The sequence below is a fragment of the Nonomuraea sp. NPDC048892 genome (genome assembly GCF_040649735.1).
GTDB classification, from domain to species: domain Bacteria; phylum Actinomycetota; class Actinomycetes; order Streptosporangiales; family Streptosporangiaceae; genus Nonomuraea; species Nonomuraea maheshkhaliensis.
Genome location: NZ_JBEZFZ010000026.1, coordinates 56,424 through 112,208, shown reverse-complemented (window position 1 = coordinate 112,208; position 55,785 = coordinate 56,424). Strand labels below are relative to the sequence as shown.

At 71.2% G+C, this 55,785-nt stretch carries 56 protein-coding genes and 1 pseudogene (2 of these 57 running past the window's edge); 28 read left to right on the top strand and 29 right to left on the bottom strand.

What is annotated here, in order from left to right; all coding sequences use genetic code 11:
• Nucleotides 1-457, bottom strand: the 5' portion of a protein-coding gene (locus AB0C28_RS46040; RefSeq protein WP_357856685.1) for an alpha/beta hydrolase. Its footprint begins 326 nt before the window's first position; the window shows 457 of its 783 coding nt (coding positions 1-457); its start codon is at nt 455-457; its stop codon lies beyond the left edge, outside the window.
• Nucleotides 458-501: 44 nt separating this feature from the next.
• On the opposite strand from AB0C28_RS46040, the gene AB0C28_RS46035 reads away from it, so the two are divergent.
• Nucleotides 502-1,446 carry a TetR/AcrR family transcriptional regulator C-terminal domain-containing protein gene (locus AB0C28_RS46035; protein ID WP_358082338.1) on the top strand — a complete coding sequence of 315 codons (945 nt, stop codon included), beginning with the start codon at nt 502-504 and terminating at the stop codon, nt 1,444-1,446.
• A 260-nt stretch (nt 1,447-1,706) separates the two neighbouring features.
• On the opposite strand, the gene AB0C28_RS46030 is transcribed toward AB0C28_RS46035, so the two are convergent.
• The 5 genes and pseudogenes from AB0C28_RS46030 to AB0C28_RS46010 form a co-directional block, all read right to left on the bottom strand.
• Nucleotides 1,707-3,020 (bottom strand): hypothetical protein, encoded by a 1,314-nt coding sequence (locus tag AB0C28_RS46030; RefSeq protein WP_358082335.1) that lies wholly within the window; start codon nt 3,018-3,020, stop codon nt 1,707-1,709.
• On the bottom strand, nt 3,017-3,517 hold the full coding sequence (locus AB0C28_RS46025) for a SigE family RNA polymerase sigma factor (protein WP_357856676.1): 501 nt from the start codon (nt 3,515-3,517) through the stop codon (nt 3,017-3,019). Before AB0C28_RS46025 ends, AB0C28_RS46030 begins: the two co-directional genes overlap by 4 nt.
• A gap of 732 nt (nt 3,518-4,249) precedes the next feature.
• Nucleotides 4,250-5,002, bottom strand: a complete 753-nt coding sequence (locus tag AB0C28_RS46020) for an ABC transporter permease subunit (RefSeq protein WP_358082332.1) — start codon at nt 5,000-5,002, stop codon at nt 4,250-4,252.
• Nucleotides 5,003-5,490: 488 nt separating this feature from the next.
• Nucleotides 5,491-6,174: pseudogene (locus AB0C28_RS46015) on the bottom strand (ATP-binding cassette domain-containing protein); the annotation flags it as partial.
• Nucleotides 6,171-7,637, bottom strand: coding sequence for an alpha/beta fold hydrolase (locus AB0C28_RS46010; protein WP_358082329.1), 1,467 nt, complete (start codon nt 7,635-7,637; stop codon nt 6,171-6,173). The gene AB0C28_RS46010 and the pseudogene AB0C28_RS46015, both read right to left, overlap by 4 nt.
• A 166-nt stretch (nt 7,638-7,803) precedes the next feature.
• Here AB0C28_RS46010 and AB0C28_RS46005 point away from each other — a divergent pair, with 166 nt between their 5' ends.
• A complete protein-coding gene (locus AB0C28_RS46005) occupies nt 7,804-8,931 on the top strand; it encodes a sensor histidine kinase (RefSeq protein WP_358082326.1) in 1,128 nt (375 codons plus the stop codon).
• Between the two features lie 465 nt (nt 8,932-9,396).
• Complete coding sequence (locus AB0C28_RS46000) at nt 9,397-10,053, top strand: response regulator transcription factor (RefSeq protein WP_358082323.1); 657 nt, start codon at nt 9,397-9,399, stop codon at nt 10,051-10,053.
• Between the two features lie 24 nt (nt 10,054-10,077).
• On the opposite strand, the gene AB0C28_RS45995 is transcribed toward AB0C28_RS46000, so the two are convergent.
• Entirely contained in the window at nt 10,078-10,845 is a 768-nt protein-coding gene (locus tag AB0C28_RS45995) for a TetR/AcrR family transcriptional regulator C-terminal domain-containing protein (RefSeq protein ID WP_358082320.1), read from the bottom strand.
• Nucleotides 10,846-10,989: 144 nt separating this feature from the next.
• On the opposite strand from AB0C28_RS45995, the gene AB0C28_RS45990 reads away from it, so the two are divergent.
• Entirely contained in the window at nt 10,990-12,618 is a 1,629-nt protein-coding gene (locus tag AB0C28_RS45990; RefSeq protein WP_358082317.1) for an ATP-binding cassette domain-containing protein, read from the top strand.
• Between the two features lie 130 nt (nt 12,619-12,748).
• Here the strand turns inward: AB0C28_RS45990 and AB0C28_RS45985 are convergent, their stop codons facing one another.
• Entirely contained in the window at nt 12,749-13,156 is a 408-nt protein-coding gene (locus tag AB0C28_RS45985) for a DUF6223 family protein (RefSeq protein ID WP_358082315.1), read from the bottom strand.
• A gap of 300 nt (nt 13,157-13,456) precedes the next feature.
• On the opposite strand from AB0C28_RS45985, the gene AB0C28_RS45980 reads away from it, so the two are divergent.
• Nucleotides 13,457-14,686: a sensor histidine kinase gene (locus AB0C28_RS45980; RefSeq protein WP_357856649.1), complete on the top strand. Its 1,230-nt coding sequence runs from the start codon at nt 13,457-13,459 to the stop codon at nt 14,684-14,686.
• Nucleotides 14,683-15,369: a response regulator transcription factor gene (locus AB0C28_RS45975; protein WP_358082313.1), complete on the top strand. Its 687-nt coding sequence runs from the start codon at nt 14,683-14,685 to the stop codon at nt 15,367-15,369. Before AB0C28_RS45980 ends, AB0C28_RS45975 begins: the two co-directional genes overlap by 4 nt.
• A gap of 7 nt (nt 15,370-15,376) precedes the next feature.
• Here AB0C28_RS45975 and AB0C28_RS45970 read toward each other — a convergent pair whose 3' ends face one another.
• Entirely contained in the window at nt 15,377-16,600 is a 1,224-nt protein-coding gene (locus AB0C28_RS45970; protein ID WP_357856643.1) for an ROK family protein, read from the bottom strand.
• A gap of 154 nt (nt 16,601-16,754) precedes the next feature.
• Between AB0C28_RS45970 and AB0C28_RS45965 the strand changes: the two genes are divergently transcribed.
• Nucleotides 16,755-16,976, top strand: coding sequence for a 4-oxalocrotonate tautomerase family protein (locus tag AB0C28_RS45965; RefSeq protein WP_357856641.1), 222 nt, complete (start codon nt 16,755-16,757; stop codon nt 16,974-16,976).
• 14 nt (nt 16,977-16,990) lie between these two features.
• On the opposite strand, the gene AB0C28_RS45960 is transcribed toward AB0C28_RS45965, so the two are convergent.
• Together AB0C28_RS45960 and AB0C28_RS45955 are read right to left on the bottom strand one after the other, a co-directional pair.
• Nucleotides 16,991-18,586, bottom strand: a complete 1,596-nt coding sequence (locus AB0C28_RS45960; RefSeq protein ID WP_358082310.1) for an MFS transporter — start codon at nt 18,584-18,586, stop codon at nt 16,991-16,993.
• Complete coding sequence (locus AB0C28_RS45955; RefSeq protein ID WP_357856635.1) at nt 18,583-19,302, bottom strand: NAD(P)/FAD-dependent oxidoreductase; 720 nt, start codon at nt 19,300-19,302, stop codon at nt 18,583-18,585. The genes AB0C28_RS45960 and AB0C28_RS45955 overlap by 4 nt, the downstream gene beginning before the upstream one ends.
• Nucleotides 19,303-19,397: 95 nt before the next feature.
• On the opposite strand from AB0C28_RS45955, the gene AB0C28_RS45950 reads away from it, so the two are divergent.
• The 6 genes from AB0C28_RS45950 to AB0C28_RS45925 all read left to right on the top strand — a co-directional run bounded on the left by AB0C28_RS45950 (nt 19,398) and on the right by AB0C28_RS45925 (nt 24,086).
• A complete protein-coding gene (locus tag AB0C28_RS45950; protein ID WP_358082307.1) occupies nt 19,398-19,982 on the top strand; it encodes an XRE family transcriptional regulator in 585 nt (194 codons plus the stop codon).
• Between the two features lie 106 nt (nt 19,983-20,088).
• A complete protein-coding gene (locus AB0C28_RS45945; RefSeq protein WP_358082305.1) occupies nt 20,089-20,925 on the top strand; it encodes a methyltransferase in 837 nt (278 codons plus the stop codon).
• Between the two features lie 151 nt (nt 20,926-21,076).
• Nucleotides 21,077-21,919 (top strand): DUF1684 domain-containing protein, encoded by an 843-nt coding sequence (locus AB0C28_RS45940; RefSeq protein ID WP_358082303.1) that lies wholly within the window; start codon nt 21,077-21,079, stop codon nt 21,917-21,919.
• A gap of 2 nt (nt 21,920-21,921) precedes the next feature.
• The gene (locus AB0C28_RS45935) at nt 21,922-22,287 is read left to right on the top strand and encodes a nuclear transport factor 2 family protein (RefSeq protein WP_358082301.1); all 366 of its coding nucleotides are present in this window, start codon (nt 21,922-21,924) and stop codon (nt 22,285-22,287) included.
• 90 nt (nt 22,288-22,377) lie between these two features.
• Nucleotides 22,378-23,217: a prephenate dehydratase gene (locus AB0C28_RS45930; RefSeq protein WP_357856623.1), complete on the top strand. Its 840-nt coding sequence runs from the start codon at nt 22,378-22,380 to the stop codon at nt 23,215-23,217.
• Between the two features lie 98 nt (nt 23,218-23,315).
• A complete protein-coding gene (locus AB0C28_RS45925) occupies nt 23,316-24,086 on the top strand; it encodes an enoyl-CoA hydratase-related protein (protein WP_358082298.1) in 771 nt (256 codons plus the stop codon).
• 41 nt (nt 24,087-24,127) lie between these two features.
• Here AB0C28_RS45925 and AB0C28_RS45920 read toward each other — a convergent pair whose 3' ends face one another.
• Complete coding sequence (locus AB0C28_RS45920; protein ID WP_357856617.1) at nt 24,128-25,150, bottom strand: LLM class flavin-dependent oxidoreductase; 1,023 nt, start codon at nt 25,148-25,150, stop codon at nt 24,128-24,130.
• A 116-nt stretch (nt 25,151-25,266) separates the two neighbouring features.
• Here AB0C28_RS45920 and AB0C28_RS45915 point away from each other — a divergent pair, with 116 nt between their 5' ends.
• Nucleotides 25,267-25,797, top strand: a complete 531-nt coding sequence (locus AB0C28_RS45915) for a CGNR zinc finger domain-containing protein (RefSeq protein ID WP_358082295.1) — start codon at nt 25,267-25,269, stop codon at nt 25,795-25,797.
• 33 nt (nt 25,798-25,830) lie between these two features.
• Here the strand turns inward: AB0C28_RS45915 and AB0C28_RS45910 are convergent, their stop codons facing one another.
• Entirely contained in the window at nt 25,831-26,754 is a 924-nt protein-coding gene (locus tag AB0C28_RS45910) for an AraC family transcriptional regulator (RefSeq protein ID WP_358082292.1), read from the bottom strand.
• A 114-nt stretch (nt 26,755-26,868) separates the two neighbouring features.
• Between AB0C28_RS45910 and AB0C28_RS45905 the strand changes: the two genes are divergently transcribed.
• Nucleotides 26,869-27,423: an NAD(P)H-dependent oxidoreductase gene (locus AB0C28_RS45905; protein WP_357856608.1), complete on the top strand. Its 555-nt coding sequence runs from the start codon at nt 26,869-26,871 to the stop codon at nt 27,421-27,423.
• A gap of 78 nt (nt 27,424-27,501) precedes the next feature.
• Here the strand turns inward: AB0C28_RS45905 and AB0C28_RS45900 are convergent, their stop codons facing one another.
• A complete protein-coding gene (locus tag AB0C28_RS45900; RefSeq protein ID WP_358082289.1) occupies nt 27,502-28,488 on the bottom strand; it encodes an aldo/keto reductase in 987 nt (328 codons plus the stop codon).
• Nucleotides 28,489-28,623: 135 nt separating this feature from the next.
• Here AB0C28_RS45900 and AB0C28_RS45895 point away from each other — a divergent pair, with 135 nt between their 5' ends.
• From AB0C28_RS45895 to AB0C28_RS45880, 4 genes are all read left to right on the top strand, one after another.
• Nucleotides 28,624-29,238 (top strand): hypothetical protein, encoded by a 615-nt coding sequence (locus AB0C28_RS45895; protein ID WP_357856602.1) that lies wholly within the window; start codon nt 28,624-28,626, stop codon nt 29,236-29,238.
• Between the two features lie 25 nt (nt 29,239-29,263).
• Nucleotides 29,264-29,845, top strand: a complete 582-nt coding sequence (locus tag AB0C28_RS45890; protein WP_358082286.1) for a TetR family transcriptional regulator — start codon at nt 29,264-29,266, stop codon at nt 29,843-29,845.
• Between the two features lie 103 nt (nt 29,846-29,948).
• Nucleotides 29,949-30,752 (top strand): helix-turn-helix domain-containing protein, encoded by an 804-nt coding sequence (locus AB0C28_RS45885; RefSeq protein ID WP_358082283.1) that lies wholly within the window; start codon nt 29,949-29,951, stop codon nt 30,750-30,752.
• Between the two features lie 69 nt (nt 30,753-30,821).
• Nucleotides 30,822-31,217 (top strand): VOC family protein, encoded by a 396-nt coding sequence (locus tag AB0C28_RS45880; RefSeq protein ID WP_358082281.1) that lies wholly within the window; start codon nt 30,822-30,824, stop codon nt 31,215-31,217.
• 44 nt (nt 31,218-31,261) lie between these two features.
• On the opposite strand, the gene AB0C28_RS45875 is transcribed toward AB0C28_RS45880, so the two are convergent.
• From AB0C28_RS45875 to AB0C28_RS45850, 6 genes are read right to left on the bottom strand one after another with little or no spacing between them, the layout of a single operon-like run.
• A complete protein-coding gene (locus AB0C28_RS45875) occupies nt 31,262-32,467 on the bottom strand; it encodes a cytochrome P450 (protein ID WP_358082278.1) in 1,206 nt (401 codons plus the stop codon).
• The gene (locus AB0C28_RS45870) at nt 32,421-33,719 is read right to left on the bottom strand and encodes a cytochrome P450 (protein ID WP_358082275.1); all 1,299 of its coding nucleotides are present in this window, start codon (nt 33,717-33,719) and stop codon (nt 32,421-32,423) included. The genes AB0C28_RS45875 and AB0C28_RS45870 overlap by 47 nt, the downstream gene beginning before the upstream one ends.
• Complete coding sequence (locus AB0C28_RS45865; RefSeq protein WP_357856584.1) at nt 33,716-34,306, bottom strand: ATP/GTP-binding protein; 591 nt, start codon at nt 34,304-34,306, stop codon at nt 33,716-33,718. Before AB0C28_RS45865 ends, AB0C28_RS45870 begins: the two co-directional genes overlap by 4 nt.
• Nucleotides 34,293-34,655 (bottom strand): DUF742 domain-containing protein, encoded by a 363-nt coding sequence (locus AB0C28_RS45860; RefSeq protein WP_357856581.1) that lies wholly within the window; start codon nt 34,653-34,655, stop codon nt 34,293-34,295. The genes AB0C28_RS45865 and AB0C28_RS45860 overlap by 14 nt, the downstream gene beginning before the upstream one ends.
• Entirely contained in the window at nt 34,652-35,092 is a 441-nt protein-coding gene (locus AB0C28_RS45855; protein ID WP_346107953.1) for a roadblock/LC7 domain-containing protein, read from the bottom strand. The genes AB0C28_RS45860 and AB0C28_RS45855 overlap by 4 nt, the downstream gene beginning before the upstream one ends.
• Entirely contained in the window at nt 35,089-36,372 is a 1,284-nt protein-coding gene (locus tag AB0C28_RS45850) for a hypothetical protein (protein WP_358082272.1), read from the bottom strand. The genes AB0C28_RS45855 and AB0C28_RS45850 overlap by 4 nt, the downstream gene beginning before the upstream one ends.
• Before the next feature lie 837 nt (nt 36,373-37,209).
• Here AB0C28_RS45850 and AB0C28_RS45845 point away from each other — a divergent pair.
• From AB0C28_RS45845 to AB0C28_RS45815, 7 genes are all read left to right on the top strand, one after another.
• Nucleotides 37,210-38,229 (top strand): LacI family DNA-binding transcriptional regulator, encoded by a 1,020-nt coding sequence (locus tag AB0C28_RS45845; RefSeq protein WP_357856575.1) that lies wholly within the window; start codon nt 37,210-37,212, stop codon nt 38,227-38,229.
• 141 nt (nt 38,230-38,370) lie between these two features.
• Nucleotides 38,371-39,567: a hypothetical protein gene (locus tag AB0C28_RS45840; protein ID WP_358082269.1), complete on the top strand. Its 1,197-nt coding sequence runs from the start codon at nt 38,371-38,373 to the stop codon at nt 39,565-39,567.
• A gap of 175 nt (nt 39,568-39,742) precedes the next feature.
• The gene (locus AB0C28_RS45835) at nt 39,743-40,927 is read left to right on the top strand and encodes an Ig-like domain-containing protein (RefSeq protein WP_358082266.1); all 1,185 of its coding nucleotides are present in this window, start codon (nt 39,743-39,745) and stop codon (nt 40,925-40,927) included.
• A 227-nt stretch (nt 40,928-41,154) separates the two neighbouring features.
• Nucleotides 41,155-43,779: a nitrate- and nitrite sensing domain-containing protein gene (locus AB0C28_RS45830; protein ID WP_358082264.1), complete on the top strand. Its 2,625-nt coding sequence runs from the start codon at nt 41,155-41,157 to the stop codon at nt 43,777-43,779.
• Nucleotides 43,776-44,207, top strand: coding sequence for a roadblock/LC7 domain-containing protein (locus AB0C28_RS45825; RefSeq protein ID WP_357856564.1), 432 nt, complete (start codon nt 43,776-43,778; stop codon nt 44,205-44,207). The genes AB0C28_RS45830 and AB0C28_RS45825 overlap by 4 nt, the downstream gene beginning before the upstream one ends.
• Entirely contained in the window at nt 44,204-44,599 is a 396-nt protein-coding gene (locus tag AB0C28_RS45820) for a DUF742 domain-containing protein (RefSeq protein ID WP_357856561.1), read from the top strand. The genes AB0C28_RS45825 and AB0C28_RS45820 overlap by 4 nt, the downstream gene beginning before the upstream one ends.
• Nucleotides 44,580-45,179: an ATP/GTP-binding protein gene (locus AB0C28_RS45815; protein ID WP_357856558.1), complete on the top strand. Its 600-nt coding sequence runs from the start codon at nt 44,580-44,582 to the stop codon at nt 45,177-45,179. Before AB0C28_RS45820 ends, AB0C28_RS45815 begins: the two co-directional genes overlap by 20 nt.
• A gap of 47 nt (nt 45,180-45,226) precedes the next feature.
• Here AB0C28_RS45815 and AB0C28_RS45810 read toward each other — a convergent pair whose 3' ends face one another.
• Together AB0C28_RS45810 and AB0C28_RS45805 are read right to left on the bottom strand one after the other, a co-directional pair.
• Nucleotides 45,227-46,207 (bottom strand): DUF1838 family protein, encoded by a 981-nt coding sequence (locus tag AB0C28_RS45810; RefSeq protein ID WP_357856555.1) that lies wholly within the window; start codon nt 46,205-46,207, stop codon nt 45,227-45,229.
• Nucleotides 46,208-46,440: 233 nt separating this feature from the next.
• On the bottom strand, nt 46,441-47,037 hold the full coding sequence (locus tag AB0C28_RS45805; RefSeq protein WP_358082261.1) for an NAD(P)H-binding protein: 597 nt from the start codon (nt 47,035-47,037) through the stop codon (nt 46,441-46,443).
• Between the two features lie 106 nt (nt 47,038-47,143).
• Here AB0C28_RS45805 and AB0C28_RS45800 point away from each other — a divergent pair, with 106 nt between their 5' ends.
• The gene (locus AB0C28_RS45800; RefSeq protein WP_358082258.1) at nt 47,144-47,752 is read left to right on the top strand and encodes a PadR family transcriptional regulator; all 609 of its coding nucleotides are present in this window, start codon (nt 47,144-47,146) and stop codon (nt 47,750-47,752) included.
• 137 nt (nt 47,753-47,889) lie between these two features.
• On the opposite strand, the gene AB0C28_RS45795 is transcribed toward AB0C28_RS45800, so the two are convergent.
• The 5 genes from AB0C28_RS45795 to AB0C28_RS45775 form a co-directional block, all read right to left on the bottom strand.
• The gene (locus AB0C28_RS45795; protein ID WP_358082255.1) at nt 47,890-49,563 is read right to left on the bottom strand and encodes an ATP-binding protein; all 1,674 of its coding nucleotides are present in this window, start codon (nt 49,561-49,563) and stop codon (nt 47,890-47,892) included.
• Entirely contained in the window at nt 49,560-50,237 is a 678-nt protein-coding gene (locus AB0C28_RS45790; RefSeq protein WP_357856543.1) for a response regulator transcription factor, read from the bottom strand. The genes AB0C28_RS45795 and AB0C28_RS45790 overlap by 4 nt, the downstream gene beginning before the upstream one ends.
• On the bottom strand, nt 50,234-50,887 hold the full coding sequence (locus AB0C28_RS45785; protein WP_358082252.1) for a GerMN domain-containing protein: 654 nt from the start codon (nt 50,885-50,887) through the stop codon (nt 50,234-50,236). The genes AB0C28_RS45790 and AB0C28_RS45785 overlap by 4 nt, the downstream gene beginning before the upstream one ends.
• 361 nt (nt 50,888-51,248) lie before the next feature.
• Nucleotides 51,249-52,430, bottom strand: coding sequence for an acyltransferase (locus tag AB0C28_RS45780; protein ID WP_358082250.1), 1,182 nt, complete (start codon nt 52,428-52,430; stop codon nt 51,249-51,251).
• Between the two features lie 167 nt (nt 52,431-52,597).
• Entirely contained in the window at nt 52,598-53,479 is an 882-nt protein-coding gene (locus AB0C28_RS45775) for an SGNH/GDSL hydrolase family protein (protein ID WP_357856535.1), read from the bottom strand.
• A 176-nt stretch (nt 53,480-53,655) separates the two neighbouring features.
• Here AB0C28_RS45775 and AB0C28_RS45770 point away from each other — a divergent pair, with 176 nt between their 5' ends.
• Nucleotides 53,656-54,471, top strand: a complete 816-nt coding sequence (locus AB0C28_RS45770) for a hypothetical protein (protein WP_358082248.1) — start codon at nt 53,656-53,658, stop codon at nt 54,469-54,471.
• Nucleotides 54,472-54,521: 50 nt separating this feature from the next.
• Here the strand turns inward: AB0C28_RS45770 and AB0C28_RS45765 are convergent, their stop codons facing one another.
• A complete protein-coding gene (locus tag AB0C28_RS45765; RefSeq protein ID WP_358082372.1) occupies nt 54,522-55,391 on the bottom strand; it encodes an NAD(P)-dependent oxidoreductase in 870 nt (289 codons plus the stop codon).
• A 29-nt stretch (nt 55,392-55,420) separates the two neighbouring features.
• A protein-coding gene (gene pcaC, locus AB0C28_RS45760) for a 4-carboxymuconolactone decarboxylase (protein ID WP_358082245.1) crosses the window boundary here: on the bottom strand, nt 55,421-55,785 show its 3' portion. It continues 61 nt past the right edge of the window; only the last 365 of its 426 coding nucleotides appear in the window; its start codon lies off the right edge, out of view; its stop codon occupies nt 55,421-55,423.

The window sequence follows — 55,785 nt, the reverse complement described above, 5'->3', positions numbered from 1 at the left end:
CCGGCAGCTCCACGGTGTCGCGCATGAAGATCCTCAACGCCTTGCCCGGCCGCCCCGACGCCATCGCCGCGCGAGCCCGTCGCAGCACCTCGCCGCCCTCTCCCGACAGCGGCGCCCCGATCACCGCGGCCGGCTCGAAGATCACGGCGCCGGCGAACGCGTCCGGTGCGGCCACCAGGGCCTCCAGCGCGACCACCCCGCCGGAGGAGTGACCGTAGAGCACCACCGGCTCTCCGGCGGAGCGGGCGAGCCTCAGCACGTCCTCGGCCTCCTGCTCCACCCGCACGGGCGCGCCGCGATCCGGCCGGTACTGCAGGCGGTCCAGTCGCAGCACCCGGTAACGGGAGGAGAGGATCGCGGCCACTCTCCCGCATCGCCTCCCGTCGGACAGTCCTGGATGGACCATCACGATCGGCCGCCCCTGGCCTTCGTCGTACGTACGCACCACGCCTCCCATTTAGCATCGCTAAGGATGCCCCTTAGCAATGCTAAGCTACCCGCATGCCCAGCGACAAGAGGCCAGGCCTGACCAAGCAGGTGCTGATCGACACCGCCCTCCGCCTGCTCGACGAGGTGGGGTTGGAGGGGCTCACGGTGCGCCGGCTGGCCGCGGAGCTCGGCGTTCAGTCCCCTGCTCTTTACTGGCACATCCGTACCAAGCAGGAACTTCTCGACGGGATGGCCGACGCGATCTGCCGCGCTCCGGGGATGGGCCCGCCCCGTGACGACGAGTCCTGGCAGGACTGGCTCCTGCGCCGCGCCCGGGCCTACCGCGCCACGCTGCTGGCCCGGCGTGACGGCGCCCGCGTGGTCGCCCACGCCCGGTCGCTGAGCCAGGAGACCGTGGCCCTGTTCGATCGGGAGCTGGCGGCCATGGTCGAGCGGGGCTTCACACCGGCGCTGGCCCTGCACACCATCGGCGCCCTGACCTCGTACGTGAACGGATTCGTCCTGCGAGAGCAGGCACCGGCCCCCGCGCCGGCACCTGCACTGGGTCCCACTGCGGCACCTGCACTGGGTTCCGCTCTGGAACCCACGCCAGGTCCCCAACCGGGCCCCACTCCGGAGCCCGCGGCAGGCCCCCCGCCGAAGCCCGCTCCAGAACCGGCCCCAGGGCCCCCGGCGGTGCCCGCGCCGAGTCCCGCTCGGGAGCCCGCGCCAGGTCCCACGCCGGGTCCCACGCCGGAACCTACGCTGGAGCCAGCGGCAGTACCCCCGGCGGAGCCCGCTCCAAGCCCCGCTCCCGCTCCGGGTCCCACTTCGAGTCGCGCACCGGGGTCCCTGGACGCGGCACCGGCCACGCTGGCGGCCGCTGTGCTCGAGGGAGGCCAGTCGATCGGCGAAACGGCCTTCGAACACGGCCTGCGGGTGTTCATCGCCGGCACGTCCGCCGTACTGTCCCACGAGCACAACGGACCCACCACACCCACCCGCACCGCACCGTAGAGGCGTGCCTGCCACCGGAGCAGCGGCGACAGGCCCGAGCATCAGCGGAGAGGCCGCGGTGGCCAAGCCCCCGCACCCGCCCCCACTTGACCACGGCCAAGCCCCCGAACGGGACCCCACCTGATCGCGTGGACCAAGCCCCGGACGGGGCCCCACGTGATTGCGGCCAAGCCCCCGCACCGGCCCCACTCGACCGAGGCCAAGCCCTCGCACCAGCCCTCACCGATCGCGGCGATCAAGCTGCCGGACGCGCGAAGCGTCTACTTGATCGCGGCCAGGTCCAGGACGTACATCTTGTCCCCGACCTCGTAGGCCAGCAACCGGTCGGAGCCGCTGTCCGGCATCGCCATGCCCCGCCCGTCCTCCGGACGTATGCCGAGATCGGCAGACTTGCCGGTGTCGGCGTCGTAGAGCGCCGCGTAGAACTGCTCCCCAGGTCCCACCGACGCCACCTGGAAGAAGCGCTCCAGACCGGCTTCGACGCCGCCGTCCCGGAGGAGCTTCGTCATTTCACGCTCATGGGAGCCGTCCCGGTCACGAACAAACCCCCGCAATACGGTACGGGTCTGCAACGTCTTCGGGCACTTGCGACCGCCGCACGTGATCACCTTGCCGGAGCGGTCACGGCGCTCGGGGACCTTGACGGTCTCGTACCGGCCAAGCGTGCCCCAGCACCGCTCGACGCCGCACCTGACCTCCTCACCGGTCTTGACCACGGCCACGTTCCGCGCACCGGTCTCGACGTTGAGCATCTCGCGGAAGATCGACTTCCCCTGATGCAAACCCACCCACGGCCAGCTCAGGATGTGGTGCCGCTCGGCCCCCTTCACCGGCTGTGGCGACCCCCCGCTCAGGGGCACCCGATACACGCCGCCCTTCTCGTACGAGAAGGCCACGTCCGAGCCCGTCACCGACAACCCCTGAATGTGCCCCTCCTTCATGACGTTGCCGAGGGGCACGTCGGTCACCCGCCGAGGCCGGCCGCCGGTCGCCGGCACCGTCCAGATCCGGGCGACTCGGGGACCGCCTTTCTCCTTGACGGAGGCCCACCAGACGATGTGGCCGCCACCTGCGGCGACGTCGTCGGCGAAGATCGCCGATCCCTTCGTCGAGGGGATCTCGGCGATCCGCTTGGGCCGGCCAGTGCTCAGCTCGTAGCTCCACAGGTACTGGCGCTTCCCGTCGCTGACGCCCGTCATGACCAGCAGCGTGCGATCGTCTAGGAGCAGTTGCGGATAGTACTTTCGGCCGTCGGGCAGCTTGGCCGGGATCTTGTGCACCGCCTGCGGCCACACCTTCTCGACAGGCGGCGGCACCTTGTCCAGCGGCGGCCCGCCCTCTCCGGTCGCGCTCACCGCGGGACGCGGCTCGGCCGCGACACCCAGAGTGTTCACCACCACGCCCACCCCGCCGGCCACCAGCACCACGGCCGCGGCCGCGGTCAGGGCGGCGCTCCTGGCCCGCCGCCGGCGATGGCGCGTCTTGACCGCCGCCAGCAGCCCGGCCGGCGCCTGCGGCGCATCCAGCGCCGCGCCGGACAGGGCACGGCTCAGCTTGTCTTCCAGATCGGTCATCGCATGCTCCCGTGGGTCGCCGTCGAGGAGAAGGGGGAGGAACGCAGCTTGTCCAGGCCACGGAATGCCTGGCTGCGCACGGTTCCGGCGGAGATGCCGAGCACTTTGGCGATCTCGGCGTCGCTGAGCTGCTCGTAGTAGCGCAGCACCAGCACGGCCCGCTGCCTGCGGGGCAGCGCGGCCAGTTCCTGCCACAGGCCCTGTTCCTCGTCGGAAGGAAAGACCTCGCGGTGCACCCGGTCCGGCGGTGCCTCGGTGAGGTGTTCCCGCCGGTGCCGCCGCCAGACACTGATGTGCAAGCGCGCCATCGTCGTCCGGACATAGCTGTGCGGGCTGTCCTTCCGCCTCACCCTCGGCCAGGCGCCACACAGCCGTATCAGCGCCTCCTGAACCAGGTCGGCGGCGTCATGCGGGTTTCCGGTCAGGACGTATCCGTAACGGAGCAGCGCTGTCGTCTGCTCTGCTACGAAGTCGTCGAAGCCGGGCTCGTCGTCCACTTGTCGTCCCGGCAGTCGTCACGTCCCAGACGGCCGAAGAGGCGCAGCTGTTGCATCGTCCGGCGAACATTTTCCGGGAATCTCGGGGATGACCACCCTGGACCGCACAACAGGGGTATAGCTCAGACAAGCCTGCACCCCACAATCACGATCTTGGTCGAGTACGTCGGAGCAACCCAGCCGCTGGCCCAAGGGGCGAACAGACTGGTGATAGGACCGTTCGGCACGGCATGCTCATCCTCGTCTTCGTTTCGTCCTCACCTTCGTCCATGAGTGGGCCTGCGCTGACCGAGGCCGTGGTAGCCGTGGTGGCCGTGCTGGTGGGGCTGGCGCTGGGCTGGCTCGGCAGCAGCACAGCCGGGCCAGGTCGGTGCGGGGCGCATCGTCCCAAGCGTCCGGCCGAAGTTCGCAGCATGCCTGCTCCACGCCCAGCCTCAGTGATCTGACGTGGTGGACCAGTTCAGTGTGATGGACCAGTTCGGCCTGGCCCTAGCCCACAACGAACCCCAGGCTCAGCTCCCACCCATGGCGAACCTGAACTCGGCCCTGGCCCACAACGAACCCCAGGCTCGGCCCCCCACCCCTACCGGGCCCTGGCCTGCCGCGAACACAAGGCTCGGCCTGGCCTACGGCGAACACAGGACTCGGCCCCCGCCATGACGAAACGATGCAGTGATCGGCCATGAACGCGCTAGCTGGCCTTGGAGAGGGCTGTTTCCCGCTCAAGGCCGGTCAGACGTCGCGGTGGTTGATCGCCAGGGCTCCCAGCAGGAGGGACGCCACCACGTAACCCATCAAGATGGCGGCGGCCGTTGCGGGGCCTAAGGCGCCGGCGTCGGGCACAGCGGCCAGTTGCCTGGTCAGCGACGGAATCGTCAGGGAGCTGATCCAGTCGTTCCACGGAGCCGGGAGGAAGCGCTCCAGCACGGCCGGGGTCAGCGGGAGGACGACCAGCGCGATGAGCGCCGCCGGTGTCGAACGCAGCACCGTGGCCAGGCCGAGCCCCACCACCGCTGCGACAGCACAGCCGGCGCCGGTGGTCAGCACCTCGGTCAGGGCCGCATGTTCGGCGAACGAGGCGCCGATCGGACGCCCGCCCACCACGGCCTGTGCGGTGACGTAGGTGGCCAACGCCAGCGCCTGGCCCGCGACTGCGGCCACTGCGGCCACCACGACAGCCTTGGCCAGCAGGAGTGTCCACCGGCTCCGGACCGTGGTCAGCGTGAGTCTGATCATGCCGGTGGTGTACTCGCCGGAGATCGCGAAGACCCCCAGCATGCCGAACAGCACAGGAGGAATGTCGGAGCTCAGACCGAGCCCTGTGCCGACGGGATCGCCACCGGGGCCGTTGGTGTCGAAGTAGCGCGAGATCGAGTAGGCAGCGAAACCGGTGAGCACAAGGGCGGAGAGCGTGGAGGCCAGGACGTAGTAGGTGGCTCGGAGCGAGCGCAACTTGACCCACTCGGACGCAACGATGTCCATCATTGGGTGATCTCCATGAATGCCTCCTCCAGCGATGTCCGACGAGGCACCAGCTCGTGAACAGCGCACCCGCTGGCCAAGGCGATATCACCGACGGCAGCCGCAGTCAGTCCGGTCACCAGCAACTCCCCGCCGACACTCGCGTCCCGGACGGAGCTGGTGTTCTGCACAGCGTTCCTGCCCCAGACGGGGTCGGTGTTCTGCACAGCGCCCGCGTTCCGGGCGGGGTCGGTGTTCTGCACAGCGTTCGTGTCCCCGGCGGTGTCCTCGTTCTGCACGGCGCCCACGTTCCGGATGGGGCGGGTGCCGGGGCCGGTCGGGGTGGGATGAGTGGGCACCCGGTGACCGCGCATGGCGGTGAGCTCTGCGGAGACGGGGTTTGCTTTGGTGTTTGCGGGGTGGTCGGGGAACGGCTCCGTACCGGTCTCGGTGTGCTGAATGGGGTGTACGGTCGCGCCGGCCACCTGGAGCGCCACGGACAGGCGAGCCGCGTGTGGTGATCGGACCACTACGCCGCTCTGGAAGCGGGCCAGCAGCTCTGTCGGCGAGATGTCCTCGATCAGGCGGCCTCGGCCGATGATGATGAGGCGATCGGCGGTGAGGGACATTTCGGTCATCAGGTGGCTCGACAGCAGGATGGTGCGCCCTTCGGACGCCAGGGATCTGAGCAGGTTTCTGAGCCAGCGGATGCCGTCGGGGTCGAGGCCGTTGGCCGGCTCGTCGAGGATGAGCACGCCCGGATCGCCGAGCAGGGCCGCCGCGATGCCGAGGCGCTGGCGCATCCCCTGGGAGAAGCCGGCGATCCGTTTGCGGGCCGCCCCGGCCAGGCCGACCTCCTCCAGCACCTGCACCACCCTGCGGCGCCCGATGCCTCCCGCGTACGCCAGCGCCTGCAAGTGCGCGAACGCGCTGCGCCCGCCCTGCACCTCGGCGGCGTCGAGCATGGCGCCGACCTCGCGCATGGGATCGCGCAGGTCGCGTTTGCGGACGCCGTTGATCAACGCCTGGCCCGACGTGGGCGCGTGAAGGCCGAGGATCATGCGCATGGTGGTGGATTTGCCGGCACCGTTGTGCCCGAGGAAGCCGGTGACCTGCCCGGGTCTGACGCCGAACGTGAGCCCGGACACCGCCAGGGTGGAACCGTACCGTTTCGTCAGCTCGCTGACCTCGATCATTTTCCCACCTTCTGGATGATCTCGGCCGGGCAGCGGGTGCCCGGTGCGGGCAACTCACCCGTGGTCAGGTAGGCGCGGACGTGCCGCCGCAGGCAGCCGTTTCGCGCCCACGACGCGTGGCCGTCGCCGTGCCACAGGACGCGAGCGGACGGGATCTGCCCGGCCACGTGCGCCTGACCGCGATAGTTGGTGTTGTTGTCGAGCTCCCCGATCGCGAAGAGGATCGGCGGGACGTCCTTCACCCGCAACGGGTGCGGCGCCCAGGACGCGCCTCCGCTGCGCCCCCAGCAGCGACCGAGCTCGAAGCGCCCCTCGAGCCAGCCGAACCTGGGCGCGATCTGCCGTAGGCGGGCCTCGATGCCCTGGAACTCCTCGTACGTCGGCAGCGCCGGCATGAAGTCGTTGCACAACGAGTCCTGGCTCACCGACGAGCCGCCGTCGTCGGGGCGCAGTTCTTCCAGGAAGTCGCCGGCGTCGCCGTCGAGGGCCTTGCGGACGGCGGTGGCGAGCTGGGGCCAGAACGCCGGATTCATACCTTTGACCGCGCCGGCGTACAGCTGCCCCTCACGCACCGTCCGCCCGGACGACGCCGGCAGCGGCGCGCGACGCGCCCTGGCGACGAGCTCGTCCCACGCCTGGCCGGCGTCCGTGCCACGCAGGGCGCAGTCGGCGCGGTGGGCGCACCAGTCGCGGAAGCGGGTGAGATGGCGCTCCTGCGTGAGCGCGTAGTTGCGGATCCAGGGCTCGAACTCCTGCTGGGTGTGATCGGCGGTGCCGTCGAAGTACATCCGGCCGACCCGCTGCGGGAACAGCTCCAGGTAGGCCTGGGCATAGACGGTGCCATAGGAGTTGCCCGCGTAGACGATCTTGTCCTGGCCGAGTGCGGCGCGCAGGGCGTCGATGTCGTGCGCCACGTTCCACGCCGTCATCCCGCGCCAGGCCGATCTGGCCGCTGTGCGGCAGCTCGCCTGATGGGCCGCGTTCGCAGCGGCATGGGCGTCCCAGTCGTGTTTCGTCCTGGCCAGGAGCAGCCCGTAGACGGAGGGCTCGGGTCTGGCGCAGCTCACTTTCCTGCCGCTCGCGGGCTCGGACAGGCCGCGCGGATCGAAGGCGATGACGTCGAAGCTGCGCTGCAACTCAGCGAGCAGGCTCGGCAGCTCCGGCTGCGCGTCGGGCTGGCTCTTGCGCCTGAGCATCGACGTGCTGGTGCCGGGCCCCCCGAAGTTGACGATCAGCGGCCCTAGGCTCTTGCCCGTCGCGGGCAGCCCGGCCACGTGCACCGAGGTCATGGGCCCGCCGGGATCGGCCCAGTCGACGGGAACGACCAGCTCGGCGCAGCGCAGCCCATCACCACACTCCTTCCACACCAGGTCGTGGGCCTGCGCCGAGGCCAGCGCGATGCCGCCGAGGGGCACCGCGAGACAGGCCGCCAGGCACAGGGCGATGAGTCTGCGTCGGTTCATGGCCGCAACGATGCTGCACGGCGGCGGGTCCGCACATCGGAGCCAGATCCGATCTTTGGCGTCGGACCAGGGTCATACGGCACGGGCGTACGCGGGCACGGTACGACCCTGGTCCGACGGCCCGTGCTCCGATTCGCTTCCGGCCGTTCCTCGATAACGTCGAGACGTGCATCTGCTCGCCCGGCGGCCCCCACCCTGGCTGCTCATCCTGGCCGACACCGTGGTCGCGGTGCTGCTCGCGCTGGCGTCCACCGCCGGCCCTCCCGAGCTGACCACCAGCGCTCTGACCGTGGCGCTGTGCTGGCTGCTCGCGGTGCCCGTGGCGGTGCGGCGGATCTGGCCGGAGCCCGCCTGCTACGGCGCGCTCCTGCTGGGCGTCGCCGTCCTCTCGGTGCAGGCCAACCGGCTGCTGCCAACCGCTGTGGCGGCCCTGACCATCTACCTGGTGGCGACCGCCCGCCCGGTGCGGCGCTCGGCGATCGCCCTGGTGGCGAGCCTGCTCGTCAACGGAGCCTCGCTGCTCGTCTCGGTGCAGGCATCGCCACGATATGCCGGCGGCTGGCCCGACCCCGTCTTCATCCTCGGCACGTCATGGCTGGTCATCGCGGCGAGCTGGAGTCTCGGCACGACGGCCCGCACCCGCCGCGAGTTCGCCGCCCGCGAGGCCGACAGACAGGCCGAGCGGGCGGCGGCCGACGAACGCCTGCGGATCGCGCGCGAACTGCACGACGTCGTCGCCCATTCGATGAGCCTGATCACCGTCAAAGCCGGGGTGGCGGCAAAGGTCCTGGACAAACACCCGGAGGAAGGGCGCAACGCGTTACGGGCCATCGAGGAGATCGGGCGCGGCTCGCTCACCGAGATCCGCCAGGTTCTCGGCGCGCTGCGCACACCCGGCGGCACACCCGACACGACACCGCTCCCCCGGCTCGCCGACCTGCCGTCCCTGGCGCAGCAGGCGGCGGAGGCCGGCGTGCGGGTCGACCTGTCGGTGAACGGAGCCGTGCCCGACAGCATGGCCCCGGCCGTCTACCGCATCGTCCAGGAGGCGATCACCAACGTCGTCAAGCACGCCGCTCCGGCCCACTGCCGCGTCAGCGTGTCGGCCGACGAGGGGCGGCTGCGCATTTCCGTGGTCGACGACGGGCCCGGGCAACGGCTGCTGCCGGGGCGGCCGGGCGGGCAGGGCCTGGCGGGAATGCGCGAACGGGCCTTGCTGTACGGCGGCACCTTCGAGGCCGGCCCACTGCCGGGAAGGGGGTTCGGCGTGGACGCGTCATGGGAGATCCCCTGATCCCGCCCGAAAGTTTCCACCATCCCCACTCGGTGGAGGTTCCGTGCACGGCACCGGGCGTTCCGGCGATGCGTGGCGTGCTTGCGCAGCGGGCCCATCAGCCAGAACGCCGCAGCGGCAGGTGCGAACCTGTATGGCCGGGCGCTCCGGACCAGCGCACGGATGTGTGTACGGCCGGCGTCCCGAGAAAGCTTCGGCGTGGCCCGAGTGGCGGGCGCGGATCGGTCATGATGGACGCGAGGACGAGGATCAGGAGCTTGAGCCGGAGAAAGCGGGTCGGCGAGTCCGAACCGGACCGACGACAGAGCCGACCCCGGTCGGGCTGGGGCCGGTCGGATTGGGGCCGGTCGGGTTGATCACGGCAGAGGTGAGTGCGGTTGCACCAGGCCTGGGTGGGCCGGGCCAGGGCGGGGTGGGGGCGGTCGAGAGGAGTGTGGTCAGGGTGGGCGTGGCAGGAGGAGGCTTGTGATTCGGGTGCTCATCGCCGACGATCAGGCACTGCTGCGCGGCAGTTTTCGGCTGCTGATCGACTCGGAGGACGATCTCACCGTGGTCGGGGAGGCGGGCGACGGGCGGGAGGCGGTGGCGCTCGCTCGTACGGAAGCACCGGACGTGGTGCTCATGGACGTCAGAATGCCCGAGATGGACGGCATCACCGCGACCGGGCAGATCGCCGGGGGCACCCGGGTGCTCATTCTGACCACGTTCGACCTCGACGAGTACGTATACGCGGCACTGCGCGCGGGTGCCAGCGGGTTCATGCTCAAGGACGCGCCTCCGGACGACCTGTTGAAGGCGATCCGGGTGGTGGCGTCGGGTGAGACGCTGCTCGCGCCGACCGTCACCACCCGGCTGATCGCGGAGTTCGTACAACGGCCGCTCCAGCAGGCCTTTCGCGGGCTCGACACGTTGACGGACCGTGAGCGCGAGGTGCTCACCCTCGTCGCCCACGGGCTGTCCAACGCGGAGCTCAGCACGCAGCTCAAGGTGAGTCCCGGCACTGTGAAGACGCATATCGGCCGCCTGCTGGCCAAGCTCAACGCCCGCGACCGGGCCCAGCTCGTCATCGCCGCCTACGAGGCCGGACTGGTCACGCCACGTTCAGCCAACCGCCCGCCGTGATCGCCGCCAGCGTCTGGGCTTGAGCTACAACTCCGTAGATGCCCTGTCGGCAGCACCGCCGGCACTGGCCGTGGTGGTCTGGATGCCGTCGAGGAGCCAGGTGAGGCCGATGGTGAAGCTGCCGTCCCAGTCGGCGTCCTCCGTGAGAGGGCCGTGGGCGGCGAGGACGGGATAGCGGTCACTGCTGGCGCGGAAGTGCTCCCGGGCGGCTTGTTGCGCGCCGTGCTCCCGGACCGTCCAGGTCGCCTGCATGAGCGCGGAACCGATGACGTAGTTGGACAATCCGTATGCCGCGGCGGTCAGGTGCGGCTCGGTGACGCCGGCCGCCACGAGGGTGGCGTACAGGAACTCGCTGCGGGCGAGCACATTGGGGCCCAGCATCGGACGGCCGAGCAGCGCCGCCGACCAGGGATGTGCCAGCAGGACGGCATGCCATCCGGTGATCAGCGCGGTGATGTCGGCATGCCAGTCCCTGCCAGCGCGTCGGCCTGCGCCCCCGCCTCCTCCGCCATCGCCCCCGCCAGTGCGACCGCCTTCAGCAGCGCCTTCGCCCGGGATCTCCACTGCTGCGAAGATCGCGTCGAGAGCGAGGTCCAGGACGTCGTCCTTGGTCTTCACATGCCAGTACAGCGTCGTGGAACCCGTGCCGAGGCGTTCGGCGAGCCGCCGCATGGTCAGCCGGTCGGCGCCTTCCTCGTCCAGGAGGGCGATGGCCTCGGCGACGATCCGGTCGCGGCTGAGCGGCGGCGACGGCGCTTCACGCGCCGCCCGTGCGGCCGGGCGCAACCACACGTCTCCCGCTGACCCCGAGCGCTTCGCTCCCAATTCGTCCCCCTCCTCGTCGTAGCAGAGCCGAGTCTAGTATGTTGTTCGAGCACTGGATCAATGGTCCGGTGACTCGAACAACGGTCCAGCAGGCCCGCAGGGAGGAACGCGGTGGCGGGACATGTCGAGGTGGACCGGCTCACCTACGTACTGCCGGACGGGCGACTGCTGCTGCACGAGGCCTCGTTCCGCATCGGCGACGGCGTCAAGGCGGGGCTGGTGGGACCGAACGGCGCGGGCAAGACCACCCTGCTGCGGCTCATCGCTGGAGATCTACGGCAGGACGACGGCCGGGTGACCAGCTCAGGCGGGCTGGGGGTGATGCGGCAGTTCATCGGCAGCGTACGAGACGACCGGACCCTGCACGATCTGCTGCTGTCCGTCGCACCCGTCCAGGTCCGCACCACCGCCGCGAACCTGGGACGGGCGGAGTCGGCGCTGACGGAACACGGTGACGAGACGACGCAACTGGCCTATGCGCAGGCGATCAGCGACTACACCGACGCCGGCGGCTACGACATGGAGGTCGTGTGGGACACCTGCGCGACCGCGGCCCTGGGCCTGCCCTACGACGCGGTCAGGCAGCGCCCGGTCGGCACCCTGTCCGGTGGCGAGCAGAAGCGCATCGTCTTGGAGGCCCTGCTGCGCGGGCCCGATCAGGTCCTGCTGCTGGACGAACCGGACAACTACCTCGACGTGCCCGCCAAGCAATGGCTGGAGGACCAGCTACGCGCCACGTCCAAGACCGTGCTGCTCGTCTCACACGACCGGCAACTGCTGGCCAACGCCACGAACCGCATCGTGACCGTGGAAGCGCGCGGCACCTGGGTCCACGGCGCGGGCTTCGCCACCTACGCCCAGGGCCGCCAGAACCGCATCGACCGGCTGGAGGAACGGCGCCGCCGCTGGGACGAGGAGCACGCCAAGCTCAGACGCCTGGTGCAGACCCTCCGGCAGACCGCGGCCAACAACGATGCCGTCGCCTCCGCCTACCGGGCCGCCCGTACCCGGCTGGCGCGGTTCGAGGAAGCCGGCCCGCCCGAACGCCCGCCCAAACGGCAGAACGTACGGATGCGGCTGCGCGGCGGCCGGACCGGCAAACGCGCCATCACCTGCGAAACGCTGGAACTCACCGGTCTGATGCGCCCGTTCGACACCGAGATCTGGTACGGCGAACGCGTGGGCGTCCTCGGCTCCAACGGTTCCGGCAAATCGCACTTCCTCCGGCTCCTGGCCGAGGCGACGAACATCGCTGCCGCCTCGGTACGGCACACCGGTTCCGTACGACTGGGCGCCCGGGTCACGCCCGGCCACTTCGTCCAGACCCACTCCAGGCCCGACCTGCACGGCCGCACCCCCGCCGAACTGGTGACGACCGAGCACGCCCTCACACTCAACGAGGCCATGGCCGCGCTCGCCCGCTACGAACTCGCACCCGCCGCCCAGCAGCGGTTCGAGACCTTGTCCGGCGGGCAGCAGGCGCGGCTGCAGATCCTGCTGCTGGAACTGTCGGGCGCGACGCTGCTGCTGCTCGACGAACCCACCGACAACCTCGACCTGGCCAGCGCCGAAGCTCTGCAGCAGGGCCTCGCGTCGTTCGCCGGCACCGTGCTGGCCGTCACCCATGACCGCTGGTTCGCCGCCGACTTCGACCGTTTCCTCATCTTCGGCGCCGACGGAACCGTCTACGAGAGCGACGAACCGGTCTGGGACGAAGCCCGCGTCGAGCGGGCCCGCTGAACCCCAAGGCCGTGCGGGCGACACCGGCGGCGGCCAGGTCTTCCTCCTGGTCAGGTGATGCGGCGCGTTCCGTCACACCACCGGGTCAGGCTGGTCAGGTGGTGCGGCGCGTTCCCGCCACACCACCGGGTCAGGCGGTACGGCGGGAACGCGTCGCCACCAGCCCGCCCAGCCCCATGGCGACCACCCCGACCACCAGAGCCACGTAACCCCCGACGATCCCGTAACCCGTCCCGGGACCGCCCTCAGCGGCGGCCACGACCATCCCGCCGATGCCCGCCCCGACCAGCCCCGCCACCAAGGCCACGACGGCTCCCCTCCTCCCGCCGTGACCGACCCGCCGGACGGAACGGGCCAGCGCCAGCCCTCCGACGACGACCCCGGCCAGCCCCACCAGCGCACCCACCACCGACCACAGCCGCCCGGCGGTCATGGCATACGCCCCGACGGGCTCCACCAGCACATGAGCCGCCTCCTGCGCGGCCGGCCCCACCGCCCCGAACACGTCGGCCACGGAAGACAGAACTCGGACGGACATGAGAATCCTCTCGATCGAACGACGGACGCCCGCAACCAGGACCAACCACGACCAACCGGCACGAACCAGCACGCACCAGCACGGCCACGCGGCCCAAACAACTCCGCACGAGCGCCGGCCCCGGCAAGGGCCGCACACCACCGATCGTCTCCCCGCCCAAGCAGCCGCCGCCTCCGCCGGCGGACGGCAGCCGCTACGTAGTTCCACGTACACACCCCACCCCTCGCTACGCCCCACGGCGTACGGCGATCACGCCTCCGGACGCAGGGCCCCACACCTGGGGAACCGTAGGATCGACGCATGAAAGCACGCGCCGTCACGTTGCGCCTGCCGGTGCCGGCGCAGGAGACGCTGCTCGCGCTCTTCATCACCGTCATGCAGGTCCAGGGCACGATCGTGCGCAACGCCGGCGAACCGATCGAGCGCCCCCTCACCGACCTCGGAAACCTCGGATACGTCCTGCTGATCGCCGGCGGAGCGGTCATCGCCGTCCGCCGCCGCTGGCCGGTGCCGGTCTTCCTCACCACCGCACTCATCAGCCTGGCCTACTACACCCTCGGTTTCCCCGACGGCCCCGGCTGGCTCGGGCTCTTCGTCGCCCTCTACACCCTCGCCGCCTACGGCGACGGACGCCGCTCACTCGTCATCGCCGGCGCCGGCACCCTCATCCTCGCCGTCACCTGGCTGATCGCCGCGGCCGACATCGAACCACGCGCCGCCATCGGCTGGGTCTACTTCCGGATCGGCGCATCCGTCATGAGCGCGGCCCTGGGCGAATCCATCCGATCCAGGCACGTCATCGCGGCCGAAGCACAACAACGCGCCGAACTCGCCGAACGCAACCGCGAGGAGGAGGCACGAGCCCGCGTCGACGCCGAACGGCTCCGCATCGCCCGCGAGGTCCACGACACCGTCGCCCACGCCATCGCGATCATCAACGTCCAGTCCGGCGTCACCGCGCACGTCCTCGGCAAACGCCCGGACCTGGCCCGCGAGGCACTCCGCGCCATCGAGCAGACCAGCTCCCGCGCGCTGCGAGAGATGCGCGCCATCCTCGGCGTCCTGCGCGACGACGACACCGACGACGACGACTCGCGCGCGCCGTACCCCAGACTCGAACAGATCGACGAACTGGCCACCAAAGCCCGCGAAGCCGGACTCGACTGCACCATCGACATCACCCCGCCCCCGGCGCCGCTGCCCAGCACGATCAGCAACGCCGCCTACCGCATCGTGCAGGAATCCATCACCAACGTGGTCCGCCACGCCGGCCCCACCCGCATGACCGTGACCCTGAATTCCGGCACCGACGCCGTCGAGATCCGGATCACCGACGAAGGCCGCACCACACCCAAAAGCGACGACCCGGCCCCCCGCCCCGACGACACGGAAACCACACCACCCGGCCGCGGCATCCTCGGCATGCGCGAACGCTGCCGACTGCTGGGCGGCGAACTCGACGCGGGACCACTACCGGATGGCGGATTCCAGGTCAGAGCACGACTCCCCCTCACCGGGAGCCACCGATGAACGCCACCGCGACCAACTCCCCGATCAAGGTGCTGCTCGCCGACGACGAAGGGCTCGTACGCTCAGGATTCAAGGTCCTGCTCGACCTCGAAGACGACCTCACCGTCGTCGGAGAGGCCGTCAACGGCGCCCAAGCCGTCGACCAGGCCCGCGCCACCCGCCCCCACGTCGTCCTCATGGACATCCGCATGCCCAAGCTGGACGGAATCCAGGCCACCGCCCAGATCGCCGCCACCCCCGGCCTGGAGCAGGTCCGTATCCTCATCCTCACCACCTACGACACCGACGAGTACGTCTTCGACGCCCTGCAAGCCGGCGCCAGCGGCTTCCTGCTCAAAGACGCGGGACCGGCCGAACTCCTGCACGCCATCCGCGTGATCGCCGCCGGAGAAGCCCTGCTCTCGCCGCGCATCACCCGGCGCCTCATCGGCCAGTTCGCCACCCAACGCAGAATCGCCCAAAGCGCACAGCACCAGCTCGCCGTACTCACCGAACGAGAACGCGAAGTACTCACCCTCGTCGGCCACGGCCTCAGCAACCACGAAATCGGCGCCGAACTGTTCCTCAGCCCGGCCACCGCACGCACCCACGTCAGCCGCGCCATGGCGAAACTCGGCGCACGCGACCGCGCCCAGCTCGTCGTCATCGCCTACCGAACGGGACTCGTCACCCCCACACCGTAAAAGATCATCAGCGCAGAGCCGCCAGCGTATTGACGGGATCATCCAGCAGACTCGCGAAAGCGAGCTCCGCGGCCCCGGCCAGCGTCGTGTCATCACCCAGAGCCGTCACCGCCAACCGCACCCGCTCCCGCGACACCGGCAGAACATGCGCGTCGATCCGCGCCCGCACACACGACGCCGCCCCCGGATACACATCACGCAACATCCCCCCGAACACCACCAGCGCCGGGTTGAACAGATTGATGAGATTCACCACCCCGACACCCAGCCAATCCCCCACCCGATCCAGCGCGTCCCGCGCACGAACGTCACCCGCCCCGGCCAGAGCGACCACCGCCCGGATGCCCTCCCTGCCCACCAACTCCCCGGACCGCCCCGCGTAGTCCAGCAACGCCCCCTCCCCCACCTCCGCCTCCAGACACCCCCGCGACCCGCACAGACACGGCCGCCCGTCGAACGGATTCACCAGCATGTGCCCGAGCTCGCAGCCGTAACCGCCATCGCCGTCCAGCAACTCACCACCGACGATGATCCCCCCGCCCACCCCCACATCCCCGTGCAGGTAGATCAGATCGTCGACCTCGGTCCCCGCTCCGCGCACGTGCTCCGCGATCGCCCCCAGATGCGCCTCGTTCCCCACCTCGACCGGCAACCCCAGCCCCAGCCCGGCCGCCAGCTCAGCACCGAACGCCTGATCCACCCACCCCAGATGCGGCCCGTACCGGACCATGCCGTCGGCCCGCCTGATCAACCCGCAGTACGACGCCCCCACACCCACGCACAACGCCCCAGAACCGGCCCCGGCCACCAGCTCACGACCGAAAGCGGCCAGCACCCCGACCACGTCCTCCAGATCCACCCCGGCCCGGGCCCGCACCGCCTCACGCCGCTCCAGGATCCGCCCGCCGAGCCCGACCCGTGCCGCCACCAGCCGGTCCACCGCGACATCGAAGGCGAGCCCGTACAGGGTGCCCTGCTCAGGCATCACCACGATGGACGGCCGGCCCGCCTGCCCCCTCCCGACAGGAACCCCCTCCCTGACCAGCCCTGCCGCCGCCAGCTCCGCGGTCAGATCCATGATGGTGCTGCGGTTGAGCCCCATCCAGCGGCCCAGCGCGGCCCGCGACACCATCCCGTCCCGATGCACGCGGCGCAGCACCTCGCTCAGGTTCCGCTGCCGCACCTGCTCCTGCGTCCGCGCGCCCGCCGCCGATCCCGTCACCTCCGCCACCCTAGAACGATTCGCCGTCGCGGCGGAGGTTTGGTTCTTGTACGGGCGGAGCGGGAATGCACCAGCCAGCCGCCTTTACATTGTAGATTTCGCTTTCACGGCGTTTGTCCAGTTCGCGCAGGGGCATGTCCGCACCAACGGGGAGGGGGACCCCATGCCACTCATCAACGTGAAGCTCATCGAGGGCGTGTTCAGCGACGAGCAGAAGGCCGAGATGGTGGAGAAGCTGACCGACGCGATGGTCACGATCGAGGGCGAGAACCTCCGCTCCCTCACCCTGGTCATCATCGAGGAGGTCAAGAGCGGCGACTGGGCCTTCGGGGGCAAGCAGGTGACGGCCGCGGACGTGAAGGCCCTGATGGCGGGCGAGGGCTGACCACCGGAAAGCCCTTACGCGGGCACCTGCGGCTGCCGGTCCTCGCGGGTCTTCTCCTGGTCCACCGCTGCGGGAAGCCCGCCGCGTACGACGGTGTAGACGAACAGGACGCCCATGACGACGACCCCCGCCCACATGGCCTGCTGCCAGCCGTCCACGAACGACTGCCGGGCGGCATCCGCCAGCGCCCGCGCGTGGGGCCCTGCGGTGCCCGCGACCTCGATCGCGTTGGCGACCCCCTGGCGTGCCACGTCCGCCACGCCCTGGGGAACGCCGCCGAGCCTGTCGTCGATGGCGCCGCGGTAGCCGTTCGCCAGGAGGGCGCCGAGCAGGGCGACGCCGAGCGCGGTGCCGAACTCGCGGGTGATGTCGTTGAGCGCGGAGGCGACCCCCTGCTTCTCGCGCGGCAGCGAACCGGTGATGGCCTCGGTGGAGGGGGTCATCGCCAGGCCCATGCCGGTGCCCATGGCGAGCATGCCGGGCAGGATGGACAGGTAGCCGCCCTCGACGGAGACGATGCCGGCCATGAGGGCCAGACCGGCGCCGAACAGCACGATCCCCACTGCCATGGTGGAGCGGGCGCCGATGCGCGCGGCCAGTTTGGGCGCCAGGCCGGAGGTCATCATCATGAGCACGGCCATGGGCATCATCGCCAGCGTGGACAGCAGCCCCGACCAGCCGAGCACGGCTTGCAGGAACGGGAAGAGGACCACGAAGACGCCCGCCTGGACCCCGAAGACCACCAGCAGGGTGACCGAACCGCCGCTCAGGCCGCGCTCGCGGAAGAGCCGTACATCCAGCAAAGACGCGTCCTCCTGGCGCAGTTCCCAGGCCACGAAGAAGATCAGGGCCACCACACCGGCGACGAGGGCGGCCAGGGTGACCGGGTCGCTCCAGCCGCGCTCCGGGCCTTCCTGGAGCACGAAGATGAGACCCACCACGGCGACCACGGAGGCCAGCGCGCCGACGGTGTCGAAGGAGTGCCCGGAGTGCTCGCGCGAGTCGGGCACGGACCGCATCATGCCGAGCGAGACGACGACCAGCACGACCGGCAGCAGGAACAGCCACCGCCAGTGCGCCACGTCCACGAGCAGCGCGGACAGGAACATGCCGATGATGCCACCGCCTCCGGCGACGCCGGTCCACACGCCGATCGCCTTTCCGCGCTGCTCGGCGGGGAACGTCGAGGTGATCACGGCCAGCGTGATCGGCATGATCATCGCGGCGCCCACCCCGCTGAGCACGCGGGCGACGATCATGACTTCGGCGGACGGGGCCAGGCCGGCCAGCGCGCCGGCGACCCCGAAGACGATCAGTCCGGCGATCAGCATGGGCTTGCGGCCCAGCCGGTCGCCGATCGCGCCGAGCGGAAGCAGCAGGGCGGCCAGGGTGAGGGTGTAGACGTTGATGATCCACAGGATGGTGGTCTGTGCGGCGCCGAACTCGACGGCCATGTCGGGCTGGGCCACGTTCAGGCCGGTCACCGAGGCGATGACCGCCATCAACGCGACACAGACGGCGATCAGGATCGTGCGCAGCTGACGCGCGTCCGGTGCTCCCCCGCCGCTCGGCGCGGCGGACTCCCCCTGTACGGGCTGGTCGGTGCTCATGAGTTCCTCTCTGAAAGGGCCGCGACGGTGTCCGCGTCGGCCAGCAGGGCATTGATGTGCGCACCGGCCAGCGCGCCGGCCGCGGCGGCGGCGCCCACCTGGGCCATCGGGTCGGTGGCGTTGCCGGCCACCCACACCCCCGGCACGTCGGTGGCGCCGGCCAGGCCGGCGGCGAAGCGGCGGCCCATGGCGCCGGGCAGGTCCTCCATCGGCAGGTTCAGCCCGTCCAGGCCGTCGGTACGGGCCCAGGTCACGGTGACGACGGCCAGAACGCGCCGGGGCACGATCGTGCCGTCGGCCAGGACCACTCCGGACAGAGAACCGTCCGCGCCGGTCGCGACCTCCCGCACCGGGGTGTCGACGACGGCGATGCCGCGGGCGGCGAAGCGGGCGCGGGTGCTCGCGTCGAGGCCGGTGCCGCGGGTGAAGTAGACCAGGTTGTCGGTGAGCTGGCGGAACAGCAGCGCGTGGTGGACCGAGGCGGGCCGGTGGCGAGGACGCCGATGGGCTCGTCGCGTACCTCCCAGCCGTGGCAGTACGGGCAGTGCACCACTTTGCTCCCCCAGTGCCGGGCCAGACCGGGTATGTCGGGCAGCACGTCCGTCAGCCCGGTGGCCACCAGCAGGCGGCGCGCCGTTCAGGCCCGCCGCGCCGCCGCCGATGACCACGACATCGACGGTGCCGGCCGGCAGTGGGTCGCTCGTGTGCGCGGGCATGTCCAAGGCTCTCCTCTGTACGCGGGCCCGGCGGATCCGGGCCGTCTGCAGGCGACGCTAGCCTCGCCTTGCACTACGGGCATAGGATGTTGCCTATGAAGCAAGAAGATGAAGGCCTGGACAGCCTCGTACGCAAACGCATCCGCGCCCTGCGGGTCGCCCAGGGCTGGTCCCTGGAGGAGCTGGCCAACCGGGCCAGGCTCAGCCAGTCCTCACTGAGCCGCATCGAGAACGGCCAGCGCCGGCTCGCGCTGGACCAGCTCGTCACCCTCGCCCGCGCCCTGGACACCTCCCTCGACCAGCTGGTCGAGACGGCCACGGACGACGTCGTCACCAGCCCGATGATCGACGGCGCCCACGGCCAGCTGCGCTGGCCGATCAAGGCCGATCCCGGCATGACCGTGATGCGTCAGCGCATGACCGATCCGCCACCTGACAATCCCGCCCGAATGCGCGCCCACCCGGGCCGGGAATGGCTCGTCGTCCTGTCCGGCACGGCGATCCTCATGCTCGGCCACCGCCGCTTCCGCCTGGAGGCCAACCAGGCCGCCGAGTTCCCGACGATGATGCCGCACGCCATCGGCGCCGAGGGCGGGCCGTGCGAGATCTTGGGCATCTTCGACCGCGACGCGCGCCGCGGCCACCAGCGCGACGAAGGCTCCGACACTACAGAGACATGAGATCGAACCCCGCAGGTCTTGCGCTTGCGGCAAATCCGGCGGTCATTTCCTTGCGCGGAACGGGAGGAGTCATGCCGTACGCGCATGGCCCCCGTATTGTGGCCTCATGACGCACACGCACACCGCTCATGACCACGGCGACCACAGTCAGGAGGAGCTTCTCGACCTGGACGCGGAAATCCTCGCCGAGCACCTCGACGCCATCACCGCATGGCTGCCCCTGACCACCGATCCGCGCCACATCGTGGACGTGGGCTGCGGCACAGGAGCGGGCGCCTTCGCCCTGCTCGACCGCTTTCCCGAGGCGCGTCTCACCGCCGTGGACGCCTCGCCCGAGCACCTGCGGCGCCTGCGCGAGAAGGCGTGCGCCCGTGAGGTGGACGATCGCCTGGACATCGTGCAGGCCGACCTCGACGCCGGCTGGCCCGAGCTCGGCACGCCGGACCTGGTCTGGGCGTCGGCCTCGATGCACCACATGGCCGACCCCGTCCGTGTCCTGCGACGTGTCCACGACCTGCTCGCGCCCGGCGGCCTGTTCGCGGTCGTCGAACTGGCCCATTTCCCCCGCTTCCTGCCTGCCGACGCCCCCGAGGAGCGGCCTGGCCTGGAGGAGCGCTGTCACGCGGCGGCCGATCACGTCCACTCCGGGCATCTGCCCCATCGCGGCGCCGACTGGGGGCCGATGCTGACCGAGGCCGGCTTCGTCCTCGACGGCGAACGCACCATCGCGGTGCACCTCGACGGCTCGGAGAACGAGGCGATCGGCCGCTACGCGCTCAGCGCGTTGCGGCGCATCCGCGGCGCCGCCGCGCAGGCGCTCTCGGCCGACGACCTCGCCGCGCTCGACGGGCTGCTCGACACCGGCGGTCAGCGCAGCATCCTGCGCCGCGACGACCTCGCCCTGCGCACCGAACGCAAGGTCTGGGCCGCCCGCCGCCCCTGAGCCCAGAAGAGGCTCCAGCTTGCTCCGGCGGCATCGGCACGCCCGATGCTTTGCCTATCACGCAAGACATCATGCCCGACGAGCATGGCGGCCGTAGGTTGAGTGGCAGAGCCGCGGACCCCGTCGCGGCGTACAGGAGAGGAGCAATCTCATGGCAGTCCCAGCCTCCAAGATGGAGGCGGCAGGTGTGCCCGCCGCCTACCATGCCTGGCGCGAGAGCCGCTGGGAGGAGATCGCCGGCGCGAACGGAAAGGCCAAGGTCGTCGCCAATGGGAAGATCATCGGCCGCGATGACCACACTTTGCCCGGTGTTCCCGGAGTGTGGAGCACCGACGAGGCCGGCGCCCTGACGGTGACGGCGTTGGAAGCGGACGGCGTGCGGATCGACGGCAGGACGGTCGACGGCACGGCGGAGGTGCCCGGCGGCGCCCGGCTGGAGTTCCCCGGCGGGCGCGTCGGCTTCGCCGGAGGCGATGACGGCGCGTACGGCATGGTGGTCATGGACCCGGCCGCCGTCGAACGCTCCGGCCTGCGCGGTGTGGACGCCTACCCCTACGACCCCGCGTGGGTGTTCGAAGGCCGCTACCGGCAGGCGCCCACGGACCGCCGCATCGAGGTGGAACGGCTGACCTCGCCGCGCAGCACCGAGGCCGTCCTGGCTCCCGTGGACCTCGTCGTGACCATCGACGGCGCCGAGTACGTGCTGGCCGTCCTCGAAGACTTCCCCGGCCAGCGCCTGGTGGTCTTCACCGACGAGACCAACGGCACCGACACGCCCGCGATCGGCCGCTGGCTCGTGCTGCCGCCGCTGCCGCCCGGCAGCACGCTGAGCGTCGACTTCAACCAGGCGACGCTCTCGCACCACCACCTCAACCCGTCCGTCTTCGTCTGCCCCCTCTCCCCTCCCGGCAACCACCTGCCGATGCGCGTGGAGGCGGGCGAGCGCGCCCTCGTCCACGACACGCCCGGCCACCACCAGCGGAAGGACGCATGATCATGAGCAGGCACCTCAAGGACCAGGCCATCGGCTATCTGCGCAGCCTGGAGAAGGCCGACTGGGAGACCGCACGGGGCATGTGCGCCGGGACGGCCACCGTCTGGCACAACGACGGCAAGCCCGAGCAGAGCGTCGAGGAGAACATCCAGCACATGGCGGCGCAGGTCGAGGCGATCGAGTCGATGCGCTACGACATCATCCGCCAGTTCGCGCAGCCGGGCGAGGTCCTGCAGCAGCACGTGGTGCACGTGGCCATGCGGAACGGCATGCGCGGCGAGGTGCACGCCGCGGTGTACTTCCGCTTCGACGACGCCGGGCTGATCACCCGCATCGAGGAGTACGCCGGCTTCGTACCCGCCGACTAGGGCCAAGCGTCAACCGGGCACCTGCGCGGGACCGACGTGCCGGAACGGGCATGGCCGGATCAGGCCCGCGAGCATGGAAAACTTGCTGAGGTGACCGCACGACGTATCGCCTACCAGGGCGAGCCCGGCTCCAACTCCCATATGGTGTGCAAGCGCCACTACCCCGACTGGCACGCGGTGCCGTGCGCGTCCTTCGAGGACGTGTTCGCGGTGGTGGAGAACGGGAAGGCCGAGCTGGCGATGATCCCGATCGACAACTCGATCGCCGGCCGGGTCGCCGACATCCACCACTTCCTGCCGACGTCGGACCTGCACATCATCGGCGAGCACTTCCTGCGCATCCAGTTCCACCTGATGGCCCCGCCGGGCGCGACCCTGGACACGATCAAGGCCGTGCACAGTCACGTCCACGCCCTCGGCCAGTGCCGCCGGATCATCCGCGAGCACGACCTGGTGCCCGTGATCGCGGGTGACACGGCCGGGGCGGCGCGGGAGGTGGCCGAGGCGGGCGACCCGACCCAGGCGGCCATCGCGCCGCCGCTCGCGGCGGAGATCTACGGCCTGCACACCCTCGCCCGCGACGTCGAGGACGAGGAGCACAACACCACCCGGTTCGTGGTGCTCAGCAGGGATTTCGTGCAGGCGCCGCGCGGGCACGGCCCGGTGGTCACCTCGTTCGTCTTCAACGTGCGCAACCTGCCGGCCGCGCTCTACAAGGCACTCGGCGGGTTCGCGACCAACGGCATCAACATGACCAAGCTGGAGAGCTACATGGTGGGCGGCCATTTCACCGCCACCCAGTTCCTCGCCGAGGTCGACGGGCATCCCGACGATCCCGGGCTGAAGAACGCGCTGGAGGAGCTGGCGTTCTTCACCACGGACGTGAAGATCCTCGGGGTCTATCCGGCCGATCCGTCCCGCACCGGCTGAGCCTCCGACATTCCGGACGTACGGCGGCGCCAGGTGGGAAGAATGCCTGGGTGGCCGATCGCGGTCACGCGCCCGCGCGATCATCGAGGAGCCCGACGGTGAACCTGGAACATGTACTCGTCAACCGCGACGCCGACTTCGTGACGATCACGATGAACCGGCCGCAGCGGCGCAACGCCCTGTCGCTGGCCCACCTACAGGAGCTGATCGGCGCGTTCGGCGCCGCCGGCGACAGCGACGCCTCGGGGATCATCCTGGCCGGGGCCGGTCCGGTCTTCAGCGCCGGTCACGACTTCGCCGACGTCGCCGCGGCCGACCAGGACGGGGTGACCCTCATCCTGGACACCTGCCGCCAGCTCATGGAGCTGATCGAGTCGGTGCCGCAGCCCGTCGTGGCCCGGGTGCACGGCCTGGCCACCGCGGCGGGCTGCCAGCTGGTCGCCACCTGCGATCTCGCCGTCGCCGCCGACACCGCCGGGTTCGCCGCGCCCGGCGGCAAGGGGGGCTGGTTCTGCCACACCCCCATGGTCGCCATCGCCCGCAACATCGGGCGCAAGCGCGCCGCCGAGATGGCGTACACCGGTGACACGATCACCGCCGCGCAGGCGCTCGACTGGGGGCTGGTCAACCGGGTCGTGCCCGCCGCCGAGCTCGACGACGCCGTCGCCGACCTGCTCGGGCGGGCCACCCGGGGCAGCCGCGCCTCGAAGGCGCTCGGCAAGCGCACCCTGTACCAGCAGTTGTCGCTGCCGGAGGTGGACGCGTACCGGCTGGCCACCAAGGTCATGGCCGAGTCCTCGCAGTCCGCCGCGGCGCGTGAGGGCATGGCGGCGTTCCTGGGCAAGCGCCCGCCCAAGTGGACCGACTGACGCGCGCCCGCCCTCAAAAGCCGCGCCCGTCCCATCGGGCGTCAGCGCCAGCCGAGTGCGGGCGCGACGTGGGTCAGGACCGAGGTGAGCAGGTGGGCGTTGTAGTCCACGCCGAGCTGGCTGGGCACCGTCAGCAGGAGCGTGTCGGCCGCGGCGATGGCCTCGTCGCCGGCCAGTTCCTTGACCAGCACGTCGGGCTCGGCGGCGTACGTGCGCCCGAAGACGGCCCTGGTGGTGGCGTCGATGAAGCCGACCTGGTCGGTGCTGGTGCGCTCGTGGCCGAAGTACGCGCGGTCCGTCTCGTTGACGATCGGCATGATCGAGCGGCTCACCGACACGCGCGGCTCGCCCTCGTGGCCGGCCTCCTTCCACGCCTCCCGGTAGGCCGCGATCTGCTCGGCCTGCTGCACGTGGAACGGCTTGCCGTTCTCGTCGTCCTTGAGCGTGGAACTCATCAGGTGCATGCCCAGCCCGGCGGCCCACTTGGCGGTGGCGTTCGAGCTGGAGCCCCACCAGATGCGCCGGCGCAGCCCCTCCGAGTGGGGTTCGAGGCGCAGCAGCCCGGGCGGGTTGGGGAACATCGGGCGCGGGTTCGGCTGGGCGAAGCCCTCGCCGTCGAGCACCTTGAGGAAGACCTCCGCGTGCTTGCGCGCCATGTCCGCCTCGGTCTCCCCCTCCCCCGGCTCGTAGCCGAAGTAGCGCCAGCCGTCGATCACCTGCTCGGGTGATCCGCGGCTGATGCCGAGCTGGAGCCGCCCGCCCGCGATGAGGTCGGCCGCGCCGGCGTCCTCGGCCATGTAGAGGGGGTTCTCGTAGCGCATGTCGATGACGCCGGTGCCGATCTCGATCCTGCTCGTCCGCGCCCCGACAGCCGCCAGCAGCGGGAACGGGCTCGCGAGCTGCTGGGCGAAGTGGTGGACGCGGAAGTAGGCGCCGTCGGCCCCGAGCTCCTCGGCCGCCACCGCGAGCTCGATCGACTGCAACAGGGTGTCGGACGCGCTGCGGGCCTTGGAGTACGGCGACTCCGACCAATGCCCGAAGCTCAGGAAACCGATCTTCTTCATAGAGCGTTAAACCTTCCGCGCGTCAAGGACATTCCGCGAGGTCCATCATGGCTTCCCCGGGATGTCGTGCTCTGTTGCTGTTCGTGGCATGACGTACAGGCTGTTGTAATGAGCTTGTGCAGCTCAACCCTTACGGCGCGGACGTGGTGAACTTCGCCGCCGACCTGGCGAACCGGCCGCCGGCGAGCGCCGCAGAACTGGCCGCTCGCTGCCGCGCGGCCGGTCTGGTGCTGGAACGTCCGGTCGAGGCGGCGGATCTCGACCGGACCCTCGCCGTCATCGCCGCCTGGACGAAGGTCGTCGACGCCACGGACGAGCACGAGAGGGCGGGGCTGGTCAACGAGATGCTCGCCCGGTCGGCCGCCTATCCGCGGCTGACCGACCACGCTCATGGCTGGCACCTGCACTACCGCGACCCGCTGCAGCCGCTCGGCGCGGTGCTGTTCGCGCTGATCTCCGTGGGGACGGCACTGCACCTCACCGGACGGGGCATGGACCGGCTCGGGCGGTGTGCCGCCGACGGCTGCGCGGCGATCTTCGCCGACACCTCGCGCACCGCGCTTCAGCGGCACTGCTCCCACCCGTGCGCCAACCGGGACGCGGTACGCCGCCACCGCGCCCGCCGTTCCACGTCCTCCGCCACGTGACACGCCCGGCAGGCCGATGCGGACGAAGGTGGCTTACGCGACCGCCGGACTGCGGCGGAAACGACCCGGTGGGACGCCGAACTCGCGCTTGAAGGCGTTGCCGAAGGCGAACTCCGACGCGTACCCCATCCGTTCGGCCACCTCCGCCACCGACGCGTCCGACTCGCGCAGCATGCGCGCCCCGTTCACCAGCCGCCACCAGGTCAGGTACGCCAGCGGCGGCTGCCCGACCAGCGCGGCGAAGCGGCGGGCGAAGCCGGCCCGCGACATGCCCGCGCGGGCGCCGAGCTCCTCGACCGTCCAGTGGCGGGCCGGATCGCGGTGGACGGCGTCGAGCGCGCGCCCGATCGCGGGGTCGGCCAGCGCGGCGGCCCAGCCGGACAGCGTGCACGGCTCTTCCTGAGTGTCGTAGTAGGCCCGCAGCACGTACAGCTGCACCATCTCCAGCAGGGACGACACCACGATGTCCGCGCCGGTACGCGGATTCTCGATCTCGGCGGCCAGCAGCTCGACGGCGGCGCGCAGCTCGGGATGGCTGCCGAGCGTCGCGGGCAGGTGGATCACGCTGGGCAGCGAGCTCAGGATGGGGTGGGTCCGGTCGAGGTCGATCCGGTAGCCGCCGGACAGGATGACCGTCTCGGGCCCGGTGCCGCCTGTCGCGGCGGAGGCGTACAGCTCGTGATGGGCCCCGCAGTCGGCGTCGACCAGCGGCTTTTCTGGGTCGTCGGTCAGCCCGTACGAGTCGCCGTGCGGCACGAAAACCAGGTCGCCTACGCTCAGCGGAACGGGCTCGCCGTCCGGAGGGATGAGCCAGCAGGACCCGCGCAGAATCAGCTGGAAACCCGCGGACTCGGGCGTCGTGCGGAACCGGACCCCCCAGGGCGCGCGCCAGGAGAAGCGGGTGGAGTTGGGCCGCCCGCACCGCATGAAGGCCACCACATCGCTGAGCACATCCATACGGGAAGTCTAACCATAGAGACGATCGCGTATGAATGTTGGACAGCAACGCATTCAGTATCTCGCCTGTTCTCCCTACGGTGGTGTCCGTACCACCGACTGAGGAGCATTGGCATGCTGAAGATAGGCATCATCCTGGGCAGCACCCGTCCTGGCCGCAACGGCGAGGCGGTGGCGCGTTGGGTTCACGATCTGGCCGTCAAGCGCGGCGACGCCGAGTACGAGGTCGTCGATCTGAAGGACTTCGACCTGGGCAACCTGGACGAGCCCGAGCACCCGGCCACGGGCAACTACCTGTACGAGCGCACCAAGCGCTGGTCGGCCAAGGTGGCGTCGCTGGACGCGTTCATCATCGTGACCCCCGAGTACAACAACTCCTACCCCGGCGCGCTCAAGAACGCGCTCGACTTCCTGTACTCGGAGTGGACCAACAAGGCGGCCGGGTTCGTCGGCTACGGCGTGGACGGCGCGCCCCGGGCGATCTCGCACCTGCGGCACGTCCTGGGCCTGCTCAGCGTGGCCACCGTGTCGAACCAGGTCGGGCTGTCGATCCACACCGACTTCGCGGACGGCTTCCAGCCGGCGGCGGCGCACGAGGAACGCCTGAACGTGGTCCTCGACCAGGTCCTGTCCTGGGGCTCGGCCCTGCGCCCGCTCCGGGCGGCCTGAGCCGCGAGCACAGGCGGGTACAGCGGCCGGGCCTGGCGCAGGCCCGGCCCGGCCGCCGAGCACGGACCTGCGCCGGGGTCAGGTCCAGCTGGGCATGACCGGGGCCACGTAACGGGCGCCGAATCCGCCGGTGGGCAGGATCTCGGCGATCACGTCCAGGTCGGCGGGGCCGAGACTGAGCTCGGCGGCGCCGGCGTTCTCCTCCATCCGCCGGGGGCTGCGGGTGCCGGGGATCGGCACGATGTCCTCGCCCTGCGCCAGGACCCACGCGAGCGCGAGCTGGGCGACGCTCGCGCCCTTCGACGCGGCGAGCTCGCCCAGCCGCTCCACGGCCCCCAGGTTCTGCTCGAAATCGCCCGGCTGCCAGCGGGGGTCGGTGTTGCGCATGTCGGTGGCGTCATAGGAGCCGGCGGGCTTGGCCGTGCCGGTGATGAAGCCGCGGCCCAGCGGCGAGTAGGCGACGAACCCGATCCCCAGCTCGCGCAGCACCGGGAACAACTGCTCGACCTCCCGCTCGAACAGGGAGTACTCGGTCTGCAGGACGGAGACCGGCTGGACGGCGTGCGCCCTGCGGATCGTCCGCGGACCGGCCTCCGACAGGCCGAAGTACTTCACCTTGCCCGCCTCGATCAGCTCCTTGACGGTCCCGGCGACGTCCTCGATGGGCACGTCGGGGTCGACCCGGTGCTGGTAGAGCACGTCGATGTGGTCGACGCCCAGGTAACGCAGGCTGTTGTCGGTCACCTCACGGATGTGCTCGGGACGGCTGTCGAACTTCACGCCGATCCGCGCGGGGTCGGACAGGTCGAAGCCGAACTTCGTGGCCAGGACGACGTCGTCGCGGAAGTCCTTGACCGCCTTGCCGACCAGGGTCTCGTTGGAGCCGGTGCCGAGGCCGTACAGCTCGGCGGTGTCGAAGAAGGTCACGCCCAGCTCGTACGCGCGCCGGATGGCGGCTATGCCCGCCTGCTCGTCACCGGGACCGTAGGCCATCGTCAGGCCCATCGACCCGTAACCGATCGCCGAGACGGCCAGACCTTGGCGGCCGAGGATGCGCTGTCGCATGATGAGGTCCTCCCTGAACAAAACCAAACGGTTCGGTTTGATTCACTCCACCATACTCCAGTCACGGCACTGTGCAGCGCTAAGATCGTTCCGCCGGGCAGGCCCGGCGTTCCGCCGCGACCGAGCAAGGGCCAGATGAGCGACGAACCGATACGACGACTCCGCGAGGCCGCCGGGCGCACCCGCGAGCTGGCCGGGCAGCGGGTGGGCACCGGACTCGGCCATGAGGACGCCGATGACGACGTCGGCACGATCGGCACCGACGGCGCCGTCGGCTTCGACCCGTTCCCCCTGCTCGAAGCCCTGCAGCGGCACGGCGTGCGGGCCGTGGTGATCGGGCAGGTCGCCGGCATCATGCACGGGTCCGCCGAGCTGACCGGCGACCTCGACCTGCTCTGGGACGGCGCCCCCGAGCACGCCCCGGCCCTGGCGGCCGCCTTCGCCGCCGCCGGCGCCCGGCTGAGCGACGAGCGGGGCGAGCCCGTGGCGACCCGGCCGGAAGCCTTCCTCCGTCCCAAGGTGCAGTTCACCGCCACCGGCGCCGGCGGCGACTGCTGCACCCCGGCGCTGCCCTGGGGCGGTTATCGCGTCCGGGAGGTCCTCGACCGTGCGGTCACCGCGACCGACCCGGACGGCCTGGAGGTCCGCTACGCCTGCCTCGACGACCTGATCGGGATGCGCCGCGCGCTCGGCCGGCCGAAGGACCTGCGGCGGGCGGAGGAGCTGGAGTCCCTGCGCTCCGGCCGCTGACGCGGCGGATCACTAAGATCGGGGCATGGCCAGAACCGACTCCACCCGCGACCGCATCGTCGCCGCCGCGCGAGAGGAGTTCGCCCGGTTCGGGATCGCCGGCGCCCGCGTGGACCGGATCGCCAAGGCCGCCCGTACCAGCAAGGAACGCGTCTACGCCTACTTCCGCACCAAGGAGGCTCTGTACGCGCACGTGGCCTCGGGCGAGCTGACGGCGGCGGCCGACGCCATCCACCTGGATCCGGCCGACCTGCCCTCCTACGCCGGCCAGCTGTTCGACTACTTCTCCGCCAATCCCGGCCGGCACCGGTTCATCGCCTGGGGCCGCCTCGAACTGCCTCCTCCCGATCACTCCCCCGTCGAGCCGAACCCCTACCGCGACGCCATCGCCGGCAAGCTGGAGCGGATCCGGCGCGCGCAGCAGGACGGTCTCCTCGACGCCTCCTGGGACCCGGCCGACATCATGGCCCTGGTCTGCCAGATCGCCGAAACCTGGAGCGAGCAGGTCGCGATCGCCACCCTCGCCGAGGGCACCGCGGCCGACCGCCGCGCCGCCGTCGTCCGCGCCGTCACCGCCCTCTTCCCTCCCTCTGGCCCCGCCGCCTGAGCACGCCGGGCCCTCGGATCCTGCCGCCTGAGCACCCGGCACTCGGGCCATGCCGCTTGCGCACGCCGGGCGGACGTCGGCCGGGCCGCCGTAGGGTGGAGAGGTGCCCGTCGTGCCCGCTCATCGCAGGTCCGCGGCCCTGGCACCGTTCGTGGCGACGCTGAGCGCCTACGACCTCGGGCCGGGCGGCGTTCATCGCGGGCTGCCCTCGTCCACGATCTCGATCACGATCCCCGAGACGGACTCTCTGGAGATCGGCCGGCTCGGCTCACGAGAACGTTTCCGTGCCGTGGTCGCCGGGCTCCACCTCGACCCGGCCGAGCTGAGGCAGGAGGGCGGCACGCGCGGCGTGTGGCTGACGCTCAGCCCACCGGCCGCGGGCGCGCTGCTGGGGGTTCCGGCGTCGGCGCTGTCCGGGCAGGTCGCCGAGCTCGCCGACGTGGCGCCGGCGCTGGCGTACCTGCCGGAGCGGCTGGCGGCCTGCCGGTCCTGGCCGCAGCGGCGCGCCCTGGTCGAAGAGGCCCTGCTCGCCGGGCTGAACCGGCACGAGAGGGACACCGGCGGCGGCGAACTCCCTGCCACGCTGGCGGCGCTGTCGGCGCTGTCGGGGACCGCCCGGGTGCAGGAGGCGGCTCGGCGGCTCGGGTGCTCGCGGCGCCACCTGAGCGGCACGGTCCGCGGCGCGCTGGGGGTGACGCCGAAGGAGTATCAGCGACTGCTCCGCTTCGAGGCCGCGCGCGGCGGGCTCGTGGCCGCCGCCAGTGCGGGAACGGTCAGCCTGGCGGCAGTGGCCGCAGCGGCGGGCTTCGCCGACCAGGCGCATCTCACCCGGGAATGGCGGACGATGGCCGGGTGCACCCCGACCGAGTGGCTACGCACGGAGGGCCTCGCCGGCCCCACCACCTGAGACAGGCCACCAGGTCCCCGTTCCCAAATCTTCAAGACCTCCGCTCTCATCCCGGCCCACGATGGGCTCATGACTTCTGACATGCGCCTTTCTCCCCGTCTCATCGTGCCCGACCCCGACCGCGCGTCCGCGTTCTACCAGGCCACCCTCGGCGCCGAGCGGGTGTTCAGCGCTCCCCCGGGCGACGACGGCCGGCCCAGCATGGTCGATCACCGTGTCGGCGGTTCGTCCTTCCGGGTCTCCCCTGCCGCCGCCGCCTGGGGATGGCTGTCGCCCGACGATCTCGGCGGCTCAGCGGTCCTGCTGGAGGTCGAGGTCGAGGATCCGGACGCGGTCGGCGAACGCATGACCGCCCACGGCGCCGAGGTGGTCGTGCCGATCGAGAACCGCCCGTACGGCAAACGTTCGGGCCGCGTCCGTGACCCGTTCGGCCATCTGTGGATCGTCACCGGCGAGCTCCGCTGAACCCCTGCACCGGCCGCGGGACACCGCGGCCGGTTGCGGGCCCGTCAGTTGAGCAGGACGGGCAGGCTGCGGTAGTCGTTGGCGATGAACGAGGGCTGCGGACGCAGCTCCTCGGCGGGCCCGGCCAGGCGCAGGCCGGGGAAGCGGTCGAAGAGGGCGGGCAGGGCGACGGCGGCCTCCAGCCGGGCCAACGGCGCGCCGAGGCAGAAGTGGATGCCGTGGCCGAAGGCCAGGTGCTGGCGGTCGGCGCGGTCGATGTCGAACCGGCCTGGGTCGGGGTTGGCGTGCGGGTCGCGGCCGTGGGCGCCGAAGGCGATCAGGATGAGTTCGCCCTTGCCGATGGTCACGCCGTCACCGAGGTCGAGGTCAGCGGTGGCGTAGCGCATCGGCAGGTGCATGAGCGGCGGGTTGTGGCGCAGGGTCTCCTCGATGACGTCGTCCCAGCGGCCGGGGGCGGCCTGGGCGGAGGCGAGCTGGGCGGGGTGGGTGAGCATGGCGACGACGGCGTGGTCGATGAGGGACACGGCGGTCTCGCTGCCGGCGCCGATCATGAGGATCAGGGTGCTGACGAGTTCGTCGGGGCTGAGCCGGTCGGCGCCGGTCTCGTGCGCGGCCAGCAGGACGCTGGTCAGGTCGGCGCCGGGGTCGGCGCGCTTGTGCTCGATCAGCCGGTGCATGGCCGCGTACATGTCGCGCTGCACGCCGGTCGCCTCCTCGGCCGACAGGGTGGTGTCGAGCACGGCGTCGATGGTGCGCAGCATCTCGGGGCGCTGCTCGGCGGGAACGCCCATGAAGTCGCAGATGACCTGGGTGGGGACCCGGTAACTGAAGCGGGCGCGCAGGTCGACCGGCCGGCCGGGTGGTTCGCGGTCGAGATCGTCGAGCAGTCCGGTGACGACCGCCTCGACCGCGGGCCGCATGGCCTGGATGCGGCGGGGGGTGAACGCCTTGCCGACCAGGTCCTTCAGGCGTTTGTGATCGTCGCCGTCGACGGTGAACATGCTGGTCACGTCCACCCAGGCGGTCAGCCAGGCGATGGCGTAGGGCTGGTAGTCGGGCCAGGAGGTGCGGGCGTTCTTGGAGACGTCGGGATGGGTCAGGAGCGTTCTGACCACCTCGCCGCGCGTCACCGACCAGGCGACGAGGTCTCCGGGGAGCAGGACGCGCACGGCGGGGCCGCCGGCGCGCAGGTGGTCGACCTGTTCAAACAGGTGACCGCCGGTGGTGTCGAGGGCGATCGGTTGGCTCATCGCGCATACCTCCTGTGGGGGCGGTGGGGGCGGCGAAGGCATGGGCCGGCTGCGGCCGGAAGTGGACGGCGAGCCGGGCGGGGCACTGGTGGAAGGGGCCTGGGCGGTTGACGACCTCCGCGTCGGCGAGCTGGACGTCCCAGAGCCGGTCGAGCAGGGTCTCGATGGCGCTCTGGGCGATGATGGCGGCCTGGCTGTCGGCCGGGCAGCGGTGCGGCCCGGCCGACCAGGCCAGATGGGAGCGGTTGTCGTAGCCGAGGTCCGGCGGCAGCGCCGGGTCGGCGCCGGTGGCGGCGTGACTGATCAGGATCGGCACGCCGGCCGGGACGGGCACTCCGTGCAGGGTGGTGTCCGTGCGGGCGTAGTGGACGGAGAAGTTCGCCATGGGCGAGCGCACCCACAGGACCTGCTCCAGGGCCCGGCGCACGGTGATCGCGCCGCCGGTCAGGTCGCCGGCGTAGTCGTCGTCCGACAGCAGCAGGCGCAGCCCTGAGGCGATCCACGCGGCGGTGGGGATGGTGCCGGCCCCGACCAGGACGACCAGCTGGTGCAGGATCTCCTCGTGCGACAGCCGGGCCGGGTGGGCCAGCATCCAGGAGGTGCAGTCGCGGCCGGGGGTGCGGTTCTTCATCGCGATGATCTCGGACAGGGCCTGCGCCAGGTCGGCGGCGGCCTGCCCGGCTCCTGAACCGGCGTTGATCATGCCTTGGCAGGCGACGACCATGCGGCCGGTCAGCTCGGGCGGGCAGCCGAGCAGGTCGGTGAAGACGAGCAGCGGCAGCATGTCGGCGTACTGGCCCATCAGCTCGGCGTGGCCCTGCTGGGCAAAGCCGGCGATGAGGCGCAGGGCGTGGGCGCGGGTGAGGTCGTGCAGTTCGGGCTGGCTGACGCGGGCCAGGCAGTCGTCCATGGCCTGCCGGAGCCGGGCGTGGCGATCTCCGTCGGCGTACAGCAGGCTGGGGCGGTAGGCCATCAGGGCCAGCACCGGGCTGTCCTGCGGGACGCGGCCGGCCGCCAGGTCCTGCCACAGCCGGCTGTCCTTGCTGTACGTGTCGGTGTCGGTGAGCAGGTCGATGGCGGCCCGGTGGCCGGTGACGACCAGGGCGCGCACCCCTTCGGCGATCTCCGCCCACGCGACAGGACCTGCGGCCCGCAGCACCTGGTAGACGTCCTGCGGGCGGGCGGCGAACTCCGGCCCGAACATCCGGGGCGGGGCCACCCGCGCGGCGGGCGGGGTCACGTACGAGGTCATGGGGCGTGCTCCAGGTGACGGGGGCGGTAGAGGATGTGGCGGACGAGGGCGATCAGGCCGTGCTTGGCCGATCCGATCTCGCGGGCGTCGAGGCTCACCAGCGGCTGCTCGTCGTCCATGCTGAGGCTGTCGCGCAGGTGCGCGTCGCTGTAGCGGGGCGAGCCGAAGAAGTGGTTGACGGCCACCGTGTACGGCAGCCGCGCCTCTTCGAGCAGGTCGATCGCGTCGAAGCTGTCGGCGATGCGGCGGGTGTCGACCAGGACCAGCCCGCCCAGGGCGCCCTGCATGAGGGAGCGGACCATGCCGTGGAAGCGCGGCTGGCCGGGGGCGCCGAACAGGTAGAGGACGATCTCCTCGCTCAGGGTCAGGCGGCCGAAGTCCATCGCGACCGTGGTGGTGTCCTTGTCGGACAGCTCGTCGAGCTCGTCGACGAGCTCTCCCGCCCTGGTCATCCGCTCCTCGGTGGACAGCGGCCTGATCTCGGAGACGGTCTTGACGAACGTGGTCTTGCCGACGGCGAACGGGCCGAGCACCAGGATCTTCACGGACTGGGCGCGGGCCGGGACGTAACGGTCAGAGCTTCTCAAGGGCCACCAGCACTTTCCGCAGCACCTCCGCGCTGTGCGGGGACGAGGCCGTCGGGACGAAGGGGGCACGCGCCGACAGATGACCGCTGTCGAGCAGCCGGGAGACGATGACGCGCACGACGGGGCTCGGCAGGTGCAGGTGCGCGGCGACCTCGGAGACCGACAGCACGCCCGGCAGGCAGAGCTCCATCACCCGGCGCGGCTGGGCCGCCAGCCCGGTCACCGGCCGCGTGGCGTCGGCGAGCAGCAGCGTGGCGGCGTCCAGGCCCTGCCGCGCCGGGGTGAGGTCGCCGCCGGTGGCGGTGTGGGAGCGCACCATGCCCGCGCGCCGGTGCCGGGAGTGGCTCATGTCGTGTCGCCACGTTCGCGTGCGCCGAGTACGGGCCGCAGCCCGTTGATCATCTTCAGCGTGGCCTGGATGGCCACCGAGACCTCGTGGCCGGCCGACTCGCCCCGGACGGACACGCCGACGCCGGTGCGTTCCGTGGCGACGAACAGCAGCAGCGTGACCGTCTTGAGGTCGCTGACCATGAAGCGCAGCGGGCCTGGCGTGCACTGCTCCCCCTGGGTGCGGCAGAAGCCGCCGAGGTCGCGCTGCAGCGAGTTCAGCCCGGCCAGGGTCGCGGCCGTGCGGTCGGCGTCGTCGCGGTCGAGCCCGTGGGAATGGGCCATCACCAGCCCGTCGGAGGTGAACAGCAGCGCGTTGAGCACCCCCGGCTCCTCGCACAGCCGGTTGAGGGCCCAGCTCATGTCGGTGCTGTCGGCGGTGGGCTGTTGCATGATCATGCCTCTGCGTTTCCTTCAGGATCGGCGGCGTCGGCGGTCAGGCCCGTGGTGAACGCCCGGCGGAGCGTCTCCAGGCCGGCGGCCGCCTCTTCGGGAGAGCGGGTGTCGGTGAGGGCTTCCTGGGTGGCGACGGCGGGCCGGGGCGTGGCGGGCTCCTGGCGGCGTTCGCGTTTGGGCAGGCCCTGCGGCGTGGTGGCCATGACAGGGGTGAGGGCGGTCGAGGTGACGGCCGGCGGCTGCGGTGCGGTGGGGGTCTCGTCCCCCCGGCGGGCGCCGGACGGCGGCGTCTGCCCGGCCGGTGCGGGGTTGATGATGCTGCTCGGGATCAGGCACACCGCCTTCACCCCGCCGCTGCCCGAGGGGGCACTGACGTCGACCCGGAAGCCGTAGTCGTGCGCCAGGCGGCCGATGACGGCGAAGCCGAGCTTGCGCTCGTCGGCCAGCCCCGCCACGTCGAGGTCCGCCCGCCCCGACAACTGCCGCTCGGCCTCGGCCAGCTGGAAGGCGTTCATGCCGTAGCCGGCGTCCTCCACCACGATCCGCAGCCCCGCGGGGACCGCCGTGACGTAGACGCCGACGCGGTCGCTGGAGTAGGTGGCGGCGTTGCTGAGCAGCTCGGTCAGCGCGATGGTGATCGGCTCGACGACCCGGCCCTCGACGTACTGCTCGCCGACGTCCGGCAGGTAGGTGTAGTCGACCCGGTTGTACGCGCTGATCCGCCCGCGCGCTCCCTCGACGATCTCGCGCAGCGTGCAGTCCGCCCGCTGCATGCCGGGCCAGGACCCGGTCAGCACCCGCAGCCGCTGCACGGCGTGCAGGCTCCAGGTGGTCAGCGCGTCGAGGTCGACCAGCGTCTGATGGAACGGGGTCTGCGTCGGGAAGTCCTGGAACGCCTCGTCGATCTTCATCTGCAGCCGGGCGAGGTACATCTGCACCTCGTCGGCCATGCCGCGCACGCCGGTGCGGGCCGAGCGGTCGAGATCGTCGCGGGTGGCCCGGATGGTCTCGCCGAGCAGGTCGATGGCGCTCTGGTGGTGCTTGGCCAGCAGGCTGTCCTTGAAGCCCGGGTGCAGCAGCCCCGGCACGCTCACGCCGGTGTAGCCGCGGGCCTGCTCGTCGGCCGCCGCCTGGAGGCGCTGGAGCAGGTGGCCGGACTCCTCGATCGCGGCGGCGTACCACTGCCGGTTCGTCTCGGCCTGGCGGCGCGCCTCCTGCAGCGTCCTTTGCAGGATGGAGTGCTGGGTCCGCTGATCGCCGGTCCCGGCCGGCGTCTCTTTCACCGGCAGGGATTTCACCGGCGCTTTCGCGGGCGCTTTCACCGGCGCGGTGACCGGCCCGTCATCCGGAGAGGTCTCCTGCGCGACCGGAGCGCGGGCGTGCGGCGCGCGGGCGTGCGGCGCGCGAGCGCGCACGGCGAGCGCGACAACGGCGCCCAGGACTACTGAAAGAGCGAGGACGGCCCCTAATAGGGCCACTACCGCGAAATCGGTTGTGATCACGACAATCCTTGTTCGGCGCCGCAGGCCAGGCCGGCCATGGCGAGATGACAGGGAGGGACGCGCTCGACCAGAGGAACGACATTCAGCCCTCCTGGCGCCCCTTGCGCGGCACAGCAATATGAAAGATATTCGGCATTCAGCTGCTGGAGCCCCTGAAAAGGAGCATGCCGAGGTCGCAGCGTTGCCAACACTGTGCCGGTTGTCCCGAATGACACGACTATCTCCGCAGTCACATTGAGGAACACTGGCAAACCTTACGCATCCCTCTCGTCAATGTCATGCCGATCCCGCTTCCTTTTGTCATCACACCCCTTGGAGCGCCCAACTTCAAGATAAAACTCATTTCGCCCATTTCCGAAATATCAATACGAAATTCAAATGGACCTGTGTTTTACTGGGAAAACGTGAAGACCGATTCTCGGAGCGGCAGTCCCAGCACGAGAAACCTGAGCCGCACGCCGGACCGGCTCGCGGACCGGCTCGCGGATCGGCCGATAGCCACCATCCCTTGCCGGCGGCGGGATCGGGCGGGGGATCCTCCGGGGCCTGGGCTATCGTAGGATCGGACAGCAGGCTGTCAGCAAACGTTTTCAGCGCGAAGGGCCCTTAGACAAGGCGATGGCGAGACGGGTCAGGCGGGGCGCGACACTGCAGGAGATCGCCCAGGAGGCGGGCGTGTCCGTGGCGACCGTGTCCCGGGTCGCCCGCGGCATCGGCCAGGTCTCCGACGACACCCGGCGGCGGGTGCTGGCGGCCATCGACCGGCACGACTTCCGGCCCAGCCGGCTCGGCCGCGCGCTCGCCGAGCGCTCGCACGGGGCGTTGGGCATCGTGTTCCCCGGTCTGTCGGGGCCGTACTACTCCGAGGTGATCAGCGGGTTCGAGGAGGAGGCCGTACACGCCGAGATGGCCGTGATCATCCTCGGGACCCACCTGCTGCGCGAGTCGGGCGAGCTGGTCAGGGACACGGCGGCACGGGTCGACGGGCTGGCCGTCATGGGCGGGGTGCTGGCCGACGGCCTGGTGGAGCGGCTGCGCGACCGTGGCGACCCGATCGTGCAGCTCGCGGGCCGGCCGAGGGCGGGGCTGCCCACGGTGCGCACCGAGAACGTGGCCGTCTTCGACCGGCTGACCCGGCACCTGCTGTCCGACCACGGGTACGAGCGGGTGAGGTTCCTGGGCGACCCGGACGCCTCGCCGGACGCCGCGTACCGGTGGCAGGGGTTCGCGCAGGCGCACCGGCACGCGGGGGCCGGGGAGCCGGCCGGACCGGTCCGGATCGGGCTGATGCAGTCCGACGGGTACATCGCGGTCAGCCGCCTCCAGGCGGCCGGGCCGCTGCCCAGGGCGCTGGCGTGCGCCAACGACGAGACGGCCATCGGCGCCGTGCTCGCCCTCCTGGACATGGGCCTGCGCGTGCCCCAGGACGTCGCCGTCACCGGGTTCGACGACATCCCCATGGCGGGCCTGCCGGCGTCCGGGCTGACCACCGTGCACCAGCCCATGCGCGAGCTGGGCATGGAGACGGCCCGGCTGCTCCTGCGGCAGATCGAGAACGACACGCAGGGAGCGGTGGACCGCGTGCTGGAGACGCAGCTGGTGATCCGGGGCAGCTGCGGCTGCGGAATCCCCGCCTGACGCGTTCGGCACGCGCCGGAACCCGGGCGGCGGATCGCGCGCGAGCCGGCGGCCCTTGACAGGTCAGATGACTCTCATCAGTCTGTCGGTAAATCGCACTGTAAGCGCTTGCAGCAACAGTCCTGGCAAGGAGGCCCCACAGTGAAACCCTTATCCGGCATCCTCACGTTCGTCGTCGCCGCCGCCTCGGCGATCGTCGGCCTGACCACCGCGGCCGGGCCCGCGTCCGCCGCCGACCCCGCTCCCGGCCAGCCCTGCTCGGCGGCCGATCTCGGCAAGCGCTACCCCGTGGTGAAGAGCGCCCGGGTCGAGCCCACCATCACGCACTTCAAGACCTTCTTCGTCACCGAGGGCACGACCGGCTCCCAGACGCTCACGCTGGAGACCTCGACCACCATCACCGTCGAGGTGGGCACGACCACGCAGATCCAGGCCGGGTTCAACATCCTCACGCTGGGCAGGGTCGAGGCGTTCGTGAACCGGACGGTCAAGAAGATCACGGCCTCCACCGACAAGGAGGTTCAGACCATCACCTGGAACTTCAACGCTCCCGGCTACTACGGGCTGTTCAAGGGCACCCGCAAGGTGAGCGGCGAGTATGCCGGCATCAACTGCGACCGGGTCGACCTGGGCGGCGGCGCGTTCGCCACCCAGTGGGTCGAGCGGCCCGGCGGAACGTACACGACGTACTCGGTGATGGAGGAGGGCGCGATCCGCTGCGCGGACGCCGTACCGCCGAACAGCCTGATGAGGCTGGCGCAGATCCAGCTCGGGTGCGACGGAGTGGCGGCACGTGAGCGGGCCGAGGAGCGGGCGAAGGCCGGCCGGCGGGCCGGGGAGCCCGCGGCCGGGAAGCCGGGCGTGATCGCCCCGCTCGCCGTACCGCCGGGCTTCACGTGCGACTCCGCCCTCTACCGGATCGGGACCCCGGACCGGCTGCTCGCCTTCTACGACGCGAGCAACAGCGGGGAGATCCGGCACGCCGGCTGGACCAGCAACTCCCGGGCGTACTGGCGCGTGTGCCAGGGACCGCAGAGCAACGGCAAGACCGAGTACGTGTTCGTGGGCCAGCATGGCGGCAACTGCCTGGCGGTGATGGGCGCGGAGGAGACCGGCGACGGAGGCCGACTGGAGGAGGCGAACTGCGCGGCGGTGGACGACCGCCAGCGTTTCTACGTCTACCAGGACGTCGCGGGCTCGAACCTGGTCGGCCTCCAGGTCAAGCGCACCGGCTTCATGATCGGCCAGGCCCGGCTCGCCAGCGGGGAGCAGATCCGCCAGTACAGCACGGGGATGGCCGACGGCACGGGCACCTTCCTCCTCGACAAGGTGACCTGAGAACGCCGGGGGCGGGGACGCCGAGCCCTTGCGTCCCCGCCCGTCCGGACGCCTGGAGGAGCGCAGAATTTCTCCGCATGATTACTCACAGTCACGGGCATAACGCTCTTCGTCTCCCCAATGGACCACCTAGTCCGAAATATGCCTATCTATCGGGGAAATGGAGCTAGCGGCGATGCGCAGCAGCGGCAGCCTACTCGTCAGTACGTTCACGGTGGCGGTGTTGCTGACCGCCGGATGCGCGCCGGGCCTGCCCGGCGGCGCCCAGCAGGAGGGCCCGCCCGCGCCGGCGCCGCCGCCCGTCCTGTCGATCACGCCGGTCGACGGCACGAAGCAGGTGCCGCCGGACACCGGGATCGCCATCAAGGTCACCGGCGGCAGGATCACCAGCCTGACCCTCGCCGACGCCGACGGGCACCAGATCGAGGGCAGCATGGGCATGGACGGCACCTGGCGTCCCCGATGGCCGCTGAAGCCGTCCACGGCGTACACGGTGAGCGCGCAGGCCACCAGCCCCGACGGGCGGCAGGTGGCGGCCGAGCGGGCCGCGTTCACCACGCTGAAGCCGAAGCGGGTGCTGAAGAGCGGCATGTCGCCGCTCGAAGGCGAGAAGGTCGGCGTCGGCATGCCCATCCAGCTCCTGTTGTCGGAGCCGATCACCACGCAGAAGGACCGGGCCGCGGTCGAGCGGTCGCTGACGGTGCGGATGTCGCGGCCGGTCGAGGGCGGGTGGAGCTGGGTGAGCGACACCGAGGTGCAGTTCCGGCCGCGCGAGTTCTGGCCGGCGGGCGAGCGGGTCACCGTGGTCGCCCACCTGACCGGGTTGCGGATCGGGCGGAACCTGTGGGGGACCAAGGACCGTACGGTGAACTTCACCGTCGGCGCCGAGCACATCACCACGATCCGCGACAAGTCACACCGGGCGGTCGTCCGCAAGAACGGCGAGGTCGTCAAGACCATCCCGGTCAGCCTGGGCAAGCCGGGCTACGAGAGCTGGTCCGGCACCATGATCGCCCAGGAGAAGGCGGCGGACTTCCTCATGGACTCGGCCACCGTCGGCATCCCCGGCGAGTACCTGCACCACACCAAGTGGAACGTGCGGATGACCTACAGCGGCATGTTCTTCCACGCCGCGCCCTGGTCCGTCTCCGATCAGGGCCATCGCAACGTCAGCCACGGATGCGTGAACGCGGGCACGGACAACGCCCGCTGGTTCTACAACTTCACCCAGCGTGGCGACATCATCAAGGTCAAGGGGACCTCGCGCAGGCTCCGTTTCGGCAACGGGCCGACGCCCTGGGTCAAGACGTGGCAGGAGTGGCAGGCCGGCAGCGCCCTCACCGGCTCGTCCGACGCCTGACGGCCGGGGTCTCGCCCGCGTGGGGCCCGCGTGGGGCCCGCGTGGGGCTTCGTCGGCGAATGCGCAGCTCAGCGCGGTGGCGGCGATATGCGCCGGACGGGACGGATGTGCACTTGTGTGGCGGGACTTTCGGCTCTACTGCGGTATGACTACGATCGGGCACCAATCGCCAGTACGGCGATCTTGGGATCTTGGATCAACCGACCGGCGAGGAGAGTACCCGGCACATGGCTGGATGGGGCAGGGGCGGGCTGCGGCGGTCGAAGGCGCCCGGTGACGGGAGCACGCCGCCCGGATCCGCCGGCGGCGGGCCGAAGCGCCCGGCCGTCCGCCGGCTGCGATTACGGACCGTGCTGCTCACTGTCGTGATCGTGCCGAGCGTGACGTTCACGCCGCTGCTGGCGTCCGGCATGAATCAGCTGTTCACGCAGTGGCAGGCGGAGAAGGCACAGCTGGCGCTGGCCGACACGACGGTCGGCCGGCCCGTGGCCGAGCTGTTCTTCGCCCTGGACCAGGAGCGCCGGTTCACTGCGCAGGCGCAGGCCGCCCCGCGTGCCACCGCCCGTGACCGGCTCGCCGTCCAGCGCCGGGCGACCGACCGCGCCGTGCGGGCGTTCCGTTCCCTGACCGGCGCCGACCTGAGCGACGGGCAGCGCGGGCTCGCCGACGCGATCTCCCGCACCGTGGGCGCCCTCAGCCTGCTCGACCAGCAGCGCAAGGCGGTCGACGCCGGGACGGCCGGCGCGACGCAGACGTTCAACTACTACAGCGGCGTCCTGGTGTCCGGCCTCGGCGTGCTGACCGCGCTCAGCAACACCGACGAGGGCCGGCTGAACACCGAGGCGCAGGCCCTCGTCGACCTCTTCTGGATCATCGACAGTGTGGGGCGCGAGGACGCCGTCCTGGCCCGCGGCTGGGAGAGCGGGCGGCTGACGAGGATCGAGTACGGCTTCGTCGCCGAGGCCGCCGGCACCAGGAACCACCTCATGCGCGCCCGGGTGCTGCCCGCGCTCACCGGCGACGAGACCCGCCACGCGAAGATCACGGAAAGCCAGGCGTGGCAGACCATGACCGCCGTGGAGGGGCGGCTGTCCACCGCCGCCGGCGCCGCGAGCGACCAGGTCAGGCTCCGCGAGGACGCCAACGCCTGGCGCGCGTCCGTGCAGACCGTGACCGCGCAGCTGCGCGAGCTCGTCGACCTGCGCAGGAAGCACGTCTCCGCGGTCGGCCACGCCCACGCCGACATGATCTTCACGGTCTTCGTCAGCGTCTCCACCGTCGGCCTGCTCGCGCTCGGCCTGGTCGTCTTCGCGAGCTGGCGGCTGACCTCCGTGCTCCGCCGGCGCATCCTGCACCTGCGCCACGACGCCCAGGAGCTGCGCGAGCGGCTGCCCGACGTGGTCGCCAGGCTGGAGCGCGGCGAGGACGTCGACGTGGACGCGGAAGTCCGCAAGATCGAGCCCACCGGCGACGAACTCGGCGAACTCGGGCAGGCGCTCAACCTGGCCCGCCGCAGCGCCGTCCGTACCGCGATCCGGCAGGCCGAACAGCACCGCGGCTTCCAGCGCATGCTCCAGCGCATCGCCCGCCGCACCCAGATCCTCATCGGCCTGCAGCTGAAGAAGCTGGACGAGCTGGAGCGCAGGCACGAGGACCCCGAGGTGCTGGAGGGGCTGTTCGACCTCGACCACCTCACCGCCCGGCTGCGCCGCTACGAGGAGAACCTGGTCATCCTCGGCGGCGGCCAGCCGCAGCGCCGCTGGCGCAGGCCCGTACGACTGCTCGACGTGCTGCGCGCCGCGCAGAGCGAGGTCCAGGACTACCGCCGGATCTCGATCGACGTCGAGGGCGAGTCCTGGCTCGCCGAGCGCGCGGTGGGGCCGGTGATCCACGTCCTGGCGGAACTGATGGAGAACGCCACCACCTTCTCCAAGCCCCTGACCCCGGTGGAGGTACGGGCCGCGCCTGTCAGCCGGGGCATCGCCGTGGAGATCGAGGACCGCGGGCTGGGGATGGAGCCCGAGCGGTACGCCTCCTTCAACGCCCTGCTCCAGGCGCCGCCGCAGCTCGACGTCATGACCCACGCGGACGACGTGCGGCTCGGGTTGTACGTGGTCGCCCGGCTGGCCGCGAACCTGGATCTCCAGGTGGAGTTGCGGCCGTCGGCGTTCGGCGGCACCCGGGTCATCGTGCTCGTTCCCGAGGCTCTGGTGGTGCGCCGGCCGCCTGCCGCCGCCGTACCGGAGGAGGAGGGCCGGGAGGCGGGCGGTACGCGTGCGCGGTCCCAGGCGGGCGCGGCCGACGCTCGCCGGTCGGACGGGCGGTTGCTGCCGACCCGTGGCGGCGCGCGCACACCGGCGGCCGAGACCGCCACTCAGACCGGCACGGGTGCTCGCGCTGACGCCGACGCCGACGCGGGTGCTGACACCGGCATCATCTCCCTCACCGGTGCCGGTGCCGGGGCTGGTGCCGGGGCTCATACTGGTGCCGGCATCGACGCCCGTGCTGACGCCGGTGCCGAGGGTGCCGCCGGCAGCAACGGCTCCCCCGCTCCGGCCCCCTCCGCCCCCGCGGCGGATCCGGCGGGTCGCCCGCCGCTCCCCCAGCGGGTCCGCCAGGCCAGCCTGGCCGCCGAGCTCAGAGCCCCGGCGGGCGGCGCCCAGAACGGCCGGGCCGTACGCGAACAGCCCGGCCTCGACCAGCCCGCAGCCGATCGATCCGGCCGATCCAGCGCCACGATCGGCGCCTTCCAGAGGCAGTCCCGCAAGCGCCGTACCGGTGACGACGCCGCCGAGGACCGGCCGAGCGCATCACCTGACCCCAGTTCCCCCACGACGAAAGACCGATCATGATGCAGCGCACCACCGCCACCAACGTAGACCTGGACTGGCTGCTGGACGGCCTGGTCGATCGGGTCGCGGGCACGCGGCACGCCATCGTGCTGTCCGACGACGGCCTCGTGATCAGCCAGTCGCGGGGTCTCGAACGCGCCAACGCCGAACGCCTGGCCGCGATCGCCACCGGCCAGCAGAGCCTGGCTCACGGCGTCGGGCAGCTCTTCGGCGGCGGACCGGTCCACCAGGTCATCATCGAGATGGCCGATCTGTGGCTGTTCATCATCGCCGCGGGGCAGGGCTCGCATCTGGCTGTGCTCGCCTCCCAGGAGGTGGACGCCGAGCTCATGAGCGTCGCGATGCACACCCTGATCCAGCAGGTCGGGCAGAAGCTGGGCACCGACCCGCGCACGCGGCACGGCCGCGAAGCCAGGGGCCACGGATGAAACACTGGACGGACGGGTTCGCCGACGACGACGCGGACGAGCCCCTTGTCCGTCCTTACACGATCACCGGCGGCCGGACCACGTCCGAGCGGGCCGACCTGACGCTGATCACGGTGATGTCGGCGGTGCCCGAGGCCGCCGCGGAGACGGGGCGCGGGCGGCGCAAGCTGCAGCCGGAGCATCGTACGATCCTGACGCTGTGCGCGCGTCCCCTGGCGGTGGCGGAGATCGCCTCCGCGCTGGACCTCCCGGTGTCGGTGGCCAAGATCCTCATCGGTGACCTGATCGACTCGGGTCAGTTATGGGCCAGGCAGCCGGCGTACGCGTGGGCGGGCACCGGGCCCGACATGGCGATCCTCAAGGCAGTAAGGGATGGGCTACGTGAACTCTGACCAGGGGGACGACGCTCCCCTGGCGGTGAAGATCCTGATCGCCGGCGGGTTCGGCGTCGGGAAGACGACCATGGTCGGCGCGGTGAGCGAGGTCGCCCCGCTGCGTACGGAGGAGTACCTGACCCATGCCAGCGTCGGCGTGGACGACCTGGAGGACCTGAGCGGCAAGTCCACCACCACCGTGGCGCTCGACTTCGGCCGCATTTCCCTCGGCCGGGGGCTCGTGCTCTACCTGTTCGGCACACCGGGCCAGGAACGTTTCTGGTTCATGTGGAACGATCTCGTCAACGGCGCGCTGGGGGCGGTGGTGGTGGTCGACACCCGGCGGCTGGAGGTCAGCTTCGCCTCCATCGACTTCTTCGAGGCCCGGGGGATCCCGTTCGTCGTCGGCGTCAACTGTTTCCACGGGGTCAGGGACCGGACGCCGGAGGAGATCCGGGCGGCGCTCGACCTCGATCCGCAGGTGCCGCTGCTGCTCTTCGACGCCCGCGAGCGGAGGCAGGGGCGCGATGTGCTGCTGGCCCTCATCGACCAGCTGATGGCCGCCCGGCCGCACACCACGCCGCACCCCGTACCCTGACCGCCCGACCCGGCTCGACGGCCGGCCGTCGAGCCGCTCACGTGTGCTCAGGCGCGGCCCTGGTCGGCGCACCATTGGGTCCAGGTGGTGGCCCCCTTGCCGAGCTGCTTGTTGTAGAACGACGTCCAGGAGTTCTCGCTCGGCCCTGGCTCGGAGGGGGCGGCCTTGTAGAGCGGGTGGTTCGCCTCGACCTCGGCCCGCAGCCACGGCTCGACCTGGCTGTACGACCCCAGCGACCAGCTGCGGGCGTGGTAGGTGAGCTGGCCGCGTACGTCGCTCTCGGCCAGGCACATGAACGGCGCCCACGGGCTCGTCCGGGCCCAGCTGATCTTCGTCTTCATCGCGCCGGCCGGGACGCCGGGCCCGGTGCGGGCCGCGACCTCGCGGTCGTCGACGGAGAAGTCGAACATCTCCTGCGCCGCGTACACGCCGCCGGTCAGGCCGAACCGCTCGCCGATCGTGGCGCCCAGGTCCGTGCGCACGGGGATGTCGCTCGTCCACACCGTCTCGTCGTGCAGCTGCTGCAGCGGCGGGCCCGCGAAGGAGGACGTGATCGGGAACGGCCCGAAGTTGACCAGGTCGTTGTTGATCGGCACGACCGGGTACGTCCTGCCGTCGATCGGGTTCCTCCACTCCCGCAGCACGCGGCGGGGATCGGCCGGATCGGTGTAGAAGACGATCTCCCGGGAGAGCTGGTAGAGCTGGTTGGTGTCGGGGACGCGGTAGAGGCGGCGGATGTTGTATCCCTCGATGTTGAACAGCTTCTGGCCGTGGCGCATCGCGGGGTCCAGGGCGTTGCCCTCGATGTTGGCGTACACCGAGCCGGAGATCCGGAACACCATGTCCTTGCCGTCGGGACGCCCGAACGTCTGTAAGGACAGTTTCGCGCTCTTGTCGGTCACCGTCGCGTAGACGGGCCCCGGGTGCGTGGGCCCGCCGGCTCCGTCGTGCGCCGCCACGCCCGGGATTCCGGTGCTGAGGAAGATCGCGAGGGGAGCCAGCAGCCCGGTGAAACGTCGTCTGATCACGTCCGGCCTTTCCTGCCTGAAGAGGGTTCCTGCCGGGGGGATTCCCGCGGCGGAGGAGCGAGCAGCGCACATGTGATCATGGAAAGCGAGCCGTTGTCCACCCCGGCCGCAGCGCTCATCGCGGCTTGGCGGGGGTGTCGTTCTCCGGCGAGGCGGGTGTCCGTTGTGGAGGACACAGTTCTGTGTCCGGGCCCACTGTGTCCGGGCCGGCTGACGCCATGCGCCCGGCCGGGCTATTTCGGGCCGCAGATGCCCAGGGCCCGGCCGATGGTGGCAGGGTCCTCGACGGTGTCGAGCAGGGCCATGGCGTAGTCGGCGCGGGAGAGCTGCATCGCCCCGCCCGTGGCGTCGGCCTCGAAGTCGATGTGCACGCGCCCGGCGGGCGGCTTGTCGTTGAGCATGGTGCCGCGGGCAATGCTCCAGTCGAGCAGGCTGGCCTGGAGCATGCCCTCGGCGCGGGCGAGGTCCACGTACACGGCCCGGAAGAAGAGCCAGGCCAGGGTGACGGCGAGGCGGGGGCGGGTGGCGGGCACCGAGCGGCTGCTGGTCATCACCACCCGCCGCACGCCGCTGTCCCGCATGGCGGTGATGAGGGTGCTCGCGATCCGGCTGCCGCCGACCGCGGCGATGACGGCGTCCTGTCCCTGGACGGCGGCGCGTACGGCGTCGAGGTCGTGCGCGTCTCCCCTGCGCACGTCCGCCAGGCCGGGGTGGCCGGTGAGCAGTTCGGGGCGGCGGGCGAAGGCGGTGATCTCGTGCCCGCGTGCGACGCCCTGGGTGAGGACGTGCTTGCCGGTTCTGCCGGCCGCGCCGATGACCAAGAGCTTCATTTAGTGCCTCCTTCTATATGGCAAGTTGCACTATAGCGTACGGCATCGGCGAACACGAGGGGGGCGACGATCGCTATAGTGCGGTGTGCAGTAGGAAGAGGCGGGGGTGAACGTGGCGCGGCGTCCTGATCTGGTGGGCCTGACGGTGCTGGCCATGCTCTCCGTACGGAACAGCCACCCCTACGAGCTGCACCGCTTCATCGTCGACACGCACAAGGACTACGTGACGGGGCTGCCGAGGAGCCTCTACCACGCGGTGGAGAAGCTGGCGGGCGAGGAGCTCATCGCGCCCGTCGAGACCACCAGGGAAGGTCGCCGGCCTGAGCGCACGGTCTACGAGATCACCGACGAAGGCCGCCGCGAGCTGTCCACCAGGCTGCGCACGCTGTTGCAGGACCCCGGGCCGGAACGCCGTACGTTCACCGCGGCCATCTCCCTCATTGGCGTCCTGCCGGTGCCCGACGCACTGAAGGCGCTGCGCGCACGGGCGGCCGCGCTCGAAGGCACGCTGGCCGGCCTGAACGGTCACCTCAAGGCTCTTGAGGACGAGGGCCTGCCCGAGGTGCTGGTGATCGAGCTCGACTACCAGCGGGCGCTGAGCGAGACCGAACTGGCGTGGGTCAGGCGGCTCGTCGAACGGCTGGAGCAGGGCGAGCTCACCTGGACCGGCACCGTCAACAGGGAACTGCTGGCCCACGTGCTCGACGAGTCGTGACCAGGGTTCCTGGGCGGGGGCCTTGATCACGGGTCGCTGGGCCGGAGCCGTGGACACGGGTCCCAGGACGGGGAGGTCGTGATCACGGGTCCCAGGACGGGGAGGTCGTGACCCTGCGTTCTGAGCAAGAGCCGTGATCACGGATTCCTGGGCAGGACCAGGGTGAGGACGGCTCCTCCCCCGGGCGCGTTGGCGGCGGTCAGGGTGCCGCCGTGCAGGCGGGCGTTCTCGGCGGCGATGGCCAGGCCGAGGCCGCTGCCCTCGCTCCTGGCGCGGGCCGCGTCGCCCTTGGTGAAGCGGTCGAAGACGTGCGGCAGCAGGCCGGCGGGGATGCCGGGCCCGTCGTCGGAGACGATGACGATGATTCGATCGGCGTCGGCGCTGGCGCCAGCATGGGCCTTGGCATCGGCGTCTGCGTCGGCATCGACGCCGACCGCGACTCCGACCGCGACTCCGGGCGCGACTCCGGGCGCGACTCCGGGCGCGACTCCGGGCGCGACGCGGACGAGCACAGACGCCTGGGCGCCCCCGTGCCGCAGCGCGTTCCCGACGAGGTTGGCCAGGATGACGTCGACCCGGCGCGGGTCGAGCCGGGCCCGCAGCCCCGCGGGAACCTCGGCGCGTACGCGGTCCTGCCAATGCCGTACCGCGAGCGTCTTGACGACCAGCTCGCGCAGGTCGACCTCGTCGAGGTTCAGCACGGCCGCGCCGGCGTCGAAGCGTGACACCTCGATCAGGTCCTCGACCAGCCGGGTGAGCGACCGTGTCTCGCCGGCCACCAGCCGCAGCGCCTCGGCGGTCAGCGGGTCGAGGCGGCCGGAGCCGGCGTCGGCGTCGAGCACCCCGGTCACGGCGGCCATCGCCGCGAGCGGCGTACGCAACTCGTGGGAGACGTCGGCGGCGAAGCGGCGCGCCCGCGCCTCCATGGCCCGCAGCGCGGCGGCGTCGGCCTGGAGCGTCGCCGACATGACGTTGAACGTACGGCCGAGGTCGGCCAGCTCGTCATCGCCCGAGACGGCGACGCGGGTGTCCAGCGCGCCGCCCGCGACCTTCTCGGCGGCCGCCCGCAACCGCCGCACCGGCCGCAACAGCCGACCCGCTGCCAGCAGCGCCGCGACGACGGAGACCAGAGCGGCGGGCAGGGCTCCGGCACGAACGGCGGTGGCCAGGGCTTCCACGTCCCGCTGCTGAGAGGCCAAGGAGAACGAGGCGTAGACGACCAGCGGCGGCGGCTCGTGTGGGCGGGCGGTGCCGGTGCTGCTGCCGGTGCTGGCGCCGGTCCCGCTGTTGGTTCCGGTACCGCTGTCGGTGCTGGTGCCAGTGCTGGTCCCGCTGTTGGTTCCGGTGCTGGTGCCGGTGTTGCCATCGGCGGGGGTGTCGGCGGCGGTGACCGGGAGCACCACGGCCAGCCACGGCGTCCCGTCCCGGTGGAACCGCTGTGCGAGTGCGGTCGTCGCCGTGGCGGCGCGGGCGCGTAGCGCCGCGGGCAGCGGCGGCGCCTGCGGTCCCGCCGTGACGAGGGCCCCGCCGCGATAGGACAGCGCGGTTCGCCACCCCCGCCCGGCTCCGGCGAGGTCAAGCTGCACCGCCAGCGTACGCAGATCGGCCTGGGCGGGGTCGGCGGGCAGGTCGGGCGCCCTGAAGGCGAGGTGGCCGCGCAGCTCCCGCAGGGCGTCCGCCTGCACCCCGTCCACGATCGCGTCGCGGCCCTGGCGGAAGGTGAACATGGCGCCGGTCAGCGCGCTCAGCACCGAGACCAGCAGGAACACCAGGACCAGCTGCGCCCGCAGCCCCCGGAACAGCCGCGTCACAACGGCCCGAACCGGTAACCGAAGCCCCGCACCGTCTGCACATAGCGGGGGCTGCGCGGGTCGTCCTCGATCTTGGCCCGCAGCCGCATCACGCAGGCGTCGACCAGCCGGTAATCTCCGTGAAAGCTGTGTTCCCAGACCTGTTCGAGCAGTTGCTGGCGGCTGAAGGTCTGTTCGGGGGCGGCTGACAGGAACAGCAGCAACTTCAGCTCGGTCGGGGCCATGGCGACCTGTTCGCCGTGTTTGAGCACGCGCAGGGCGACCCGGTCCACGAGCAGGTCACCGTACTGGCTGCGCTCCGAGGTGCCGGAGTGGCCAGTGCGGCGCAGCACCGCGCGCATCCGGGCCTCGATGACCTCGGCGCTGGCCGGCTTGACCACGTAGTCGTCCGCGCCCGCTTCCAGCCCGACGACGATGTCCACGTCGTCGTCACGCGCGGACAGGATCACGATGGGTACCTGGCTGAACGCGCGGATGCGACGGCACGTCTCCAGACCGCTCATGCCGGGCAGCATCAGGTCGAGCAGCACCACCTCGGGGGCACTCGCGACCAGCTCGGCCAGCCCCTCCTCGCCGGTCGCCACGAGCACGGTCTCATGCCCTCTGTGCCGCAACCCCACGCTCACACCCCGGCGCACGGCCGGATCGTCTTCAATGACGAGCACGCGAGTCACAAAGCACCTCCCTGACCGACCGAACCCGCCGTCTCACCTGTCGGTCCCACCATCTCGGCTGCCCGACCGGCCGGACCCGCCACCCAACCTGCCGGACCCGCTGACCCGCTTCCCTGACCGGTTGGTTTGTCCGGCCCGACTTTCTGGTCGGATGGTCTGGCCGATCCGTTGCCGTCGCACTCGACCAGCCAGGGGGTGTCGCCCATGCCGGGTTCGAACACCTTGATGACCGCATTGTCACCCACGCCGGGGACGGCTGCGGCGGTGCACACCAGTTGGCTGACGGCTACGTGCGGCAGGTCCCGTACCAGCCAGGGCAGGTGCAGCTCCACCCCGTCCCGGCGCACTGCGGCGCGGAGCTCCTGGTCTGCCTTAGGGAGCCGCGTGTCCAGCCCGCGAGCCCGTTCCTCCGCCGTGGGGCCGGACAGCAGCGCGTCCATCGCCTGCCGCAGCCGATCCCCTGCCGCCGCCGGCCTGGACACCGGCCACGTGCCCTGCGGCGTCACGAAGTACACCCGCAGCAGGCTGCCGCTGTCGGCGGTCAGGCCGCCGCGAACCGGCTGACCGGCGGGGAGCGCCTCGGTGTCGGTGATCCCGCACCCGGCCGACACCGCCACCGCGATCATGACGGCGATTCCGGCGGCGATCACCCTCCTGGGCCGGGCAACTCCTCGACGGTGATGCCGGCCTGCCGCCGCCGCAGCCCCCGCGATCACGGCGGCGATCACCCGTCCGACGCCTCCCCGACAGTGCCGCCGACCCATAGCCGTCCCAGGCGCCCTCGTCGTCCTCGGCACCTCCGACGTCCATGCCATCCCCGGCACATCCGCCATTCTCAGCGGGTCCAGCGCCTCCGCCGTCCTCGGCGCCATCGCCGTTCCCGACGCGTTGCCCGTTCCCGGCGTGTCCATCGCCCCCGCTGTCCTCGGTACCGCCGGCACCCTCCGTGCCCCCGACGTGGGCGGGGCGGGCGGGGGGTTGTTTGTTCTGTTCGGCATGCCCTCTCTCCGGCTACAGCTGGTCGAGCCTGCTCACGTCAACCGTCCCCGCTCCGGGATCCGGTCGGGGCAGCGCTGCCCACACTCCCACCGCGAGTCCTGCCGCGATCGCCAGCGCCGCCCATCCGCGCCGGCCGGTGGCCCAGCGGGCGCGCAGGCGTACCGGATCCTCGACGGCGGCCTTCGACACTACCGCAGCCAGCAGCGACAGCCCGGCCGCGACCGACGTCCAGGCCCAGCCGTCGAGTCCGGCCAGTGGCCTTGGCAGCAGCAGGTAGATCGGCCAGTGCCACAGGTAGAGGCCGTAGGACAGCTCTCCCAGCCGGCGCGGCACCGTGCTGCCGATCATCCGGCCGGCCAGGCCGTCCGGGGTGCGGGCGAGCAGGGCGATCAGCACGGCGGCGGCGAGGGAGTGGGCGAACATCCCGCCCTGGAACAGGCCGGGGGCCTTCTCCCCCGCGGCCAGCAGCCACGACGCCGACAGTCCGCACAGCAGCAGCGCGCAGAGCAGGTCCACGACCGGGCGCGACAGGGCCGTCAGGGCGTTCTTGACGGGCGCGGTGGCGGCTGCGGCGCCGAGCAGCAGGGAGAAGGCGCGGGTGTCGGTGCCCTCGTACGCGCGGGTCGTGTCCACCCCCGTTCCCAGCCAGGCCATGAGCGTCACCGAGACGAGCGCGCCGGCGAGCGCGACCACGGCCACCCGCCGCTGCCCGCCGGGCCCCCGGCCGACCACCGCCACCGCCAGGGGCCAGAGCAGGTAGAACTGCCACTCGACGCCGATGCTCCACAGGTGGGCGAACAGGCGGGTGCCGGCGGCGTTCCAGTACCCGACCTGTTCGGCGATGTAGTGCCAGTTCACCAGTTGTGCGGCCACCCACGGCGCGTCCTCCAGGGCCGAGCGCAGCATCCCCGGCCCGGCGAACGCCCAGGCCAGCAGTAACGTGGCCGAGACGACTAATGCCAGGGCAGGCAGCAGTCGGCGGGCCCTGCGTCCCCAGAAGGCCGCCAGGTCGAGGCGGCCCTGCTGGTCGAGCTCGGCCAGCAGCAGCCCCGTGATCAGGAAGCCCGACAGGACGAAGAACAGGTCGACGCCGAGGAATCCGCCGCTGAGGTGGCCGGCGTGGAAGAGCAGGACGGCCGCGACGGCGAGGCCGCGCAACCCGTCGAGCGCACCGATGTGCACACGCGGGGGCACGCGGTAAGTGGGCGGGATCGGGGTTGGGGTCCTGGATGGGGCGGGAGTCAGGGACGAGGCCGAGGCTGGAGAGGGGGCCAGGGCTGGGGACGGAGTCGGGCTCGGATTCTGGGTCGGGGTCGGGGACAAGGCCGGGGTCCGGGCTGGGGACGAAGACGGGGATGTCATCAGCCGCAGCCGAGCTTGACGTAGCGTTCGTCGCCGGTCCACGAGCCGGTGGCCCAGGTGGCGGGGGCTGCGGGGGTGAATTCGGTCAGCTCTCCCAGCCGCTTGGCGAACCAGGTGGCGAAGGCGGCCGAGCCCTGCTGGCAGGAGTGGATGCCGTCCTTGGAGCGCTGTGCCCGTTCGGCGGAGTGGTCGGTCCCCCACAGCTGGGAGGCGTCCAGGTAGCGGGCGTTCTCGGCATCGGCGGCCCTGGCGGCCATCCTGGGCGCGCTCTTGATCGCGGCCGCGTGCGGGCGGAAGAAGTCGTCGATCTTGAACGGTGGCGCGCTCACGAGCACGAGCCGGGCTCCGCCGTCCTCGGCGGTCTTGGCGAGCTTGCGGTAGGCGGCCAGTTGCTGGCGGCCGCTCCCCCAGTCGTAGGTGGTGATCTGGTACGCGACCACGGTCGGCCGGAACGACGTGAGGTGCTCCCGGAGCGTCTTCCAGGTGCTCTTGGCCCCCATCTTCGTCACCGGATGGTCACCGGCGACGACGTTGCCGCCGCCGTCGGACGTGGCGTTCATGAATGTCACGCCCCCGGCCTCCAGCGCGGCCTCGAGTGCCGGGGCCTGGGCGCCCGCGATGGAGTCGCCCATCCACAAGACCCTGACCTCGGACGCCGCCTGCCGGTCTTCCTGTGTCTGTGCGGACTGGCCGGCCGATCCGTCCGGCGCGCCCGCCTGCGCGCTGCAGCCGGCCAGCGGGATGGCCAGTGCGGCGATTAGTGCGAGGGTCCGCCAGACGGCCGGTGGGAGGGGCGATGAGACGGTTCGTGCGGCGGTTCCGGTCGTTCGGGGGTGGCCGTGGGCGGGCCTGGAGGTCCTGCTCGTCGAATGCATGGTCATCAAGCAATCAGAGGAACCGTGGCATCGACCGGCTTGTCATCGTTTCATCACATGATGCGAGATCGGTCATCACAGGCGCGCCGCCGTCAGCCCTCCCGTCCGCGTTCCTGTCCGGACGCCTGCCGTCCGGAGACCGCCGATTGACCGCCTGCGGGAGGCGGAACAGGATCCCAAGCATGGATGTGTTCCAGCAGGCCCGGCTGGGCCCCCTCACGCTGCGCAACCGCATCATCAAGGCCGCCACCTTCGAAGGCATGGCCAGGAACGCCCTCGTCAGCGACGAGCTTATCGCCTTCCACCGCGCCCACGCCGCCGGCGGCGCCGCCATGACCACCGTCGCCGACATCGAGCGGGTCACGGCCGCACACGCCACCGCCGCCGAGCTCGCCCTACGGGCGGGGTTCGACGCCGTCGAGATCCATCTCGGGCACAACTACTTCGCCAGCTCGTTCCTCAGCCCCCGGCTCAACCGGCGCCGCGACGCCTACGGAGGCTCGCTGGCCAACCGGGTCAAGGTGGCGCTCGGTGCCGCCCGTGCCGTTCGCGACGCCGTGGGTGATCGGGTCGCCGTGCTGGCCAAGCTGAACATGGAGGACGGTGTCCGCGGCGGCCTGGAGATCGAGGAGAGCCTTCAGGTGGCGCGCTGGCTCGAACGTGACGGCAGTGTGGACGCCCTCGAACTCACCTGCGGCAGCTCCCTGCTGAATACCATGTACCTCTTCCGGGGTGAGGCGCCGTTGCGCGAGTTCGCCACGTTCAGGCAGCCCATGCGGCTGGGCGTCGAGCTGACCGGTGGCCGGTTCATCCGCGCGTACCCCTATCAGGAGGCCTATCTGCTCGACAGCGCCCGCCGGTTCAGGGCCCGGGCGCTGCTGCGTGAGCCCGATCTGGTCAACCGGCTGCGGGCCGATCCCGCGACCCGGTCGTTGTGCGTGCACTGCAACAAGTGCATGCCGACGATCTTCACCGGCACCCGCTGTGTCCTGGCGTGAGTGGGCGAGGAAGGCCGCCCTCGGCTCGTCGGAGGGCGGCCGCCCCGTGGTCAGTCCTGGTGGTTCTCCAGGAGTTGCCGTAGCCGGGTGACGATCTCGGTGTGGTCGGCGGCGGGGGGCAGGTGGTCGGCCGCGTCGGCCCACAGGTCGGTCGCCGCGCGGCCCAGCCGGGGCTCGACGCCGGTGGCCTCGGCCAGGTCGACCGCGATGCGCATGTCCTTGAGCATCAGCCGCAGGCCGAACCCCGAGTCGAACGTTCCGGGCAGCACGTAGTCCGGCCATTTGCGTTCGGTGGAGCCGCTGCGCCCGCTGGAGCCGTTGACGGCTTCCAGCATGACCGCCGGGTCGAGGCCGAAGCGCTGGCCGGCCAGCATGGCCTCGCTGGTGAGCAGCAGGTGGGTGGCGGACATGAGGTTGTTCAGCGCCTTGAGGGCGTGCCCGGCGCCGGCCGGGCCGAGGTGCAGCACCCGGCGGCCGACCGTCTCCAGGATGGGGCGTACCCGGTCGAAGTCGCCGGGGTCGCCGCCGGCCATGACGGTGAGGGTGCCGTCCACGGCGCCTTTGACGCCGCCGGAGACGGGCGCGTCCACCAGGCGTACTCTCCTGGCGGCGGCCTGCTCGGCGAGCGCGCGGGTGCTCAGCGGGCGCGAGGAGCCCATGTCGATGACGACCGTGCCGGGCGCGGCAGCCTGGAGCAGGCCGTCGGCGTGCATGACGGCCTCCACGACGTCGGAGTCGGGCAGCATGAGGATGACGGCGTCGGCGCCCCGCGCGGTGGCGGCGGCATCGGCGACCACCTCGCCACCCCCGAGGGCGTCGGCGGGGATGTGGGCACGGTCGTAGGCTCTGATGCGGTAGCCGGCCGTGAGGAGCCGGCGGACCATGGGCAGGCCCATGTTGCCCAGGCCGACGAAGCCGATCGTGGCGCCGGGCTTGAGCGGTGTGCCGTTCAGGGGATCGTCACCCCTTCCGCGCGCAGCTCGCCGAGCGTGCGCTCGGCGATGCGGAACGCCTCCAGCGCCGCGGGCACACCGGCGTAGATGGCCGTCTGCAGCAGCGCCTCCTGGATCTCCGCCTCCGTGACGCCGTTGGCGACCGCGCCGCGTACGTGCACCGACAGCTCGTGCCCGCGGTTGAGCGCGGTGAGCATGGCCAGGTTGAGCAGGCTGCGGGTACGCCGGTCCAGGCCCTCCCTGGTCCAGACGGCGCCCCAGCAGTACTCGGTGACCAGTTCCTGCACGGGCCGGCTGAAGTCGCTCACCGCGGCGAGGGAGCGTTCGACGTGGGCCGCGCCGAGCACCGCCTTGCGCATGG

What these genes read in the sequence shown, in the direction of transcription:
- AB0C28_RS45935 (WP_358082301.1), top strand. Translation starts at nt 21,922, where the DNA reads ATGAGCAGGCACCTCAAGGACCAGGCCATCGGCTATCTGCGCAGCCTG.
- AB0C28_RS45940 (WP_358082303.1), top strand. Translation starts at nt 21,077, where the DNA reads ATGGCAGTCCCAGCCTCCAAGATGGAGGCGGCAGGTGTGCCCGCCGCC.
- AB0C28_RS45895 (WP_357856602.1), top strand. Translation starts at nt 28,624, where the DNA reads ATGAGCGACGAACCGATACGACGACTCCGCGAGGCCGCCGGGCGCACC.
- AB0C28_RS45875 (WP_358082278.1), bottom strand. Translation starts at nt 32,467, where the DNA reads ATGAGCCAACCGATCGCCCTCGACACCACCGGCGGTCACCTGTTTGAA.
- AB0C28_RS45775 (WP_357856535.1), bottom strand. Translation starts at nt 53,479, where the DNA reads ATGACCATGCATTCGACGAGCAGGACCTCCAGGCCCGCCCACGGCCAC.
- AB0C28_RS45950 (WP_358082307.1), top strand. Translation starts at nt 19,398, where the DNA reads ATGAAGCAAGAAGATGAAGGCCTGGACAGCCTCGTACGCAAACGCATC.
- AB0C28_RS45920 (WP_357856617.1), bottom strand. Translation starts at nt 25,150, where the DNA reads ATGAAGAAGATCGGTTTCCTGAGCTTCGGGCATTGGTCGGAGTCGCCG.
- AB0C28_RS45855 (WP_346107953.1), bottom strand. Translation starts at nt 35,092, where the DNA reads ATGATCATGCAACAGCCCACCGCCGACAGCACCGACATGAGCTGGGCC.
- AB0C28_RS45975 (WP_358082313.1), top strand. Translation starts at nt 14,683, where the DNA reads ATGAACGCCACCGCGACCAACTCCCCGATCAAGGTGCTGCTCGCCGAC.
- AB0C28_RS46010 (WP_358082329.1), bottom strand. Translation starts at nt 7,637, where the DNA reads ATGAACCGACGCAGACTCATCGCCCTGTGCCTGGCGGCCTGTCTCGCG.
- AB0C28_RS45820 (WP_357856561.1), top strand. Translation starts at nt 44,204, where the DNA reads ATGAAACACTGGACGGACGGGTTCGCCGACGACGACGCGGACGAGCCC.
- AB0C28_RS45900 (WP_358082289.1), bottom strand. Translation starts at nt 28,488, where the DNA reads ATGCGACAGCGCATCCTCGGCCGCCAAGGTCTGGCCGTCTCGGCGATC.
- AB0C28_RS45960 (WP_358082310.1), bottom strand. Translation starts at nt 18,586, where the DNA reads ATGAGCACCGACCAGCCCGTACAGGGGGAGTCCGCCGCGCCGAGCGGC.
- AB0C28_RS45805 (WP_358082261.1), bottom strand. Translation starts at nt 47,037, where the DNA reads ATGAAGCTCTTGGTCATCGGCGCGGCCGGCAGAACCGGCAAGCACGTC.
- AB0C28_RS45825 (WP_357856564.1), top strand. Translation starts at nt 43,776, where the DNA reads ATGATGCAGCGCACCACCGCCACCAACGTAGACCTGGACTGGCTGCTG.
- AB0C28_RS46020 (WP_358082332.1), bottom strand. Translation starts at nt 5,002, where the DNA reads ATGATGGACATCGTTGCGTCCGAGTGGGTCAAGTTGCGCTCGCTCCGA.
- AB0C28_RS45955 (WP_357856635.1), bottom strand. Translation starts at nt 19,302, where the DNA reads ATGCCCGCGCACACGAGCGACCCACTGCCGGCCGGCACCGTCGATGTC.
- AB0C28_RS45945 (WP_358082305.1), top strand. Translation starts at nt 20,089, where the DNA reads ATGACGCACACGCACACCGCTCATGACCACGGCGACCACAGTCAGGAG.
- AB0C28_RS45965 (WP_357856641.1), top strand. Translation starts at nt 16,755, where the DNA reads ATGCCACTCATCAACGTGAAGCTCATCGAGGGCGTGTTCAGCGACGAG.
- AB0C28_RS45880 (WP_358082281.1), top strand. Translation starts at nt 30,822, where the DNA reads ATGACTTCTGACATGCGCCTTTCTCCCCGTCTCATCGTGCCCGACCCC.
- AB0C28_RS45985 (WP_358082315.1), bottom strand. Translation starts at nt 13,156, where the DNA reads ATGTCCGTCCGAGTTCTGTCTTCCGTGGCCGACGTGTTCGGGGCGGTG.
- AB0C28_RS45890 (WP_358082286.1), top strand. Translation starts at nt 29,264, where the DNA reads ATGGCCAGAACCGACTCCACCCGCGACCGCATCGTCGCCGCCGCGCGA.
- AB0C28_RS45845 (WP_357856575.1), top strand. Translation starts at nt 37,210, where the DNA reads ATGGCGAGACGGGTCAGGCGGGGCGCGACACTGCAGGAGATCGCCCAG.
- AB0C28_RS45870 (WP_358082275.1), bottom strand. Translation starts at nt 33,719, where the DNA reads ATGACCTCGTACGTGACCCCGCCCGCCGCGCGGGTGGCCCCGCCCCGG.
- AB0C28_RS45815 (WP_357856558.1), top strand. Translation starts at nt 44,580, where the DNA reads ATGGGCTACGTGAACTCTGACCAGGGGGACGACGCTCCCCTGGCGGTG.
- AB0C28_RS45910 (WP_358082292.1), bottom strand. Translation starts at nt 26,754, where the DNA reads ATGGATGTGCTCAGCGATGTGGTGGCCTTCATGCGGTGCGGGCGGCCC.
- AB0C28_RS46035 (WP_358082338.1), top strand. Translation starts at nt 502, where the DNA reads ATGCCCAGCGACAAGAGGCCAGGCCTGACCAAGCAGGTGCTGATCGAC.
- AB0C28_RS45860 (WP_357856581.1), bottom strand. Translation starts at nt 34,655, where the DNA reads ATGAGCCACTCCCGGCACCGGCGCGCGGGCATGGTGCGCTCCCACACC.
- AB0C28_RS45830 (WP_358082264.1), top strand. Translation starts at nt 41,155, where the DNA reads ATGGCTGGATGGGGCAGGGGCGGGCTGCGGCGGTCGAAGGCGCCCGGT.
- AB0C28_RS45980 (WP_357856649.1), top strand. Translation starts at nt 13,457, where the DNA reads ATGAAAGCACGCGCCGTCACGTTGCGCCTGCCGGTGCCGGCGCAGGAG.
- AB0C28_RS46030 (WP_358082335.1), bottom strand. Translation starts at nt 3,020, where the DNA reads ATGACCGATCTGGAAGACAAGCTGAGCCGTGCCCTGTCCGGCGCGGCG.
- AB0C28_RS45770 (WP_358082248.1), top strand. Translation starts at nt 53,656, where the DNA reads ATGGATGTGTTCCAGCAGGCCCGGCTGGGCCCCCTCACGCTGCGCAAC.
- AB0C28_RS45905 (WP_357856608.1), top strand. Translation starts at nt 26,869, where the DNA reads ATGCTGAAGATAGGCATCATCCTGGGCAGCACCCGTCCTGGCCGCAAC.
- AB0C28_RS45835 (WP_358082266.1), top strand. Translation starts at nt 39,743, where the DNA reads ATGCGCAGCAGCGGCAGCCTACTCGTCAGTACGTTCACGGTGGCGGTG.